This window comes from Pseudomonas soli (genome assembly GCF_021283165.2).
In the GTDB taxonomy this organism is placed as follows: Bacteria; Pseudomonadota; Gammaproteobacteria; order Pseudomonadales; family Pseudomonadaceae; genus Aquipseudomonas; species Aquipseudomonas soli.
This window is the reverse complement of record NZ_CP128543.1, coordinates 4,584,231-4,641,901: the sequence shown is the minus strand read 5'-3', so window position 1 is coordinate 4,641,901 and position 57,671 is coordinate 4,584,231. Positions and strand designations below refer to the sequence as shown.

Annotated in this window: 43 protein-coding genes, 2 tRNA genes and 3 rRNA genes (2 of these 48 cut by a window edge); 29 read left to right on the top strand and 19 right to left on the bottom strand. The window is 62.8% G+C overall.

What is annotated here, in order from left to right:
* The 4 genes from livG to LU688_RS21410 all read right to left on the bottom strand — a co-directional run.
* On the bottom strand, positions 1-466 hold the 5' portion of the coding sequence (gene livG, locus LU688_RS21425; protein WP_023631159.1) for a high-affinity branched-chain amino acid ABC transporter ATP-binding protein LivG. 302 nt of this gene lie to the left of the window's left edge; only the first 466 of its 768 coding nucleotides appear in the window; it begins with the start codon at positions 464-466; its stop codon lies beyond the left edge, outside the window.
* On the bottom strand, positions 463-1,719 hold the full coding sequence (locus tag LU688_RS21420; RefSeq protein ID WP_094012560.1) for a high-affinity branched-chain amino acid ABC transporter permease LivM: 1,257 nt from the start codon (positions 1,717-1,719) through the stop codon (positions 463-465). The genes livG and LU688_RS21420 overlap by 4 nt, the downstream gene beginning before the upstream one ends.
* A complete protein-coding gene (gene livH, locus LU688_RS21415; protein WP_028692119.1) occupies positions 1,716-2,639 on the bottom strand; it encodes a high-affinity branched-chain amino acid ABC transporter permease LivH in 924 nt (307 codons plus the stop codon). Before livH ends, LU688_RS21420 begins: the two co-directional genes overlap by 4 nt.
* A 237-nt stretch (positions 2,640-2,876) precedes the next feature.
* Positions 2,877-3,992, bottom strand: coding sequence for a branched-chain amino acid ABC transporter substrate-binding protein (locus LU688_RS21410; protein ID WP_038706647.1), 1,116 nt, complete (start codon positions 3,990-3,992; stop codon positions 2,877-2,879).
* Between the two features lie 359 nt (positions 3,993-4,351).
* Between LU688_RS21410 and LU688_RS21405 the strand changes: the two genes are divergently transcribed.
* Complete coding sequence (locus LU688_RS21405) at positions 4,352-4,657, top strand: DUF2288 domain-containing protein (RefSeq protein WP_094012559.1); 306 nt, start codon at positions 4,352-4,354, stop codon at positions 4,655-4,657.
* Between the two features lie 160 nt (positions 4,658-4,817).
* On the opposite strand, the gene LU688_RS21400 is transcribed toward LU688_RS21405, so the two are convergent.
* Positions 4,818-6,899, bottom strand: coding sequence for a hypothetical protein (locus LU688_RS21400; protein ID WP_371041630.1), 2,082 nt, complete (start codon positions 6,897-6,899; stop codon positions 4,818-4,820).
* 295 nt (positions 6,900-7,194) lie between these two features.
* Between LU688_RS21400 and LU688_RS21395 the strand changes: the two genes are divergently transcribed.
* On the top strand, positions 7,195-8,082 hold the full coding sequence (locus LU688_RS21395; RefSeq protein WP_094012558.1) for an NAD(P)-dependent oxidoreductase: 888 nt from the start codon (positions 7,195-7,197) through the stop codon (positions 8,080-8,082).
* On the opposite strand, the gene LU688_RS21390 is transcribed toward LU688_RS21395, so the two are convergent.
* Both LU688_RS21390 and rapA read right to left on the bottom strand, forming a co-directional pair.
* Positions 7,982-10,246 carry a putative bifunctional diguanylate cyclase/phosphodiesterase gene (locus LU688_RS21390; RefSeq protein ID WP_038706645.1) on the bottom strand — a complete coding sequence of 755 codons (2,265 nt, stop codon included), beginning with the start codon at positions 10,244-10,246 and terminating at the stop codon, positions 7,982-7,984. The genes LU688_RS21395 and LU688_RS21390 overlap by 101 nt on opposite strands.
* Before the next feature lie 256 nt (positions 10,247-10,502).
* The gene (rapA, locus tag LU688_RS21385; protein ID WP_094012557.1) at positions 10,503-13,349 is read right to left on the bottom strand and encodes an RNA polymerase-associated protein RapA; all 2,847 of its coding nucleotides are present in this window, start codon (positions 13,347-13,349) and stop codon (positions 10,503-10,505) included.
* Between the two features lie 124 nt (positions 13,350-13,473).
* Between rapA and LU688_RS21380 the strand changes: the two genes are divergently transcribed.
* The 7 genes from LU688_RS21380 to LU688_RS21350 all read left to right on the top strand — a co-directional run bounded on the left by LU688_RS21380 (position 13,474) and on the right by LU688_RS21350 (position 18,310).
* Entirely contained in the window at positions 13,474-14,166 is a 693-nt protein-coding gene (locus LU688_RS21380) for a M949_RS01915 family surface polysaccharide biosynthesis protein (protein ID WP_023629473.1), read from the top strand.
* A gap of 112 nt (positions 14,167-14,278) precedes the next feature.
* The gene (locus LU688_RS21375; protein WP_023629474.1) at positions 14,279-14,605 is read left to right on the top strand and encodes a hypothetical protein; all 327 of its coding nucleotides are present in this window, start codon (positions 14,279-14,281) and stop codon (positions 14,603-14,605) included.
* A 59-nt stretch (positions 14,606-14,664) separates the two neighbouring features.
* Positions 14,665-14,826: a hypothetical protein gene (locus LU688_RS21370; protein ID WP_094012556.1), complete on the top strand. Its 162-nt coding sequence runs from the start codon at positions 14,665-14,667 to the stop codon at positions 14,824-14,826.
* Between the two features lie 135 nt (positions 14,827-14,961).
* Entirely contained in the window at positions 14,962-15,078 is a 117-nt protein-coding gene (gene ccoM / locus LU688_RS21365) for a cytochrome c oxidase subunit CcoM (protein ID WP_023629476.1), read from the top strand.
* Positions 15,079-15,256: 178 nt separating this feature from the next.
* Positions 15,257-17,245: an FUSC family protein gene (locus LU688_RS21360; protein WP_094012555.1), complete on the top strand. Its 1,989-nt coding sequence runs from the start codon at positions 15,257-15,259 to the stop codon at positions 17,243-17,245.
* Positions 17,232-17,438: a DUF1656 domain-containing protein gene (locus LU688_RS21355; RefSeq protein ID WP_023632903.1), complete on the top strand. Its 207-nt coding sequence runs from the start codon at positions 17,232-17,234 to the stop codon at positions 17,436-17,438. Before LU688_RS21360 ends, LU688_RS21355 begins: the two co-directional genes overlap by 14 nt.
* An 11-nt stretch (positions 17,439-17,449) precedes the next feature.
* Complete coding sequence (locus LU688_RS21350; RefSeq protein ID WP_038706642.1) at positions 17,450-18,310, top strand: efflux RND transporter periplasmic adaptor subunit; 861 nt, start codon at positions 17,450-17,452, stop codon at positions 18,308-18,310.
* A 108-nt stretch (positions 18,311-18,418) separates the two neighbouring features.
* Here LU688_RS21350 and LU688_RS21345 read toward each other — a convergent pair whose 3' ends face one another.
* Positions 18,419-19,147, bottom strand: coding sequence for an SDR family oxidoreductase (locus LU688_RS21345; RefSeq protein ID WP_038706641.1), 729 nt, complete (start codon positions 19,145-19,147; stop codon positions 18,419-18,421).
* A gap of 101 nt (positions 19,148-19,248) precedes the next feature.
* Between LU688_RS21345 and LU688_RS21340 the strand changes: the two genes are divergently transcribed.
* Positions 19,249-20,028, top strand: coding sequence for a LysR family transcriptional regulator (locus LU688_RS21340; RefSeq protein ID WP_023633149.1), 780 nt, complete (start codon positions 19,249-19,251; stop codon positions 20,026-20,028).
* Positions 20,029-20,049: 21 nt separating this feature from the next.
* Here the strand turns inward: LU688_RS21340 and LU688_RS21335 are convergent, their stop codons facing one another.
* Entirely contained in the window at positions 20,050-20,808 is a 759-nt protein-coding gene (locus tag LU688_RS21335) for an SDR family NAD(P)-dependent oxidoreductase (protein ID WP_038706640.1), read from the bottom strand.
* A gap of 114 nt (positions 20,809-20,922) precedes the next feature.
* On the opposite strand from LU688_RS21335, the gene LU688_RS21330 reads away from it, so the two are divergent.
* Entirely contained in the window at positions 20,923-21,840 is a 918-nt protein-coding gene (locus LU688_RS21330) for a LysR family transcriptional regulator (protein ID WP_038706639.1), read from the top strand.
* Here the strand turns inward: LU688_RS21330 and LU688_RS21325 are convergent.
* Positions 21,779-22,993 (bottom strand): GAF domain-containing sensor histidine kinase, encoded by a 1,215-nt coding sequence (locus LU688_RS21325; RefSeq protein ID WP_023629579.1) that lies wholly within the window; start codon positions 22,991-22,993, stop codon positions 21,779-21,781. The genes LU688_RS21330 and LU688_RS21325 overlap by 62 nt on opposite strands.
* Before the next feature lie 183 nt (positions 22,994-23,176).
* Between LU688_RS21325 and LU688_RS21320 the strand changes: the two genes are divergently transcribed.
* Positions 23,177-23,497, top strand: coding sequence for a DUF2025 family protein (locus LU688_RS21320; protein ID WP_023629578.1), 321 nt, complete (start codon positions 23,177-23,179; stop codon positions 23,495-23,497).
* A gap of 15 nt (positions 23,498-23,512) precedes the next feature.
* Here LU688_RS21320 and LU688_RS21315 read toward each other — a convergent pair whose 3' ends face one another.
* Positions 23,513-26,095 (bottom strand): bifunctional diguanylate cyclase/phosphodiesterase, encoded by a 2,583-nt coding sequence (locus LU688_RS21315; RefSeq protein WP_094012554.1) that lies wholly within the window; start codon positions 26,093-26,095, stop codon positions 23,513-23,515.
* Between the two features lie 52 nt (positions 26,096-26,147).
* A complete protein-coding gene (locus tag LU688_RS21310) occupies positions 26,148-27,224 on the bottom strand; it encodes a diguanylate cyclase (protein ID WP_177182956.1) in 1,077 nt (358 codons plus the stop codon).
* A 125-nt stretch (positions 27,225-27,349) separates the two neighbouring features.
* Here LU688_RS21310 and LU688_RS21305 point away from each other — a divergent pair, with 125 nt between their 5' ends.
* The gene (locus LU688_RS21305; protein ID WP_094012553.1) at positions 27,350-28,444 is read left to right on the top strand and encodes an MBL fold metallo-hydrolase; all 1,095 of its coding nucleotides are present in this window, start codon (positions 27,350-27,352) and stop codon (positions 28,442-28,444) included.
* Here LU688_RS21305 and LU688_RS21300 read toward each other — a convergent pair.
* A complete protein-coding gene (locus tag LU688_RS21300) occupies positions 28,441-29,316 on the bottom strand; it encodes a formate/nitrite transporter family protein (RefSeq protein ID WP_094012552.1) in 876 nt (291 codons plus the stop codon). The two genes, LU688_RS21305 and LU688_RS21300, sit on opposite strands and share 4 nt — an antisense overlap.
* Positions 29,317-29,775: 459 nt before the next feature.
* Here LU688_RS21300 and LU688_RS21295 point away from each other — a divergent pair.
* The 14 genes from LU688_RS21295 (at position 29,776) to LU688_RS21230 (ending at position 46,688) form a co-directional block, all read left to right on the top strand.
* Positions 29,776-31,312: ribosomal RNA gene (locus LU688_RS21295) — 16S ribosomal RNA — on the top strand.
* An 86-nt stretch (positions 31,313-31,398) separates the two neighbouring features.
* A tRNA-Ile gene (locus LU688_RS21290) sits at positions 31,399-31,475 on the top strand.
* A gap of 24 nt (positions 31,476-31,499) precedes the next feature.
* Positions 31,500-31,575 (top strand) — tRNA-Ala (locus tag LU688_RS21285).
* Between the two features lie 245 nt (positions 31,576-31,820).
* Positions 31,821-34,714, top strand: a 23S ribosomal RNA gene (locus LU688_RS21280).
* Positions 34,715-34,847: 133 nt separating this feature from the next.
* Positions 34,848-34,963, top strand: a 5S ribosomal RNA gene (gene rrf, locus LU688_RS21275).
* Together the 16S, 23S and 5S rRNA genes with 2 tRNA genes alongside form the textbook arrangement of a ribosomal RNA operon.
* A gap of 357 nt (positions 34,964-35,320) precedes the next feature.
* The gene (locus tag LU688_RS21270; RefSeq protein WP_094011782.1) at positions 35,321-36,964 is read left to right on the top strand and encodes an acetolactate synthase large subunit; all 1,644 of its coding nucleotides are present in this window, start codon (positions 35,321-35,323) and stop codon (positions 36,962-36,964) included.
* A gap of 187 nt (positions 36,965-37,151) precedes the next feature.
* Positions 37,152-39,098: a flavin monoamine oxidase family protein gene (locus tag LU688_RS21265; protein WP_094011783.1), complete on the top strand. Its 1,947-nt coding sequence runs from the start codon at positions 37,152-37,154 to the stop codon at positions 39,096-39,098.
* 135 nt (positions 39,099-39,233) lie between these two features.
* Positions 39,234-40,130: a nitrilase family protein gene (locus LU688_RS21260; protein ID WP_094011784.1), complete on the top strand. Its 897-nt coding sequence runs from the start codon at positions 39,234-39,236 to the stop codon at positions 40,128-40,130.
* 93 nt (positions 40,131-40,223) lie between these two features.
* Entirely contained in the window at positions 40,224-41,291 is a 1,068-nt protein-coding gene (locus tag LU688_RS21255; RefSeq protein ID WP_371041602.1) for a hypothetical protein, read from the top strand.
* Positions 41,288-42,265 (top strand): asparaginase, encoded by a 978-nt coding sequence (locus tag LU688_RS21250; protein WP_094011786.1) that lies wholly within the window; start codon positions 41,288-41,290, stop codon positions 42,263-42,265. Before LU688_RS21255 ends, LU688_RS21250 begins: the two co-directional genes overlap by 4 nt.
* An 81-nt stretch (positions 42,266-42,346) precedes the next feature.
* The gene (locus LU688_RS21245) at positions 42,347-42,901 is read left to right on the top strand and encodes a UPF0149 family protein (RefSeq protein ID WP_094011787.1); all 555 of its coding nucleotides are present in this window, start codon (positions 42,347-42,349) and stop codon (positions 42,899-42,901) included.
* Between the two features lie 177 nt (positions 42,902-43,078).
* Positions 43,079-43,708 (top strand): glutathione S-transferase family protein, encoded by a 630-nt coding sequence (locus LU688_RS21240; protein WP_094011788.1) that lies wholly within the window; start codon positions 43,079-43,081, stop codon positions 43,706-43,708.
* Between the two features lie 18 nt (positions 43,709-43,726).
* Complete coding sequence (locus LU688_RS21235) at positions 43,727-45,742, top strand: 2Fe-2S iron-sulfur cluster-binding protein (protein WP_094011789.1); 2,016 nt, start codon at positions 43,727-43,729, stop codon at positions 45,740-45,742.
* A 46-nt stretch (positions 45,743-45,788) separates the two neighbouring features.
* Positions 45,789-46,688: a LysR family transcriptional regulator gene (locus LU688_RS21230; RefSeq protein ID WP_094011790.1), complete on the top strand. Its 900-nt coding sequence runs from the start codon at positions 45,789-45,791 to the stop codon at positions 46,686-46,688.
* A 17-nt stretch (positions 46,689-46,705) separates the two neighbouring features.
* On the opposite strand, the gene LU688_RS21225 is transcribed toward LU688_RS21230, so the two are convergent.
* The 3 genes from LU688_RS21225 to pdxR all read right to left on the bottom strand — a co-directional run bounded on the left by LU688_RS21225 (position 46,706) and on the right by pdxR (position 51,325).
* A complete protein-coding gene (locus LU688_RS21225) occupies positions 46,706-48,136 on the bottom strand; it encodes an aminotransferase-like domain-containing protein (protein ID WP_232888250.1) in 1,431 nt (476 codons plus the stop codon).
* Positions 48,137-48,154: 18 nt separating this feature from the next.
* The gene (locus LU688_RS21220; protein ID WP_094011792.1) at positions 48,155-49,585 is read right to left on the bottom strand and encodes an L-lactate permease; all 1,431 of its coding nucleotides are present in this window, start codon (positions 49,583-49,585) and stop codon (positions 48,155-48,157) included.
* Between the two features lie 258 nt (positions 49,586-49,843).
* Positions 49,844-51,325 (bottom strand): MocR-like pyridoxine biosynthesis transcription factor PdxR, encoded by a 1,482-nt coding sequence (gene pdxR / locus LU688_RS21215; protein ID WP_094011793.1) that lies wholly within the window; start codon positions 51,323-51,325, stop codon positions 49,844-49,846.
* A gap of 223 nt (positions 51,326-51,548) precedes the next feature.
* On the opposite strand from pdxR, the gene LU688_RS21210 reads away from it, so the two are divergent.
* Together LU688_RS21210 and LU688_RS21205 are read left to right on the top strand one after the other, a co-directional pair.
* Positions 51,549-52,019, top strand: coding sequence for a GNAT family N-acetyltransferase (locus LU688_RS21210; protein WP_094011794.1), 471 nt, complete (start codon positions 51,549-51,551; stop codon positions 52,017-52,019).
* Positions 52,020-52,250: 231 nt separating this feature from the next.
* Complete coding sequence (locus LU688_RS21205) at positions 52,251-52,571, top strand: helix-turn-helix domain-containing protein (protein WP_094011795.1); 321 nt, start codon at positions 52,251-52,253, stop codon at positions 52,569-52,571.
* A gap of 39 nt (positions 52,572-52,610) precedes the next feature.
* Here LU688_RS21205 and LU688_RS21200 read toward each other — a convergent pair whose 3' ends face one another.
* From LU688_RS21200 to LU688_RS21190, 3 genes are all read right to left on the bottom strand, one after another.
* On the bottom strand, positions 52,611-53,147 hold the full coding sequence (locus LU688_RS21200) for a BRO-N domain-containing protein (protein WP_094011796.1): 537 nt from the start codon (positions 53,145-53,147) through the stop codon (positions 52,611-52,613).
* A gap of 195 nt (positions 53,148-53,342) precedes the next feature.
* Entirely contained in the window at positions 53,343-54,593 is a 1,251-nt protein-coding gene (locus LU688_RS21195; protein WP_038706634.1) for a ribonucleotide-diphosphate reductase subunit beta, read from the bottom strand.
* Positions 54,594-54,834: 241 nt separating this feature from the next.
* Positions 54,835-57,671, bottom strand: partial view of a ribonucleoside-diphosphate reductase subunit alpha gene (locus LU688_RS21190; protein WP_038706633.1) — the 3' portion only. It continues 43 nt past the right edge of the window; the window shows 2,837 of its 2,880 coding nt (coding positions 44-2,880); the start codon falls outside the window, past its right edge; its stop codon occupies positions 54,835-54,837.

Here is a 57,671-nt window from a genome sequence, read left to right as displayed (position 1 = left end):
AGGCCAGGGTGCCGGCGGTACGGTTGGCGAACTCGGTCAGGTTGACCTTCTCCAGCCAGTACTGGGCGCGCTCCATGGCCTCCTTCTCGCTGCGGCGGAAGCTCGGGGTCTTGAACAGGCCGGCGAAGAAGTTGGTGTTGAGGTGGCGGTGCTGGGCGATCAGCAGGTTTTCCAGCGCGGTCATTTCCTTGAACAGGCGCACGTTCTGGAAGGTTCGCACCACGCCCTTGCGGGCGATCTGATGGCCGGCCAGGCCCTGGATCGGCTGGCCGTCGAGCAGGATGGTGCCGCCGCTGGGCTTGTAGAAGCCGGTCAGGCAGTTGAACACGGTGGTCTTGCCGGCGCCGTTCGGGCCGATCAGTGCCACCACCTGTTTTTCCTTGACGGTCAGGGCCACGCCGTTGACCGCCAACAAGCCGCCGAAGCGCATGCTCAGGCCGCTGACTTGCAGAATTTCGCGGCTCATCGAGGCAGCTCCATGTGCGGACGTTGCATGGGCAGCAGGCCCTGCGGACGCCAGATCATCATCAACACCATCAGCGCACCGAACATCAGCATCCGGTATTCGCTGAACTCACGCATCATCTCCGGCAGCAGGATCATCACGATGGCCGCGAGAATCACGCCCAACTGCGAACCCATGCCCCCCAGCACGACGATGGCGAGGATGATCGCCGACTCGATGAAGGTGAACGACTCCGGTGTCACCAGGCCCTGGCGGGCGGCGAAGAAGCTGCCGGCGAAACCGGCGAAGCAGGCACCCAGGGTGAACGCCGAGAGCTTGATCACGGTAGGGTTCAGGCCCAGCGCGCGGCAGGCGATCTCGTCTTCACGCAGCGCTTCCCAGGCACGGCCGATCGGCATGCGCAACAGGCGGTTGATCACGAACAGCGCCAGCAGGGCCAGCAGCAGGGCGACCAGGTAGAGGAAGATGACCTTGTTGATCGAGTTGTATTCCAGCCCGAAGAACTCGTGGAAGGTCTGCATCCCCTCGGCGGCGCGGCGCTCGAAGGTCAGGCCGAAGAACTCCGGCTTGGGGATGTTGCTGATGCCGTTGGGGCCGCCGGTCCAGTCGGTGAGGTTACGCAGGAACAGGCGGATGATCTCGCCGAAGCCCAGGGTCACGATCGCCAGGTAGTCACCGCGCAGGCGCAGCACCGGGAAGCCGAGCAGGAAGCCGAAGGTCGCGGCCATCAGGCCGGCGATCGGCAGGCACACCCAGAAGCTCCAGCCCAGGTAGTGCGAGAGCATCGCGTAGCTGTAGGCGCCGACGGCGTAGAAGCCGACGTAACCCAGGTCGAGCAGGCCCGCAAGGCCGACCACGATGTTCAGGCCCAGGCCCAGCAACACGTAGATCAGGATCAGCGTGGCGATGTCGACCGCGCCGCGGGAGCCGAAGAACGGCCAGATCAGGGCGGCGACGATCAGGCCCATGATCACCCAGCGCTGGGTTTTCGGCAGGGTCAGGAAGTTGCTCACTGAAGGCGGTACCAGCTTGCGCTCCGAGCGGCGGCCCATCACCGCGCTCCACTGCTTGTCGAACAAGACCCGCAGGAACATCAGCACCGAGCACGCGGCGATGATGCCGATGGTGAACGAACCCTGGCTATGCACCACCAGGCTGATGCCATCGATGCTGAGTTTCAGGCCCAGCACCGGGAAGGCCACGGCCCAGACCAGCAAGGCGCTGAAGAACGCCTGTTTCAGATTTCTGTTCATACTTTTTCAACCTCCGGGCGGCCCAGGATGCCGGTCGGCCGGAACAGCAGGACAAGAACCAAAAGACCGAATGCCACCACGTCCTTGTACTGGTCGCCGAAGATGTCGGCGCCGAACGCTTCGGCCACGCCCAGCACCAGCCCGCCGAGCATGGCGCCCGGGATGCTGCCGATGCCGCCCAGTACCGCCGCGGTGAAGGCCTTCAGACCCACCAGAAAACCGGCGTTGGGGTTGATGACTCCGTACTGCATGCTCAGCAGCACGGCCGCCACCGCCGCCAGCGCGGCGCCGATGACGAAGGTCAGGGCGATGATGTTGTTGGTGTTGATGCCCAGCAGGTTGGCCATCTTGATGTCCTCGGCGCAGGCGCGGCAGGCGCGCCCCAGGCGGGAACGGGAGATGAACAGGGTCAGGCAGGTCATGGCGACGAGGGTCACCACGAACACCAGGATCTGCATGTACGAGACCAGCACTTCCTCAGCGCCCCCCGGGCCGAACGAGAAGCTACCGGGGATCAGGTTGGGGATGGACTTGTCTTTCGAGTCCTGTGACAGCAGGACGGTGTTCTGCAGGAAGATCGACATGCCGATGGCGGAGATCAGCGGGATCAGCCGGTTGCTGTTGCGCAGCGGCCGGTAGGCGACCCGTTCGATGCTGTAGCCGTAGGCACTGGTGACGAAGATCGTGGCGACGAAGGCCACGGTCATCAGGATCGGCAACGAGTGGATGCCCATCATGGCCAGCCCGGCGAGGGCGATGAAGGCCACGTAGGAACCGATCATGTACACCTCGCCGTGGGCGAAGTTGATCATGCCGATGATGCCGTACACCATCGTGTAACCGATGGCGATCAGCGCGTAGGTACTGCCGATGGTCAATCCGTTAACCAGTTGTTGTAGGAAATGGTAGATCTCAGGCATTACAGCGCTCCTAAAAACCTGATTTGCATTTCTCTGGCGGGGGATGACCCCGGCCCCTTGTTCTCGTGGTCTTCGCCACGTGATCTTTTTGCGGGCACGGCCAGGAAACCGCGGGTGACGGTTTTAAGATTTTCAGGTGAACCGGCTCCCGGATCGCGGGAATCAGGTTCATGAACCTCGTAAAACAAAGCCCACTGCTCGCACAGTGGGCTTCTCGGTCAGCTATTAGTCACGCAGTTACTGAGGGGAGACTTCGGTCTTCGGCTTGCCGAAGTGCCATTCGTAGACCACGAACTTGAAGTCTTTCAGGTCGCCCTTGTCGTCATACGACAGGTCGCCGGTCGGGGTCTTGAAGGTGCCTTTGTGAATGGCGGCGGCCACCTTGTCGGTGTCTTCGGAGCCGGCAGCCTTGATGCCCTGGGCGATCAGTTCGACAGCCGAGTAGGCCGGGAACACGAACGGACCGCTTGGGTCCTTGCCGTCGGCCTTGATGGCGTCGACGATGGCCTTGTTCTCAGGTGCTGCGTCGAACGACTTGGGCAGGGTCACCAGCAGGCCTTCGGAGGCGCCCTGGGCGATCTGCGAGATGGAGTCGTTACCCACGCCTTCCGGGCCCATGAACTTGGCTTTCAGGCCTTTCTCTTGTGCCTGGCGCAGGATCAGGCCCAGCTCCGGGTGGTAGCCGCCGTAGTAGACGAAGTCGACGTTGTTCTGCTTGAGTTTCTGAATGATCGAGGAGAAGTCCTTGTCACCGGCGTTCAGGCCTTCGAAGACGGCGACCTTGGTGCCTTTGCCTTCCAGGGTGGTCTTGACCGCGGTGGCGATGCCTTCGCCGTACTGCTGCTTGTCGTGCAGCACCGCAACGACCTTTGGCTTGACGTGGTCGGCGATGTAGTTGCCGGCGGCCGGGCCTTGGGCGCTGTCCAGGCCGATGGTGCGGAAGATCAGCTTGTAGCCACGGGCGGTGATTTCCGGGGAGGTGGCGGCTGGGGTGATCATGATCACGCCTTCATCTTCGTAGATGTCGGACGCAGGCTGGGTGGAGCTGGAGCACAGGTGGCCGATCACGTACTTGACGCCATCGTTGACCACTTTGTTGGCGACGGCCACGGCTTGTTTAGGGTCGCACGCGTCGTCGTATTCCTTGGCTTCGAGCATCTTGCCATCGACGCCGCCCTTGGCGTTGATGTCCTTGATTGCCTGTTTGGCGCCAACGAACTGCATGTCGCCGTACTGGGTCACCGGCCCGGTCTTGGGACCGGCGATGCCGATCTTGATGGTGTCGGCGGCAAACGAATGGCTGGCGACTCCGGCCAGAACCATCGCGGCAAACAGCTTGGAAATCTTGATCATAGTGCTCCACTCATTCTGTTGTAATTCTTATAGTCCTGAGGCCAGGGCTACAGACCGGGCGGGATTTGCGGCCTGGCTACGCCAATGCCGTAAGCCCACCTTCCCCCGGAACATGTCCCGGAACTGTACCGGTACAGTGTAGAGCGCTGTCCGAGCGCTTGAAAAGCGGGCGAAAAGCGTCTGTCTCAAGGGGTGTCGCTTGATCGACATAAAGATACAGAAAAGCGCCATCACTTTGCCTGTATTCCCGGCCCGCCCCCACAAGTTCGGGCCTGATCGACCAAATTACGTATTTGAAACCGGGTTTTTCTGCAAAAATGCCGGCCTTTTTGTTGGCCGATCTTTGCGCAGGTAAACCCATGACTGATCAAGTAAGCACCCTCTATGCCAAACTGCTCGGCGAGACCGCCGTCATCGAGTGGAAAGCCCTGGAGCGTTTCTGGGCCAAGGGTGACCTGATTTGGGTCGACCCCAGCCTCGACCTGATCGCTGTTGCCGAGGCGATGGCCGAGAATCGCGGCGAGATCTTCGCCAAGTGGCGCAATGATGGCACTGTCGGGCCGGTCTCCGCCGAGCAGGCGCTCGACCTGCAAACCCGCGATCCAGAGATCTGGGCGGTGGTGGTTTCGCCGTTCATCGTGATCCAGACGAAGAAAGCGGGATAAGCGCGGGCTTTTTTAGTGCGTGAAAACGCGCAAACGCTCCGCAATGGTGCGCGTTGACGCTCACGTAAGGTGGAAGTTGGTAACAGTGGCGGGGTGATTCGGCGGGGCGGTAACAGTTTACGGGATGCGTAAATAGGGCCGCTTTGCGGCCCCAACTGAATCAGTAGTCCACACGCCCGGTATGGCTGTTCAGCGAAATCACCCGGGTCTTGCCGATGCGGTGGCGGAAGATCTCGCGCAGGTACTTCACCGCCTTCTTCACGCACTCGCGCGATAGGCGGATATCGTTGATCGAGACGAAGCGGCTCTTGTCGTTGATCAGTTCGCGGTACTTCTTCTCGTACATCGGCTTGATCGCGTACCAGTTGGTGTCGAGGATCTTCGCCGGGTTCTCGAACTCGTTGAGCAGGTCGTCGATGCTGTCCTCATCGAAGTGCTCGCTGGTGATGAAGTCGAGGATCGCATTGTCCATGGTGTCGTCGAAGCGGTACGGGTTGCGCGCGAAGCAACGCTTGATGAACGCCACGATCAGCGTGAGGAAATCGTCCGACAGGCACGGGCTCTTGGCGATCAGGGTGGTCAGCGACAGGTTGGCCGAGGCGCCGATCACCAGCGCATAGCGCTTGAGCGTGGTGTTGGGGAACAGGCTGTTGAGGTGGGTCTTGAGCCGGTTCAGGTCCATGTACGACAGCTTGTAGTCCTTGGGCAGTGAGACGATCGACACCACCGACGAACAGTTCTTGAAGAAGTGCAGGTCGTGCAGCGCCGCGGCGTCGTAGCCCGAGGCCTGGTATTGCTCCAGCGCGGCGCGGTAGCGGCGCGACTCGATCGGCAGCAGGCTGATGCCTTCGATGGCCTGGGTCTGCTTGTTGAAGTGCGGCAGGTCGATGGAGCGGAAGAACAGGTCGTCGATGTCCAGGCGCGGCTGTTCACGCTCGAACACCTTGAACTTGTCCGACCCTGCCGGCGGCACTTCCGGCACCACCGACTCGGCATAGGCGATCGCCACGGGGCCGGCCAGGCTCATGAACAGGTCGTTGGCGTCCAGGCGGATGGTCTCGCCGATATCGATGCCGGCGCGGCGGAAGTAGTTCTGGTCGTAGTCGGTGGTCACCGCCTGCGCCGTGAGGATGTTGAAGATCTGCTGGGAGATGTACTGGTTGGCGTGCTTCTCCATGGCGTTGACGTCGATGTTCTGGATCGTGCCGTCGTCGCTCTCCTCGGCGTAGCGCATGATGTCGTTGGAGATCAGCATCATCGCGTTCCACGGGCGGATGCGGCCCATGACGCTGGCCTCGCTGCTGTCTTCATTGTCGAAGTTGTACGAGAAGTCCCATTCCTCCGACAGGTATTTGCACAGCAGGCGCCCGGCGTTGATATGGAGCGCCTCGGACATTTCGCTGCGGTGATCGGAGGCATTGGGCAGCACGCAGATACCGCTGGTGAAGATCGGCTCGAACACAAACGAATGCCCGCTCTTGCCGTCGTTCTCGTCGGCCGGCTTGGTATCGAAGGTCTTGTTCATATACGAATACTGCTGGGCCAGGCCGAATTCCGAGGCCATGCCCGAGCCGGTACCGCCGCCGGCGCTGAAGATGTAGAAGTACAGGCGCGACTGGTTGGCCTTGATGCCGCAGGAGTCGATCAGGTACGAGTGGATCAGCTTCCAGTCGGCGCTGGAGAAGCGCTGGGTGTCCTTGTTGAGGATGATCTTGGCCAGGTACTGGCCGAGGATCGGCGCGTTGCCGGCGCCGCCGGCATGCACCTCGGACAGGTCCATGATCTTCATCTTGCTGTAGTCGCGCAAAAAACCGCCGCGCTCGCCCTTGCGCGAGAAGCGAATGCGCCCGGCGATGTCCTTGTCCAGGTCGCCCAGCATCACCAGCGGCTCTACCAGGAACACTGGTTTGGCGGCCTTGTTCTGCACCAGGCGCAGGTTTTGGCGGATCCAGCGTGCCGGGCTGTAGCCCGCGTCGCCCTTGAAACGGTCTTCGTTGTTGTACTCATTGAGGAAGAAGGTGCGCGCGTTGTACACCAGCTCCGCCACATCCAGGGCGATGTTCGATCCGCAGCGGCCCAGGCCGATCAGGCACACCGACGGGAACTGCTGCTCCAGGCGCAACTGGTCCTCGTCCTCGACATGCAGGTTGGCTGGAAATACCAGGTCGCGCAGGCCGTCGAGGTTGTCGAGGATGCGCTGGATGTCCTGCTCGGTGAAGTACAGGTACTGTTGAGCCGGCATGCTGCGCGCCGCGGGCAGGTCTCGAGCACCGCCGGCGGTCAGCGAGTGGGTGCTGAGGGAGGGCTCGGGAGCCGCATTGGCAGAAGTGTTCGTAGAGGTCATAGTGCGCCATTTGCCTGGAGTGGTTGGCTTCCCGGTGATGCATGTCATCTAGCCATCACGGAGAAATTTCGCGACTTTATCAGTGCGTCTTTTTCTTGTGCGATAGGGGGTTTCCTTAGTCGGACTAAGGTTTTTCCTTTCTCACCCGCATTGCATCGTCCGTTTGTCACGCTTCTTTAATCTGGAGTTGCTCATGAGTACTGCGTTGCCTTCGTTGGGGTTTGCCGGGATCGGTCTGATGGGCCTGCCGATGTGCCGTCGGCTGCTGGCCGCGGGCTATCCGCTGACCGTGTGGAACCGCAGCCCGGATAAATGCGCCGAGCTGGTTGCCGCCGGCGCCCAGCTGGCCGGCAGCCCTGCCGAGCTGTGCCAGGCGGCGGACATGGTGCTGCTGTGCCTGGCCGACACGGCGGTGGTGCGCGAGGTGGTGTTCGGTGAGCAGGGCATCGCCCGGGGCGGGCGCAGTGGCCAACTGCTGGTGGACTTCTCCAGCCTCGAGCCGACTGCCACTCGGGAGATGGCGGCGGAACTGGCGGCTTTGTGCGACATGGCCTGGCTTGATGCTCCAGTGTCCGGCGGCACGCCGGGGGCCGAGGCCGGCACCCTGGCGATCATGGTCGGGGGCGAGGCGAGCGACCTGCAGCGAGCGCGCCCGGTGCTGCAAACCCTGGGCCAACGGGTGACGCACATGGGCGCGGTGGGAGCCGGCCAGGTGACCAAGGCGTGCAACCAGATGATCGTGGCTTGCAATGCGTTAGTGATCGCCGAAGTGGTGGCGTTGGCTGAACAGTCAGGGGTCGATGCACGGCTGATCGCCGAGGCGCTGGCCGGCGGGTTTGCCGACTCGAAACCCTTGCAGATCCTCGCCCCGCAAATGGCCGAAAGCCGCTTCGAGCCGGTCAAGTGGCACGTGCGCACCTTGCTCAAGGATCTCGACACCGCAGTGAAATTCTCCCGCGAGCAGGGCTCGGCGACGCCGCTCAGTGGCCTCGCCGCGCAACTGATGCGCCTGCACGGTAGCCAGGGTTATCTGCAAAAAGATCCGGCGACCCTGGTAGCGCTGTATCGCAGCAAGGATTGAGCTCGCCCGGCTGGCGGCCTAGCCGTTCGAGGATCGGCCGCAGCTCGGCCAGCGGCACCGGGCGGCTGAGCAGGTAGCCTTGCAGGTAGTCGCAGCCGTGGCTGGCGAGGAATTCGTGCTGCTCGACAGTCTCGACGCCTTCGGTGACCACTTTCAGGTGCAGGGTATGGGCCATGATGATGATCGCCTGGACGATCTCGCGGTCTTTCTGGCTGCCGGGCACGTCCTGGATGAACGAGCGGTCGATCTTCAGCACGTCCAGCGGCAGGCGCTTGAGGTACGCCAGCGATGAATAGCCGGTGCCGAAATCATCGATCGACAGCGCCACGCCCTGGGCACGGATGTGCTTGAGCAGGCTGATGGTGTGGTGGATGTCGCCCATCAGGGCGTTTTCGGTGACCTCCAGCTCCAGCTGGCGGGGCGCGAGGCCGGCCTGGAACAAGGCCATTTCCACCTCGGTGGCGAGCTCCTCGCGGCCCAGGGTGAGGGCCGAGCAGTTCACCGTGACCTTGAGATCGCCATAGCCATGGCGGTTGAGCTGGGCCAGGTCCTCACAGGCCCGGCGCAGTACCCACAGGTCCAGTTCGGCGATCAGGCCGTTGGCTTCGGCAATACAGATGAAACGGTCGGGGCTGAGCAGGCCATGTTGTGGGTGTTGCCAGCGCACCAGGGCCTCGAGCTTGGCCACCTGGCCGCTGCGCAGGTCGAAGATCGGCTGGTAGTGCACGCACAGGCCGCGCTCTTCGAACAACGCCACGCGCAGTTCTTCTTCCAGTTGCAGCTCGAGGGTGGCGCGGGTCTTCAGGCCGTTGTTGAAGAAGTTCAGGCTGTTGCGCCCGCAGCCTTTGGACTGGTACAGCGCCAGGTCGGCGTTCTTCAGCAGTTCCTCGGTGCTCTGGCCGTCGTCGGGGAAGATGCTGATGCCGATGCTGGTGGTCATCACCATGCGCCGGCCCGCCAGGTCGATCGGCTCCTTCATGCGCTGCATGATGCGCTGGGCCAGGTGGCGCGCCTCGTCGCGGCTGTTGAGGCTGGTGACGATGCAGAACTCGTCGCCACCGAAGCGGGCCACCAGGTCCTGGCCGCGCGTGGCCGCCTTGATATGGTCGGCGATGACCTTGAGAAGCTCGTCGCCAGCGGCATGCCCGAGGCTGTCGTTGATCCGCTTGAAGTGGTCGATGTCGAGGAACATCACCGCGAGCATGCCCTCATTGGCGGCCTGCTCGGCCAGGCGCTCGGCGAATACCTGGTTGAAGCCGCGGCGGTTGACCAGGTTGGTCAGGGCATCGTAGTGGGCGGCCTGCTGCAGCGAGGCACGGGCCTGGTCGAGCTGGCTGAGCAGTACGTTGACCCGGCGCAGGTCGTGCTCCTTGCTCTGCAGCTTCTTGTCGGCCAACGCCGCGCTGATGCTGCCAGCGCTGATCAGCAGCGTGATGACGGCGATGGTCAGCGCCAGTTGCAGGCTGTTGTCGGCCGAAGGCAGGCGCAGCGCGGTCTCGCTGGGGATCACCAGGGTCATCGCCGCCATGCCAGTGAAATGGGTCAGGACGATACCTGCGGCCATCAACAGGCTGGCGCCGTACTTGAGCAGCAGGTGCAAGGTGCCGCTGCCCTTGTTGAAATAGCGCGCCATCAGCAGCGCCACCAGGCTGGTGAGCACGGCGATGCCGATAGAGGCGAGGAGCAGGCCGGTCTGGTAGTACTGCTGGGCGCTGGTCTGCAGGGCGGCCATGCCGGTGTAGTGCATGACACTGATGCCCAGGCCGATGAACAGCGCGGTCTGCAGGTAGTGGCGCAGGCGCATCTGGCTGCGGTTGAGGCTGTTCATCGCCAGCCAGGCAGCCAGCAGCGCCACCAGCAGTGACAGGCCGGTCAGCGGGGCGTCGAAGTGGATTTCCAGGGGCGCCTGGAAGGCCAGCATGCTGATGAAATGCATTGCCCAGATGCCCCCGGCCAGGCAGCAGGCACCGAGCACACGCCATTGGCGGCGGGCGAAGCGGTCTTCGCATTGGCTCTGGCGTTCGCTCATGTCCAGGGTGGCGAAACAGGCGGCGCTGGCCACGATGAAGGCAAGCAGCACCAGGAAGGGGTTGTGTCGGCAGTCGAGGATGATCTGTCCGGTCGCCGGCAGCTCGGCGAACAATTGCAGTCCCAGCCACTCCATTGCAGGCCTCTTCGTCGAGTCTTCACTCGTCCCCAAAAAGCACGGATGGAGACTGTTCCTGCTGGAGTATAGGAACGGGTACCTAAGCCTTCCTGATTAATGGCAATTTGATTTCTACCATTTGGATATGGAGGCAATAGCCAGATGGTCTAAATGAATGGTTTGCAGGCCGTAACGAGCGCGGGGCAAGCCTGCTCCCTGCAATTCCGGGCCGGAATTGTGGGAGCGGGCTTGCCCCGCGATGACCGCCATGGGATCAACCGGCGACGAGCACCCGGATTGCCTCGAGGCGCAGTGCCGCTTTTTCCAGCGCCGCCAGGCCCTCTTCGCGCTGCTTGCGCAGGGCGTCGATCTCGCTGTCGCGCACGCTCGGGTTGACGGCCTTCAACGCAGTCAGGCGCGCCAGCTCCTCGTCGGCTTCGGCGGCGAGGCGTTGGCGGGCCTGGGCCACGCGCTCGTCGTGGGTTGGCAGGACCTTGGCCTCGCCCGCGGCGATGCGTTTGGCCAGCACGTCGCGCTGGGCCTGGATGAACTTGTTGGCGCTGGCCTTGGGCACGCTTTCAAGCTGGTCGTTGAGGGTTTCGAAGGCTACCCGCGGACCCAGGTCGTTGCCGTTGGTGTCGAGCAGGCAGCGCAGCGCGGCCGGCGGCAGGTAGCGCCCCAGCTGCAGGCTGCGCGGTGCCACCACTTCGCTGACATAGAGCAGTTCGAGCAGCACGGTACCGGGCTTGAGCGCCTTGTTCTTGATCAGCGCCACGGCGGTGTTGCCCATCGAGCCGGACAACACCAGGTCCATGCCACCCTGGACCATCGGGTGCTCCCAGGTGAGGAACTGCATGTCCTCGCGCGACAGCGCCTGGCCGCGGTCGTAAGTGATGGTCACGCCTTCGTCGTCACCCAGCGGGAAGCTGGCGTCGAGCATCTTCTCGCTTGGCTTGAGGATCAGGGCGTTTTCCGAGTGGTCCTCGCTGTCGATACCGAAGGCGTCGAACAGGGTTTCCATGTAGATCGGCAGGGCGAACTGGTCGTCCTGCTCAAGGATTGCCTCGACCAGCGCCTGGCCTTCGCCTGCGCCACCGGAGTTGAGCTCCAGCAGGCGGTCGCGACCGGTGTGCAGCTCGGCCTCCAGGCGCTCGCGTTCGGCGCGGGCCTCGCCGACCAGCTGGGTCCAGCCTTTGTCGTCGCCACCGGCCAGCTGTTGCAGCAGGCGCGGGCCGAACTGATGTTGCAGGGCGTTGCCGGTCGGGCAGGTGTTGAGGAAGGCGTTGAGGCCTTCGTGGTACCACTGGAACAGGCGCTCTTGCGGGCTGTCCTGCAGGTACGGGATGTGCAGTTGGATCGTGTGCTTCTGGCCGATCCGGTCGAGGCGGCCGATGCGTTGCTCGAGCAGGTCCGGGTGGGCCGGCAGGTCGAACATCACCAGGTGATGGGCGAACTGGAAGTTGCGGCCTTCGCTGCCGATCTCGGAACACACCAGCACCTGGGCGCCGAACTCTTCGTCGGCGAAGTAGGCGGCGGCGCGGTCGCGCTCGAGGATGCTCATGCCTTCATGGAACACCGAGGCCGGGATGCCGGAGCGCACGCGCAGGGCGTCTTCCAGGTCCATGGCGGTCTCGGCGTGGGCGCAGATCACCAGGACCTTGGTGCGCTTGAGCATCTTCAGGGTGTCGATCAGCCAGTCGACCCGAGGGTCGAAACGCCACCAGCGCTCGTCGTCGCCGGCTTCGCCCTGGGCCTGGAAGGCCACTTCCGGGTACAGCTCGGCGCGCTCGCCCGAAGGCAGGTCGGCGTAGGCCTCGGGGTTGGCCAGCGGGTAGGGGTGCAGTTGGCGCTCGGGGAAGCCCTGGATCGCCGCACGGGTGTTGCGGAACAGAACGCGGCCGGTACCGTGGCGGTCGAGCAGTTCGCGGATCAGGCGCGCGCTGGCCTGGCTGTCGCCATCGCTGACTGCGGCCAGCAGTGCTTCGCCTTCGGCGCCGAGGAAGCCCTGAATGGTGGCGTGAGCGTTCGGCGACAGACGGCCTTCGTCGAGCAACTCCTGTACGGCTTCGGCCACCGGGCGATAGTGCTCGCTTTCGGCGCGGAAGGCGGCCAGGTCGTGGAAGCGGTTGGGGTCGAGCAGGCGCAGGCGGGCGAAGTGGCTGTCCTGGCCGAGCTGTTCAGGCGTGGCGGTGAGCAGCAGCACGCCGGGAATCACCTGGGCCAGCTGCTCGACCAGCGAGTATTCGGGGCTGGCCTGCTCTTCGTGCCAGACCAGGTGGTGGGCCTCATCGACCACCATCAGGTCCCAGCCGGCGGCGAACAGCGCGTCCTGGGCCTTTTCGTCCTCGACCAGCCACTCCAGCGCCACCAGCGCCAGCTGGGCATCCTCGAACGGGTTGCTGGCGTCGCTTTCGATGAAGCGCTCGGCGTCGAACAGCGCAACCTGCAGGTTGAAGCGCCGGCGCATTTCCACCAGCCACTGGTGCTGGAGGTTTTCCGGTACCAGGATCAGTACGCGACTGGCGCGACCGGACAGCAGCTGGCGGTGGATGACCAGGCCGGCCTCGATGGTCTTGCCCAGGCCCACTTCGTCTGCCAGCAGTACGCGGGGAGCGATGCGGTCGGCCACTTCACGGGCGATGTGCAACTGGTGGGCGATAGGTTGGGCGCGCACGCCACCCAGGCCCCACAGCGTGGAGAGCATCTGCTTGCTGGTGTGCTGCAGGGTGTTGTAGCGCAGGGAGAACCACGACAGCGGGTCGATCTGCCCGGCGAACAGGCGGTCGCTGGCCAGGCGGAACTGAATGAAGTTGGACAGCTGCGTCTCGGGCAGTGTGCGCGGCTGGTTCTGCGGGTCGATGCCGTGGTAGACCATCAGGCCGTCGATGTCCTCGACCTCCTGCACGGTGAGCTTCCAGCCTTCGAAATGGGTGATCAGGTCGCCTGGCGAGAAACGCACGCGGGTCAGCGGCGCATTGCGTAGCGAGTACTGGCGGGTGTCGCCCGTGGCCGGGTAGAGCACGGTCAACAGGCGGCCATCCTGCGCCAGGATGGTCCCAAGACCGAGCTCGGCCTCGCTGTCGCTGATCCAGCGTTGCCCCGGTTGATACTGCTGCGCCATACTGCCAAAACTCCCGCGATGAAAAAGCTGGCCATGTTACCGGATCGGCTGCGCCAGACCAAAGAATCTCAGTGAGTCTAGCGTGTTCATCGACGAACACCCGTCACGAGGGCCATGCGCCAACATGTTTGCCAAGCACCGCTGGTTGAACGTCACCTTGGGCCTGGGCAGCCTGGCGCTGCTGGCCGCCTGCGAACAGAAAAGCTTCGAGATCCTGCCGCCAATCCCGGTCGAACAACTGGAAGTGCTCGGTGTGCAGACGCCGATCAAGAGCGTGCATTTTCATGACCGCGAGGGCGAGGGCCTGCTGGTGCTGAGCCGGGTCGACGGCCAGGCCACCGACCCCGATACCGAGGAGGAAGTCGACAAGGTGGTGCTCAAGGCCACCCTGTATGGCCGTGCCGCCAGTGCCGATGTCTTCAAGCCGCGCTGGCAGATCGAGCAGGAGACCACCTGCGCTGGCCTGGACCTGGACGTCGACTTCTATACCGATGTCAGTGATGTCGGCGACCTGAACAAGGACGGTGTCGCCGAAGTGACAGTGGCCAGCCATGCCTTCTGCGGTGGCGGTATCGACCCCCACGACATCGCCATCGAGATGCGTGAAGGCCAGGCGATCTACACCATCACCGGTCAGTCGCTGATCAGCCCGCCCGGTGAGGACCCGTTCGGCGGCGAGCGCGAAGACAGCGCATCGTTGAAGAATGCCCCGCCAGGTGTGCGCGAACATATGGATGCGGTCTGGCAGCAGGTTTACAAGCGGCCATGGAGCGAGGCGAGCCCTCCACCCGACGACCCGGACGAAGACGCCGAGTAGGCCCGCGCTATACTCCAGCGCAATGCGGCGTTGTGACACGCCGCACACCTTCGACCGCAGGCATTCAAGGCGGCGCACCACCAGCCGACAACAAGACTACAGGAGACCTCCCATGCTGCCGCCAATCATCCCGCTCAGTGCCGCCCCCGTGACCTCGCAACACGACCCGGTCAAGCCGCCGCCGACCATTGCGCCGGTGGTGCCCACGCAGCCGACCTCCAGCGATGGCACGATCGACCTGAAGAATCATCGTGATCCCGAAGAGCAGGCCTTGCTGCTGCGTGACGAGCAACGCCGCCAGCAAAAAAGGCGCAAGCAGGCTGAAGGTGATCGTTACGAGGCGCTGCCGGGCGAGGAACTCAACGCCGACAACACCGTGCCGGTGGCGCCGATGGGCGAGCGCACGCGCCAGGGGTTGCTGGTGGATATCGAAGTCTGACTAGTCAGCGCCCTGGCAAGCCTTCATTATTGAGGCCTCTGCTGTCCGTCGAGCCCGCCATGAGCCAAGACAACCTGATCGATTTCGGCGCCGAACGCGCCAAACGCATTCACGACCTCAATGACAAGCGCCTGGACGACATGCGCCAGGCCTTCGAGCAGGCCATGCCACTGAGCCAGGCCAAGAAGAAAAAGCCCAAGGGCAAACCGAAGAAGCGCTGAAACTTGATGCAGGTCAACCCTGCACCCGCCTTCCGCGCCCGGCTCCGGGCGCCATTGACTCCGGTCAATTTTCCCCCTCCTCGCATTGGTTACCTTGCCCCCATCGGATGACGGCACATCAAGGGAGGAGCCGACATGTTCTTCGACAACGTGGTTATCGCCGGGGTGGTAACAGTCGGGTTGATGTTGGCCTTCTTCGCCGGTCTGGGCATTTTCATCTGGAAGGACTCGAAAAAGCGCAACCAGCGCTGATCCTTCCCGATACACGAGCACGCAAGGCATTTAGGGCGACTTCGGTCGCCCATTTTTTTTGCCTGCGAAAATCTGTCCATCTAGATGATTAGCTAGCTAATTAATCGTTTGCGCTTTATCCTCTCTTTCGTTGTCTATCTTTCTTCCTATTACCCCCTGCGCGCCCAAGGTCCGTTTCGTGCCCATCACCTTCCAGGCCCTGTTTGCCCCCAGCAGCCTCGCCCTCAAGTTCGCCATCAAGACCTTGCTCGGTGGCGGCCTGGCGTTGTGGCTGGCGATGCGCTGGGGCCTGGAGCAACCGGCGTGGGCGCTGATGACCGCCTTCATCGTCGCCCAGCCGTTGTCGGGGATGGTGGTGCAGAAGGGCTTGGCGCGGTTGGCCGGCACCCTGGTCGGCACCTGCATGTCGGTGGTGTTCATCGGCCTGTTTGCCCAGACCCCGTGGCTGTTCCTGCTGACCCTGGCCTTGTGGCTGGCCCTGTGCACCGCTGCCTCGACCCAACTGCGCAGCGCCTGGGCCTACGCGTTCGTGCTGGCCGGCTACACCGTGGCGATCATCGCCCTGCCGGCGATCGACCATCCGCTGCAGGTATTCGACCAGGCCGTGGCGCGCTGCACCGAGATCTGCCTGGGCATCGTCTGCGCCACCCTAACCAGCGCGCTGCTCTGGCCAATGCGCGTGGAGCAGCAACTGGCCGGCCAGGCTCGCCAGGCTTGGCACAACGGCCTGCAGGCGGCCAGCGCCATGCTTGGGGGCGAAGACGAGGCACGCAGCGGCCTGCTAGACAGCCTCGGGCGCATCGTCGCCATTGATGCCCAGCGCGAACACGCCTGGTTCGAAGGCAGCCGCGGCCGCCAGCGCGCCCGGGCGATCAGCGGCCTGAGCCAGTCACTGATGGTGCTTTTGCGCATCTCACGCTCGGTGCGCAGACAGTGGCGCCAGCTTGAAGAGGGCGAAGCCAGGCATCTGGCGCCATGGCTGGAAGAGGTGCGCGCTCACCTGGCCAGCCCCGACCAGCCCAGCTTGCTGCTGTTGCGCCAGCGTGTCTGGGACGCCGCCCACGACGAGCGGATCAGCCCCGCCGAGCATTACTGCCTGGCGCGCCTGAGCTTGCTGCTGGACTACACGATGGCTTGCACCCAGGCCCTCGACGACGTCGAGCAGGGGCGGGCGCCAAGAAAGGCGACACAGAGCCTGGCAACTCATCGCGACCTGTCCCTTGCCCTGCTGTTCGGTTCGCGCAGCGCCCTGGCCTTCCTGGCCATGAGCAGTTTCTGGCTGGCCACGGCCTGGCCATCGGCGCCAGGCGGCCTGGTGCTCACCTGTGTGGTCTGCAGCCTGTTCGCCAGCCGCGAGAACGGCGCGCAGATCGGCCTGAGTTTCCTGCGCGGTATCCTCCTGGCCATCCCGGTGGCGTTCCTGGTGGGGCAGATCCTGCTGCCGCAATGGAGCAGCTTCGCCATGCTCTGCCTGGGCATGGGCGTGCCGCTGTTCTTCGGCGCACTGGGCATGGCCCATCCGCGTACCGGGGCGACTGCCACTTCCTATTGCCTGCACTTCATCGTTTTGGTGGCGCCGCTCAATGCCATGCATTTCGATGTGGCGACCATGCTCAACAGCGCCCAGGCCATGCTGCTGGGCGTGGGCGCCGCGGTAATGGCGTTCCGCTTGCTGGTGCTGCGCCACCCGGCCTGGCTTGGCCGGCGCCTGCGCGCGGCCACGCAAGGCGACCTGGTGCGCCTGACCCGGCGCGACCTGCGCGGCGCCGACAGCTGGTTCGGTGGGCGCATGGCCGACCGCCTGATGCAACTGGCGCGGCATGCCAGTGAGCTGCCCGAAGCCGAGCGCAAGCGCTGGGACGATGGCCTGCACGGTCTGGATATCGGTGACGAACTGGTGCACCTGCGCATGTGCCTGGCCGTGGCCAAGGCGCCGCTGGGCAATGCCGAGCGCCAGTACCTGCAGCAGTTGCAGGCGGTACTCGCCAGCGGCCCGGCGCCGGGGCGGGGCCAGCGCCTGGACGCCGCCAGTGAAGAGTTCATCGAGGCCCTGCGCCGCCAGCCGCCCAGTGACCCGCTGCGCCTGGCCATCGGCGCGGTGCTGCAATTGCGCAAGAGCTGGGGCAAGTGGTGCCGCTGGCAGGAGGAAGCCCATGGAGTTGCGTGAGTGGGCAGTGGGCGGCGTGCTGCTCAGCCCGTTTTTGATCTATGTGTTGCTGGCGCTGGTGCTCACCGGGCTGTTGCGCTTCGTCGTGCAGGCCACCCCCCTGGGGCGCTGGATCTGGCACGAGGCGTTGTTCGACGCGGCACTGTTCGTCTGTGTGCTGTATGGGGTGGTGCGCCTGTCAGGCCCTTTGTAAGGAGTAAGTCCATGCGTACAGTCGTACGTACCCTGGTCACCTTGTGTGTGGTGATCCTCGCTGTTTTTGCCGGCTATCAACTGTGGCAGTACTACATGCTCACGCCCTGGACCCGGGATGCCCGGGTGCGTGCCGACGTGGTGGTGATCGCCCCAGACGTGTCTGGCTGGGTCAGCGCGTTGAAGGTGCATGACAACCAGCAGGTGAAGGCCGGCGAGCTGCTGATGAGCATCGACCGCGAACGCTTCCAGGCCGCCTTCGAGCAGGCCACCGCCGTGGTCGAGACGCGTACCCAGCAGTTGCGCCTGCGCGAGCGTGAGGCCGCCCGGCGCACTGCCCTGGGCCCTGAGGCGATCAGTGCCGAGTTGCGTGAGAACGCCCAGATCAACGCCGCTGTCGCCCGCGGCGAACTGCACGAGGCCGAGGCCCAGTTACAGGTGGCAAAGATCAACCTGGCCCGCAGCGAAGTCCGAGCCCCGCGCGGCGGGCATATCACCAATCTACGCCTGGCCGAGGGCAATTTCGTCAACACCGGGCAATCGGTGATGGCGCTGGTGGACGATGCCACTTTCTATATCCAGGCGTATTTCGAAGAAACCAAGCTGCCGCGGATTCGCGTCGGTGACCCGGTCAAGGTCTGGCTCATGGGTGCCGGCGATGCGATGCAAGGGCAGGTGGAAAGCATCAGCCGAGGGATCACCGACCGCAACTCGACGCCGGATGGGCAGTTGCTGCCCGAGGTGGAGCCAACGTTCAACTGGGTGCGGCTGGCGCAGCGCATTCCCGTGCGCATCCGCCTGGACCAGGTGCCCGAGGGCGTGACCCTGAGCGCCGGCATGACGGCGAGCGTGCAGGTGCATGAAACGCCTTGAAGGCGCAGGCCTGCGCCCACTGGATTGCGCATGACTTGAACCCGGTGCGGTCGGTTTGGGAGCCGGCTCGCCGGCGAACGGGGCGCATGGCGCCCCCGGTACTCAGCCTCAAGGCTGCTGGGCAGTCGCCGCCAGCACGATCTCGCGAATGCACACTTGCTGCGGCTGCTGGTAGGCCCAGACGATCGCCCCGGCGACATCCTCCGCCGACAGCACCACGCCGCCCATGTCATTGGCCTTCCACGCTTCGTAGTCGCGCTTGATGCCCTCGTCGGTGGTATGCCCGAGCAGCTCGGTCTCCACTGCGCCCGGCGCGATGGTCACCACCCGCACATTGTGCGGCGCCAACTCCTCGCGCAGGTTCTCCGACAACCCGTGCACGGCGAACTTGCTGCCTACGTAGGCCACATGGTTGGGGAAGGTCTTGCGTCCGGCCACCGAGCTGACATTGATCAGGGTGCCATGGCGCCGCTCGACCATCCCGCCGATCAGCGCGTGCACGCCGTTGAGCAGGCCTTTGACGTTGATGTCGAACATGCGCTCCCATTGTTCCGGGTCCTGTTCGTGCATCTGCCCCAGCAGCATCACCCCGGCATTGTTCACCAGGGCATCGGCCGGCCCGTACACGGCTTCGGCCTCGGCCACGGCGGCCACCAGCGCCGCGCGGTCGCGGATATCCACGGCGCGGCACAGGCAATCAGGCAACGCCAGCGCCTCCAGGCGATCCAGGCGGCGGGCGATCAGCAACAGCGGATGGCCCGCGGCGGAAAAGCGTTGGGCGGTGGCGGCGCCGATGCCGGAGCTGGCGCCGGTGATAATGATCAGGGGTTTGTTCATGGTTGCCTCCCAGGCATAATCACTTTCGATGGCCAGGATTCTAGATAACCCTTTCGGCCATGAAAAACGGCTTATTTCTCTGGCTGGCATCGGTTCTATCTATGGATATCCGGCATCTCAAGGCTTTTATCGCGGTATTCGAAGCGCGCAACATCACTGTAGCCGCCCAGCGCCTGTGCGTGGCGCAGCCGACCTTGTCGGTGACTATCCGCCAGCTGGAGGATGACCTGGGCGCCGAGCTGTTCCTGCGTCAGGCCCGTGGGGTCGAAGTCAGCGAGCAGGCGCGTGAGCTGTATCCCCAGGCCTGTCGCATGGTGGCCGAGGCCGATGCGCTGCGCCTGCGCTTTCGCCAGGGGCAGGAGCGGATGCCTTTGGCCCTGGGCATCGAGGCGGACATCGCGCCGGCCCAGGTCGAGGCTTGCGTGCGCCTGGCCAACCAGGCGGTGGCGGGCCTGCAATTGACCTTGCTCGAAGGCTGCGACGGGGATGCGCGGCTGGCCGATGAGGCCCAGCGCTGCGAGGACGAACTGTTCCTGCCGTTGTGGGAGGAGGCCTTTGTGCTGGTGATGGCGACCGGCAGCCAGCCGGACGGGCGCTGGATCACCTGTCCGCAGCATCCTTCGCACCAGCGCCTGATGGGGTTGTACGGCGAAGGCGAGCAGGTTGGCCAGGCCGGTTCGTTGCAACTGGCGCTGGCCATGGTCGCCGCCGGGCTGGGCGCGGCATGGTTGCCGCAGTCCCTGGCCGAGCGCTGTCCCGGGGTCTACTGGCGGCCCGGCAGCGGCCTGGCACTGCGGCGCCGGATCGGCTTGTGCATCACCCATGAGGCTTTGTCACTCCCTGCCGTCGCCGCGCTGCACCAGGCCTTGAACAGAGCTTGAGCGCATTGCGCAGCGTGCGCCTCAGAGGAACATGCCCCCCGACACCTCCAGCCGCTGCCCGCTGATCCAGCCATTGCCATCTTCCAGCAACAGGGCGATGGCCGCGCCGATATCGTCGGGCAGGCCGACCCGGCCCAGCGCGGTGTTGCCAGCGATGTAGTCATTGACCTGCTGATTGTCACGCACCACGCCCCCGCCGAAATCGGTCTCGATGGCGCCCGGCGCGAGAATGTTCACCCGGATGCCGCGCGCGCCCAGTTCCTTGGCCTGGTAGCGGGTCAGTACTTCCATGGCGCCCTTCATGGCCGCATAGGCGGCATAGCCGGGCAGGGCGAAGCGGGTCAGGCCGGTGGAGATGTTGACGATGCGCCCGCCGTCGGCCAGCAGCGGCAGCAGGCGCTGGGTAAGGAAGAACGGGCCTTTGAGCTGGATGTTCAGCAACTGGTCGAACTGCGCCTCGCTGGTCTCGCTGAATGGCACGTTCAGGCCGATGCCGGCGTTGTTCACCAGGAAGTCCAGCTGACGGCGGCCGAACTGCTGTTCGAGGGTGTCGCCCAGGCGTTCGACGAAACCTGCGAAGCTGACGCTGTCGCTGACGTCCAGTGGCAGCATGGCGGCGCGCACGCCGGCCTGCTCCAGCGTGGCCGCAACGGCGCGGGCTTCGTCGGCCTTGCTGTGGTAGGTGCCGATGATGTCGATGCCACGGGCGGCCAGGTGTTCGGCGGTGTTCTTGCCCAGGCCGCGGCTGGCGCCGGTGATCAGTGCGATCTTGCGAGTCATGTCGGATACCTCGTTATGGCTGGCTGTTGCGGACAGGTTATTGATCGTGGATAGGCTGTTAAATCCACGGATTCCGGAAATACTGTTCGTATAAATAGGACAATGAGGATGGGTATGAACAAGCTGGATCTGCTGCGTACCTTTGTCAGGGTCAGCGAACTGAGCAGTTTCACCCTGGCCGGCGAAAGCCTGGGGCTGCCGCGCTCGACTGTCTCCGAACAGGTGCGGGCGCTGGAAAACCTGCTCGGCACGCGCCTGCTCAACCGCACCACGCGCCGGGTGCGCACGACCCAGGACGGCGCCTTGCTGTACGAGCGCAGCAAGGACCTGTTGTCGGGCATGGATGAGATTGAAAGCCTGTTCAGCGCCGACGACGCCGAGCTGGCCGGGCGTCTGCGGATCGACCTGCCTACCATGATGGCGCGACGGGTCATCGTGCCGGCGCTGCCGCGGTTTCTCGAGCGTTTCCCGCGCCTGGACGTGGAGATCAGTTGCACCGACCGCCAGGTCGACCTGCTGCGCGAAGGTTTTGACTGCGTGATGCGCATCGGCATGCTCAGCGACCTGGATGTGGTAGCGCGCCCGGTTGGGCGGCTGAGCATGCGCAACTGCGCCAGCCCCGCCTATCTAGAGCGGCATGGCCTACCCCGCAGCCTGGAGGACCTGGCCGACCATAGATTGGTCCACTACGTGCGCAACCTCGGCGCGCGCAGTGCCGGATTCGAATACGAGCAGGGCGGCGAACTGCGCTTCCAGGCCATGGCCGGCGTGGTCACGGTGAACAATGCAGAGGCCTATTCCGCTGCCTGTCTTGCTGGGCTCGGTCTGATTCAGGTGCCGGCGGTAGGCGTCGACGAGCATCTGCGTGACGGTGAACTGGTGTCGCTGCTCGAGCCCTGGCAGGCGCGGGCCATGCCGGTTTCGCTGTTGTATGCGCGGCAGCGCCATGTGCCGCGCCGGGTCCAGGCGTTCATGAACTGGCTCTCGGTGCTGCTGGAGTCGCAGGTCGATCCGCCGGCAGGTGAACACTGAACAGCGTGCCCGCCTCGGCACTGGACGTCACCTCCATGTGACCGCCGTGGGCCAGGGCGATCTGCTTGGCGATGTACAGGCCCAGCCCCAGGCCTGCCTGGGGCGCGCCGGAGATCGGTCGGGTGAAGGGCTCGAACAGCAGGGGTAGGGTTTGTGGGTCTATCGGCGTGCCCTGGTTGTGCACGCTAAGGTCGAACGTATTATCGCTGAGGGTCGCACGCACGGTGACCGGGCCCTGTGGATCGCCATGAAGCAGGGCATTGGCTATCAGGTTGGACAACAGTTGCGTGATCCGTTCGCGGTCACACAACAGTCCTCCAACTTGGCCAATGTCAAGGATGATGCGCCGTCGCGGGTGCACACGCTGCAGTTCGGAGGCCACATGGCCGAGGGCTTCGGGCAGATCGTGGCAAGGCTGCAAGTTCAAAGGGATCCCCGCACCGAGGCGGCCACGGGCAAAGTCCAGCATATCGCGCACCAGTTCGGTGGCTCGCCGGCCGCAGGTACGGATATGCAGGGCGATAGCACGTTGTTTGTCGTCCACCAGCCGTTGGCTGAGCAATTCGGCACCGGCAGTGATGGCGAACAGCGGGTTGCGCAGGTCGTGTCCGAGTACCGCAATGAACTGCTCACGGACCTCGGCCATGGCGCGCTCTTTGTGCAGGGCACGCTCAGTGCGCTGGGCGCTTTCCTCGCTTTCGATCTGGATGGCCAGCAGGCGGGCGAACGATTCCATCATTGGCTGGATTGCCGTGCCTTTGAGTTGCGTTGGCTGGGCGTCCAGGGCACAGATGGTACCGAAGAAGCTGCCGTCGGTACGTAGCACCGGAACTGAAATGTAGCTTTCGAAGCGATACTGGTGCGGGGCGTGGTGGCGGCAGTACTGCTCATCCTCGCTGGCCTTGTCGATGATGATGGTCTGGCGTGTACTGCGGATTTCGTGGCACAGCGTGGAGGCGACCTCGAGTTCACCGCCTACTTCGAGGCCGAATCCCAGGGTGTCGAGCACCGCGCAGGCCGTCCAGCTGCTTTCGGTCACCCGGGCCACGGCGGCAAAGCGCAGGCCCGTGGTCTCGCAGATGACCTGGAGGATGGCCGGCACGGCGTTGATGCGACCAATGATGGCGATGTCGGCGGTGACGGCCTGGGTCATGAGGGGCGGATCCGATAACGACGAAGGGGCTCGAAAATCCAGTCTAGCGGGCCTTGGCGCGATGGGTGAAAAACCTTGGCGAACGGTCTGGCACTTGGGTTAGGCTGGCACTTGCGCGTTGCCCGCCAGAGGCGACCGCCCCCTCTGCGTGCGTCACTTCCGAATTCTTTGCGAGGTTACGCCATGGCCATCACATCCCAGGACATCTGCATCGCCGCCGACCAGCTCAAGGGCTTCGTCGGCTTTCACGGCAAACGCGGCACCCATATCGTGCGGTTTTCAGAGGACGCGTTCGGCATGGACGTGGCCGACGACAGCATCACGCCCTGCAGCGAGTTCGTCTGGCGGCCCGAGGCTGATGCACGCATGGCGCTGTGCCGAGAGCGCCTGGCGTTGCTGCTGGAACAGCATGTGGATGACAGGTTAAATATCGGCGAGCCGTTGCGCATCTACCTCAACCGTACCGATTTGCCCGAGATTGTCGCTGAGCGCAACCTGCGTTGAGCCTGGGCAGTGCATTCAGGACGCATCCTGGCGAACTTCCCGGTTAGCCAGCAGCGCCTCGAACGCGGCCCGGTCCACCGGCCTGCTCAAGTAGTAGCCCTGCACCTCATGGCACTGCTCCTTGTCCAGCGCCTTCAATTGCTGCTCGGTCTCCACGCCCTCGGCGGTCACGGTCAGCCCCATGGCCTTGCCGAGGTTGATGATCGCCTGGACCACGGCCCGGTCGTTGCCGCTCTGGCTGCTCAATCCGGCGATGAAGCGCTTGTCTATCTTGATGCTGTCGAAGGGGTAGGTGCGCAGGTAGCCCAGTGAAGAGTAGCCGGTGCCGAAGTCGTCCATGTTCAGGCGCACGCCCAGTTCCTTGAGCGCGAGCATGGTGCCCAGGGCGCCTTCGATGTCGTTGAGCATCACGTTCTCGGTGATTTCCAGCTCCAGGCGCTGGGCGGGGAATCCGGTGTCCAGCAACACCTGGCGCACATCGGCGACCACATCGCTACGGGAGAACTGCGCGGGCGACAGGTTGACCGAGACCAGCAGCTCTTCGGGCCAGTCACGGGCATTGCGGCAGGCTTCTTCGAGCACCCAGCGGCCCAGCGGGACGATCAGGTCGCTCTGTTCGGCCAAGGGAATGAAGGTGTCTGGCCCGATAAGCCCTTCCTGGGGATGCTCCCAGCGCAAAAGAGCTTCCACCGAAACAATGCGCAGATCGTCCAGGCGGTAGCGTGGCTGGTAGTGCAGCACGAACTCGTGCTGCTTGATCGCCCGGCGCAGGTCGTTTTCCAGCTGGCGGCGGTACTGGATCTGCTGGTTCATTTCCGGCGAGAAGTAGCGCCAGGTGTTCTTGCCGTCGGCCTTGGCCTGGTACAGGGCAATGTCGGCGCAACGGATCAGTTCGCCGGCATCGTAGCCCTGTGCCCGGGTCTGGGCGATGCCGATGCTGGCGCCGATGTGCAACTGGTGCTCCTCGAAACCGATGGGTTGTTGCAGCAGGTCGAGCAGGCGTGCGCAGAAGCGGTCGATCTCGCTGCGGTTGTCCAGGCCATGCAGGGCCAGGACGAACTCATCGCCACCCAGGCGGGCAACCAGGTCATCGTCGCGGGTAGTATCGCGCAGGCGGCTGGCCACTTCCTGCAACACCGCATCGCCGGCGGGGTGGCCGAGGGAGTCGTTGATCGGCTTGAAGCTGTCCAGGTCGAGCAGCAACAGCGTCAGCGGCGGCGAGTCGCTGCCGCGCAGCAGGGCTTGTTCGAGATGGCGCGAGAGTTTGTTGCGATTTGCCAGGCCCGTCAGGGCGTCGTGCATCGACAGGTGCTGGATGCGGGCATGGGCGGCAACCTCGTCGGTGATGTCGCTGGCGGTGCCGCGAAACCCGGCGAGCTTGCCTTCATAGATGATCGAGCGCGCCGACACACGGCAGTAACGGTTCTGCCCGGTGGCGTCATCGTAGTTGCAACGCAGGTTGGCCAGTTGCTGCGTGTCGCTGTCGGCCTCGTTGTCGAGCCAGGGCAGCAGGGGCGTGGTGTCGCAGGCCAGCAACTGGTTGAGCGGCTGGCCTAGCCAGTCCTCGATGCGGTAGCCGGTGACGCTGACGAAGCGCTGCGACAGGTAGGTCAGGCGGTGATGGCGGTCGGTTTCCCAGATCCAGTCGGAGGCTGCTTCGGCCACTGCGCGAAAGCGCTGCTCGCTGGCCTCCAGGGCGCGGTTGCTCTGCTGCAATCGCAGCAGGCTTTCATCTATTGCCCGGGAACTGCGCAGGGCGTGGCGGAACAGGTAGAGCACCACCAGGCCAAGCATCAGGAATACCGCCAACAGCGGCGGCAGGAAGGCATGGAGCAGTTGGCGGCCCGGCAACGGCGTGTTCCATACCAGGTGATAACCGGTTTCGCCGAGGGCGATATGCGGTTGTCCGGCCTCAGCGACGGTGCTTTTCTCCAGGCGCATGCCGGTCAAACCCGCGCCTTTGCCCAGAACTGCGAGCTTGGTTTCGGTCAGCTGGTCGACGAACACCATCACCGGCGCCTGTTTTACATCAGCCTCGGTCACTTCCTTGTCCGGGCGTACTGCCGCGGCGCTGAGCACTGCGGGCCAGCCGTTGAAGCGTACGAAGTGGGTTACCTGCTCGCGGGCCGGTGCTGCCCTGCGCGCCGCGTCGATGATTGCCGCCAGGGGGCTGTCGATATGGGCGCTAGCCGGCGAGTCGGTGGGTTTGCCCTTGAACAGGGCGTAGGTGGTGCGCTCATCCTCGACCACGAACACACCTTCGTAGCCGCTGGCGCTGTACAGCGACTCACCGACGTTCTTTTCGTCATATGCCCACTGCCAGTCGACCTTGCCTACCAGATGTGCGTAGGCGGCGTCCCAGACGGCGTAGCTGGAGAGGAACTGGCGCGAGGCCACCAGCCGTTGTTCCAGTGCCTGAGAGGCCTGGAAGGTGCTTTGCTGCAGCGCCTGGCGGTCCAGCGTGGTGGCGATGTTGAACAATGCCACCAGGGTGAACACGCAGGCGAGCCCGAACAGCGCGCAGAAACCGCCGACCAGGCGGCGCACCTGCAGGCGCGAGGTGGGTCTGGAGGATGAAAGGTCGACGTTCCTGTCCATGTACGGGCGACTCCTTCAACTGCTGTCTTGCGCCCGAGGCCTGGGCGAAGGTTCAGTCAGGATAGGCCAGCCTGAGCGTGGCGGCCTCGCCGCGAGCGAAATTGACCTGGTCGCGCCCCTGGTGCTTGGCGGCATACAGGGCCTTGTCGGCCTGTTCCAGCCAGTGCTCCGGTGAGGCGAGGCCCGGACGGAAGTCGGCCAGGCCGATGCTCAGGCTGATGCGCAAGCCCGGCAAGTGCGGGTTGCGGTAGGCGGCCACGTGTTCGCGCAGGCGCTCCATGGCCTGGCAGGCCTGGGCTTCGTGGGTGCCGGGGAGGATTACGCAGAACTCGTCGCCGCCATAGCGCCCGGCCAGGTCGTCTTCGCGCAAGCTGCGCTTGAGCTCCTGGCTGAGTTGGCGCAGCACGCAGTCGCCGACCACATGGCCGTAGGTATCGTTGATGGTCTTGAAGTGGTCGATGTCGATCAGCGCGATGACCGCCGGCAGCCTTTGCTGCTGGCAGATCTGGAACTTGAGCAGCAGCAGGTCTTTCCACGAGCCATGGTTGAGCAGGCCGGTCAGGCTGTCGGTACGGCTCAGGGCGCTGAGGCGGCGCTTGTGTTCGGTCAGCTTGATCGCCAGCTGATAGCACACCCAGCCCAGGGCCAGGGGGTAGAGGGTCAGCATCGGCAGGCAGGCGAGGACCTGCAACTGCGTGGCCTGTGTCTGCAGGCCTGTGCCGAGCAGCGCGGTGGCCAGGAGCATGCCGCACAGCTGCGCAAACAGGCCGCGTAGCAGCACGCGTTTGCCACCGGCGGCGACGTTGTTCATGGTCATCATCGACAGGATGGTGACGCTGGGTAGCGGGTTGAAGTGGATAGCCGCAGTCCAGAAACCGCCCATCAGCGAATCCAGCAGGATGTTGCGCTGCTCGGCCTGGTAGGGAGTGGCCGAGCGCAGGGCCCACAGGTAGGCCGCATGTGGCCAGACCAGGCCATTGAGCAACAGCAAGGCCCAGGCCCAGGTCGGTGGGTTCAGCGGGGCGATGGCGGCCATCACGGCGAACAGGCCGATCCCCAGGCCGATGATGCGCGGCAGGTAGATGCGCCTGACGAAAGAGAGCCCCTTGCCGCTGCGGTTGTCGATCATGGTTATCGTTCTTCTGTGGAGCGCCGTTTATCGCATAAGTAATGTGAATATTGTTGAACAATCCTTCATCGGCGAAAAATGACCTTGCAAGCCATTTCACGGTTGATCCGACCCTGTGGAGTAATATGAAGGCTTTCCTCTTTTGCGGAGTGCTGCTGCTCATGGTCCCCATGGCTATCCCCGCTGGCGAGCCGGCACCGCAGCGTGACGGACGCTTTCTCAACCAGGTCGAACTGCCCAAGGATGGCGTGCTCAAGAAGCTGCGCATCGGCGTCAAGTACCTGTTGCTGCGCAAGCCACCGCAAACACGACCGGATGCGGCGCTGACCCTCCAGCCGATGACCCGCCAGCAGGTGGCTGACGCACCGGATCACAGCCTGTGGCGCCTCGGCCATTCCACCGTGCTGCTCAAGTTGCGCGGGCGCTTCTTCATTACCGACCCGGTGTTCGCCGAGCGCGCCTCGCCGGTGCAATGGGCCGGGCCGTTACGCTTCCATGCGCCGCCGCTGGCGCTGAGCGACCTGCCGCCACTGACTGCGGTGATTCTCTCCCACGACCATTACGACCATCTGGATGAGCAGGCCATCCGCCAACTGGCACCGCGCACCGAGCATTTCCTAGCACCGTTGGGCGTGGGGGACCTGCTCATCGAGTGGGGCGTGCCACCGGCCAAGGTGCGACAACTGGACTGGTGGCAGGAAACCGAAGTCGAAGGGGTGCGCTTCGTCGCCACGCCTGCCCAGCATTTTTCCGGGCGCGGGCTGTTCGACAGCAACCGCAGACTCTGGGCGTCCTGGGTGATGATCGACGAAGGGCTGCGGCTGTTCTTCAGTGGCGATACCGGCTATTTCGACGGTTTCCGTGAAGTCGGCGAGCAGTATGGGCCGTTCGATCTGACCCTGATGGAGACTGGCGCCTATAACGTTGCCTGGCCCAATGTGCACATGCAGCCGGAACAGACCCTGCAGGCGCACCTGGACTTGCGAGGTCGCTGGCTGTTGCCGATTCATAACGGCACCTTCGACCTGTCCATCCACGGTTGGCAGGAGCCCTTCGAGCGTATCCTGGCCCTGGCCAATACCGCCCAGGTGCTACTGAGCACGCCGCAGATGGGCGAGCGGGTCAGCCTCGACTCGCCGCACCCCGGGCAGAACTGGTGGCGGCCACGGCCATTGCCGCAGCGGGGCAGGGGAGCCGAACGGGCGGTTGCGGCGCGCTAGTCCTTGGTCTGTTTGTCGTCCTTCAATAGCTTCGAGGGAGGCTTGCCGCTGTCGCTGCGTACCTGGGCGTGGCTGATCAGGGCGAAGATGAAGCTGCCGCCGATGATGTTGCCCGCCAGGGTGGGCAATGCGAAGTCGAGCCAGAACGCTTGCCAGGTTTCATCGCCGGCCCAGACCAGGTACGACACCTCCACCGAGCCCACGACAATGTGGGTGAAGTCGCCGAGGGCCATCAGGTAGGTGATCACCAGGATGATCCAGATCTTGGCGTGCTCCATGGACGGGATCATCCAGACCATGGTGGCGATCATCCACCCGGAGACGATGCCCTTGGCGAACATCTGGCTGATGTCGTTGGTCATCACCTTGCGGCCCACCTCAAGGAAGGCGATGTCGGTCTTGCTGTCGAAGATCGGCAGTTCGAGCATCACCCAGGCCACCAGCAGCGTGCCGGCCAGGTTGCCGAGCAGGACGACGCACCACAGGCGCAGCAGCCGGCCGAGATTGCTCAGGGTGGGCGCGGTCATCACCGGGAGCACGGCGGTCAGGGTGTTCTCGGTGAACAGTTGCTGGCGGGCGAGGATCACCGCCAGGAAGCCTGCGCTGTAGCCCAGGCTGGCGACTACCTGGGCGCTGTCGCCTTCGGGCAGGCGGGCATAGAACAGCCCCATGGCCATCAACGACAGGCCCATGGTCAGACCGGCCGCCAGCGCGGACCACCACAAGGCGGCGAGGGTGCGCTCCAGTTCCTGGTCGCCCTGGTAGCGGATGATCTCGTGCAAGACAGCCGCCCGCGGCGGCTGGTTGTGGCTGACTTCCTGCTCTTCGTCCGCCGATAGCCCCGGGGTCTTCTCATTCTGTGCATCGCTCATGGCAAAGCCGCTCCGCTTGCGTGTTTCTCTACAGAGCGGCAACCGTGGCGAATAGTTGCCGACGTGCCGTCGGATGGTGATCGAAAGTTTTTCAGATCAAGGTGTTGACTCTGAAATCAAACCGCGTATTATTCGCCTCCTCGCAGCGTTGAACGCCACGAGGCAAGCGGTAAGTTGTTGAGGTAGAAGGTGTTTTGCAAAAAGCGGCTTCTGAAAAACTTCAAAATAAACGCTTGACAGCAAATGAGGAAAGCGTAGAATGCGCGCCTCGGTTGAGACGAAACGCTCTTAACCAAACGCTCTTTAACAAATTGAATCAAGCAATTCGTGTGGGTGCTTGTGAGTATGGACTGATAGTCGCCAAGATTATCAGCATCACAAGTGGCCATGCGAGAAATCACATAGTCATTTGAGATTGCTGAGCCAAGTTTAGGGTTTCTTAAAAACCCAAGCAGTATTGAACTGAAGAGTTTGATCATGGCTCAGATTGAACGCTGGCGGCAGGCCTAACACATGCAAGTCGAGCGGATGACGGGAGCTTGCTCCTTGATTCAGCGGCGGACGGGTGAGTAATGCCTAGGAATCTGCCTGGTAGTGGGGGACAACGTTTCGAAAGGAACGCTAATACCGCATACGTCCTACGGGAGAAAGCAGGGGACCTTCGGGCCTTGCGCTATCAGATGAGCCTAGGTCGGATTAGCTAGTAGGTGAGGTAATGGCTCACCTAGGCGACGATCCGTAACTGGTCTGAGAGGATGATCAGTCACACTGGAACTGAGACACGGTCCAGACTCCTACGGGAGGCAGCAGTGGGGAATATTGGACAATGGGCGAAAGCCTGATCCAGCCATGCCGCGTGTGTGAAGAAGGTCTTCGGATTGTAAAGCACTTTAAGTTGGGAGGAAGGGTTGTACGCTAATACCGTGCAATTTTGACGTTACCGACAGAATAAGCACCGGCTAACTCTGTGCCAGCAGCCGCGGTAATACAGAGGGTGCAAGCGTTAATCGGAATTACTGGGCGTAAAGCGCGCGTAGGTGGTTCGTTAAGTTGGATGTGAAAGCCCCGGGCTCAACCTGGGAACTGCATCCAAAACTGGCGAGCTAGAGTATGGTAGAGGGTGGTGGAATTTCCTGTGTAGCGGTGAAATGCGTAGATATAGGAAGGAACACCAGTGGCGAAGGCGACCACCTGGACTGATACTGACACTGAGGTGCGAAAGCGTGGGGAGCAAACAGGATTAGATACCCTGGTAGTCCACGCCGTAAACGATGTCAACTAGCCGTTGGAATCCTTGAGATTTTAGTGGCGCAGCTAACGCATTAAGTTGACCGCCTGGGGAGTACGGCCGCAAGGTTAAAACTCAAATGAATTGACGGGGGCCCGCACAAGCGGTGGAGCATGTGGTTTAATTCGAAGCAACGCGAAGAACCTTACCAGGCCTTGACATGCAGAGAACTTTCCAGAGATGGATTGGTGCCTTCGGGAACTCTGACACAGGTGCTGCATGGCTGTCGTCAGCTCGTGTCGTGAGATGTTGGGTTAAGTCCCGTAACGAGCGCAACCCTTGTCCTTAGTTACCAGCACGTTATGGTGGGCACTCTAAGGAGACTGCCGGTGACAAACCGGAGGAAGGTGGGGATGACGTCAAGTCATCATGGCCCTTACGGCCTGGGCTACACACGTGCTACAATGGTCGGTACAGAGGGTTGCCAAGCCGCGAGGTGGAGCTAATCTCACAAAACCGATCGTAGTCCGGATCGCAGTCTGCAACTCGACTGCGTGAAGTCGGAATCGCTAGTAATCGCAAATCAGAATGTTGCGGTGAATACGTTCCCGGGCCTTGTACACACCGCCCGTCACACCATGGGAGTGGGTTGCACCAGAAGTAGCTAGTCTAACCTTCGGGAGGACGGTTACCACGGTGTGATTCATGACTGGGGTGAAGTCGTAACAAGGTAGCCGTAGGGGAACCTGCGGCTGGATCACCTCCTTAATCGAAGACATCAGCCTGCTGATGAGCTCCCACACGAATTGCTTGATTCATTGTGTAAAGACGATGCTGTAACGCGACCCTGTTATAGGTCTGTAGCTCAGTTGGTTAGAGCGCACCCCTGATAAGGGTGAGGTCGGCAGTTCAAATCTGCCCAGACCTACCAATTACTTGGTGCGGCTGGTCAAATGGGGCCATAGCTCAGCTGGGAGAGCGCCTGCCTTGCACGCAGGAGGTCAGCGGTTCGATCCCGCTTGGCTCCACCACTCTTTCAGGTTTCGCAGCACTGCTCAGAACTTAGAAATGAACATTCGGTGATGAATGTTGATTTCTGACTTTTGTCAGATCGTTCTTTAAAAATTCGGATATGTGATAGAAATAGACTGAACACCAGTTTCACTGCTGGTGGATCAGGCTAAGGTAAAATTTGTGAGTTCTGCTCGAAAGAGCGACGTGCGAATTTTCGGCGAATGTCGTCTTCACAGTATAACCAGATTGCTTGGGGTTATATGGTCAAGTGAAGAAGCGCATACGGTGGATGCCTTGGCAGTCAGAGGCGATGAAAGACGTGGTAGCCTGCGATAAGCTTTGGGGAGTCGGCAAACAGACTGTGATCCAGAGATCTCTGAATGGGGGAACCCAGCCAGCACAAGCTGGTTATCTTGTACTGAATACATAGGTGCAAGAGGCGAACCAGGGGAACTGAAACATCTAAGTACCCTGAGGAAAAGAAATCAACCGAGATTCCCTTAGTAGTGGCGAGCGAACGGGGACCAGCCCTTAAGCTGGTTTGAGATTAGTGGAACGCTCTGGAAAGTGCGGCCATAGTGGGTGATAGCCCCGTACACGAAAATCTCTTGCCAGTGAAATCGAGTAGGACGGAGCACGAGAAACTTTGTCTGAACATGGGGGGACCATCCTCCAAGGCTAAATACTACTGACTGACCGATAGTGAACCAGTACCGTGAGGGAAAGGCGAAAAGAACCCCGGAGAGGGGAGTGAAATAGAACCTGAAACCGTATGCGTACAAGCAGTGGGAGCCTACTTTGTTAGGTGACTGCGTACCTTTTGTATAATGGGTCAGCGACTTATATTCAGTGGCGAGCTTAACCGAATAGGGGAGGCGTAGCGAAAGCGAGTCTTAATAGGGCGCTTTAGTCGCTGGGTATAGACCCGAAACCGGGCGATCTATCCATGGGCAGGTTGAAGGTTAGGTAACACTGACTGGAGGACCGAACCGACTACCGTTGAAAAGTTAGCGGATGACCTGTGGATCGGAGTGAAAGGCTAATCAAGCTCGGAGATAGCTGGTTCTCCTCGAAAGCTATTTAGGTAGCGCCTCATGTATCACTGTAGGGGGTAGAGCACTGTTTCGGCTAGGGGGTCATCCCGACTTACCAAACCGATGCAAACTCCGAATACCTACAAGTGCCGAGCATGGGAGACACACGGCGGGTGCTAACGTCCGTCGTGAAAAGGGAAACAACCCAGACCGTCAGCTAAGGTCCCAAAGTCATGGTTAAGTGGGAAACGATGTGGGAAGGCTTAGACAGCTAGGAGGTTGGCTTAGAAGCAGCCACCCTTTAAAGAAAGCGTAATAGCTCACTAGTCGAGTCGGCCTGCGCGGAAGATGTAACGGGGCTCAAACCATGCACCGAAGCTACGGGTATCACCTTTAGGTGATGCGGTAGAGGAGCGTTCTGTAAGCCTGTGAAGGTGAGTTGAGAAGCTTGCTGGAGGTATCAGAAGTGCGAATGCTGACATGAGTAACGACAATGCGAGTGAAAAACTCGCACGCCGAAAGACCAAGGTTTCCTGCGCAACGTTAATCGACGCAGGGTTAGTCGGTCCCTAAGGCGAGGCTGAAAAGCGTAGTCGATGGAAAACAGGTTAATATTCCTGTACTTCCAGTTATTGCGATGGAGGGACGGAGAAGGCTAGGCCAGCTTGGCGTTGGTTGTCCAAGTTTAAGGTGGTAGGCTGAGATCTTAGGCAAATCCGGGATCTCAAGGCCGAGAGCTGATGACGAGTGCTCATTAGAGCGCGAAGTGGTTGATGCCATGCTTCCAAGAAAAGCTCCTAAGCTTCAGATAACTGGGAACCGTACCCCAAACCGACACAGGTGGTTAGGTAGAGAATACCAAGGCGCTTGAGAGAACTCGGGTGAAGGAACTAGGCAAAATGGCACCGTAACTTCGGGAGAAGGTGCGCCGGTGAGGGTGAAGCACTTGCTGCGTAAGCCCACGCCGGTCGAAGATACCAGGCCGCTGCGACTGTTTATTAAAAACACAGCACTCTGCAAACACGAAAGTGGACGTATAGGGTGTGACGCCTGCCCGGTGCCGGAAGGTTAATTGATGGGGTTAGCGCAAGCGAAGCTCTTGATCGAAGCCCCGGTAAACGGCGGCCGTAACTATAACGGTCCTAAGGTAGCGAAATTCCTTGTCGGGTAAGTTCCGACCTGCACGAATGGCGTAACGATGGCGGCGCTGTCTCCACCCGAGACTCAGTGAAATTGAAATCGCTGTGAAGATGCAGTGTATCCGCGGCTAGACGGAAAGACCCCGTGAACCTTTACTATAGCTTTGCACTGGACTTTGAGCTTGCTTGTGTAGGATAGGTGGGAGGCTTTGAAGTGGGGACGCCAGTTCTCATGGAGCCATCCTTGAAATACCACCCTGGCAACCTTGAGGTTCTAACTCAGGTCCGTTATCCGGATCGAGGACAGTGTATGGTGGGTAGTTTGACTGGGGCGGTCTCCTCCCAAAGAGTAACGGAGGAGTACGAAGGTGCGCTCAGACCGGTCGGAAATCGGTCGTAGAGTATAAAGGCAAAAGCGCGCTTGACTGCGAGACACACACGTCGAGCAGGTACGAAAGTAGGTCTTAGTGATCCGGTGGTTCTGTATGGAAGGGCCATCGCTCAACGGATAAAAGGTACTCCGGGGATAACAGGCTGATACCGCCCAAGAGTTCATATCGACGGCGGTGTTTGGCACCTCGATGTCGGCTCATCACATCCTGGGGCTGAAGCCGGTCCCAAGGGTATGGCTGTTCGCCATTTAAAGTGGTACGCGAGCTGGGTTTAGAACGTCGTGAGACAGTTCGGTCCCTATCTGCCGTGGACGTTTGAGATTTGAGAGGGGCTGCTCCTAGTACGAGAGGACCGGAGTGGACGAACCTCTGGTGTTCCGGTTGTCACGCCAGTGGCATTGCCGGGTAGCTATGTTCGGAAGAGATAACCGCTGAAAGCATCTAAGCGGGAAACTTGCCTCAAGATGAGATCTCACTGGAGCCTTGAGCTCCCTGAAGGGCCGTCGAAGACTACGACGTTGATAGGTTGGGTGTGTAAGCGCTGTGAGGCGTTGAGCTAACCAATACTAATTGCCCGTGAGGCTTGACCATATAACACCCAAGCAATTTGCTCACGCAGATTGCGGTGGTGAAGACGAAACGAACCGAAAGTTCGCGACGAATCACAAGATCACATATCCGAATTGGCTGGCATGTCTGCAAAGACGTACTGGCAACCGAATTTCTTGACGACCATAGAGCATTGGAACCACCTGATCCCATCCCGAACTCAGCAGTGAAACGATGCATCGCCGATGGTAGTGTGGGGTTTCCCCATGTGAGAGTAGGTCATCGTCAAGATTCATTTCGCAAAACCCCTATCTGCGCGAGCAGGTAGGGGTTTTGTCTTTGTGCCCGGAAAAGTCTGTGGGGCTGGCTTGCCGGCGATGCGCTGCGTCAGCGGCGCTCTCTACGGCTGATTGGCTTCATCGCAGACATCCCTGCGTTCACCGCAAATATCCTTTGCTCGTCGGCTACCTCACACCGCCTCGTCACAGGTGCGACAATATTGCCGTCACATTAAGTGACTTCCCCGCACCTACCCTGCGTCAAGGCTTAGGTTCGGGGCAATCCTGGCACCCGGACCGAGCGATGCCAGCGTACCGTGCTGCGCATTTCTGGACTTTCACCGTCCTATTACTTGAGGTTAGAAGCAAGATGGCCAAGGCCGCCGATGTCGTTGTGCAATGCCTGGAAAACGAAGGTGTCGAGTATGTGTTCGGCATTCCTGGTGAGGAAAACCTCGACCTGCTCGAGTCCCTGCGCAAGTCGAAGATCAAGCTGGTACTGACCCGCCACGAACAGTCCGCGGGCTTCATGGCCGCCACCTATGGCCGCCTGACCGGCAAGACCGGCGTCAGCCTGTCGACCCTCGGCCCTGGCGCGACCAACCTGGTGACCGCCAGCGCCTACGCCTACCTGGGCGGCATGCCGATGATGATGATCACCGGCCAGAAGCCGATCAAGAAGTCCAAGCAGGGCCGCTTCCAGATCATCGACGTGTGCGGCATGATGGACCCCATCACCAAGTACACCCACCAGTTCGCTTCGGCCGACAACATCCCTGCGCGCATGCGTGAAGCCTTCCGCCTGGCTGAAGAAGAGAAGCCGGGCGCCGTGCACCTGGAACTGCCGGAAGACATCGCCGCCGAGCAGACCGATGCCCTGCCGATCCCGCGCAGCCTGCACCGTCGCCCGCTGGCCGAGCACGTGGCCATCGAAGCCGCCGTCGAGAAGCTGAAGAACGCCCGTAACCCGATCCTGGTGATCGGCGCCGGCGCCAACCGCAAGATGACTGCCAAGGTCCTCAAGCAACTGATCGACAAGACCGGCATCCCGTTCATCACCACCCAGATGGGTAAAGGTGTGGTCGACGAGCGCCACCCGCGCTTCCTGGGCAACGCCGCGCTGTCCTCCGGCGATTTTGTACATCGTGCGGTTGAAGCCGCCGACCTGATCGTCAACATCGGCCACGACGTGATCGAGAAGCCACCGTTCTTCATGGTCCGTGGCGGTACCGAAGTGATCCACGTCAGCTTCCGTTCGGCCGAGGTGGATGCCGTGTACTTCCCGCAGGTGGAAGTGATCGGCGACATCGCCAACGCCGTGTGGCAGATCAGCGAAGCGCTGACCGACACCAGCCACTGGGACTTCACCCGCCTGATGGCCATCCGCGAAGCCAACGAAGCGCAGATCGCCGAAGGCGCTGACGACAACCGCTTCCCGGTCTACCCGCAGCGCATGGTTGCCGACATCCGCCGCGCCCTGCCGTCCGAAGGCATCGTCGCCCTGGACAACGGCATCTACAAGATCTGGTTCGCCCGCAACTACAAGGCGCACAAACCCAACACCGTGCTGCTGGACAACGCCCTGGCGACCATGGGCGCCGGCCTGCCATCGGCCATGGCATCGCACCTGGTCTACCCGGATCGCCCGGTGATCTCGGTCTGCGGCGACGGCGGCTTCATGATGAACAGCCAGGAGCTGGAAACGGCAGTTCGCTTAGGGATGCACATCACCGTGGTCATCCTGCGTGACGACGGCTACGGCATGATCCGCTGGAAGCAGGCCAACATGGGCTTCACCGATTTCGGCCTGGACTACGGCAACCCGGACTTCGTCAAATACGCCGAAGCCTACGGTGCCAATGGCCACCGCGTGGAGAGCGCCGAAGGCTTCCTGCCGCTGCTCGAACACTGCATCAAGACCCCGGGCGTGCACGTGATCGACTGCCCGGTCGACTACAGCGAGAACGACCGCATCCTCAACAGCGAGCTGCGTGAGCGCGCGCTGGCGGTCTAAACCGTAGCACCCTCATCGCGGGGCAATCCTGCTCCCACGTTGTGCAAGAACAACGTGGGTGCGGGATTGCCCCGTGATTGCGTCTGTTCTGGCAACGACGCACTCAGCACCGCGATACCCATCTACCACTCACCATCTCCCGGCTCTCGGCATGCTCAGGCTCCACCTACCCTGAGAACCCGAAACCATGACCATCGGTTCAACGCACAACCATCCCGCCCACCTGGCCGTCGAGCCGCATACTCCAGTGCTGCCATGGGCCGCGCGCTTCCCGAACCCGCCTGACCTGTGTTTTGACTACCGACGTCTTGTTGAACAACAAGGTGGCATTGCCCAGGCTGCTCGTCCTGCACATCGCATCTGCATTGTCGGTGCTGGCGTCACCGGCCTTAGCGTCGCACGTGAACTGCTGCGCTGTGGTTTCACCCATATCACCCTGATCGAGCAGGCCCGGCGTATCGGGGGACGTCATCTCACCGTTTCGACCCCGGCTGACAAGTCACCAGCACACACCGCCCCCTTCGAGATGGGCGCGATGCGCATGCCGTTCTTCAACCGAAGCGGCGAGCCGCCCAAAGCCGGACGTTCATTGATGGCTTACTACGCAGACCTGTTCGACCTGCGGCTTTCCAACTTCCCCAACCCTGGCACGCAGTGGGTCAATGCGACGGGTATCTACCTGCGTGAAGGCCAGCTGGAAGGGGAGTGCGATCCGAAGTTGCTGATCTGGAAGAATTCCGAAGGTCACACCCCGCCACCTACTGCAGTACTGCAGAAGATTCATGGCAAGTGGCGACGCTTTGCCGAGCGCTTTGCTGAACAGGTGGCCGCCATTTACGGCACAGAAGGTTGGCTGGCGATGTGGTCGGCAATCGTCGAGCGATATCACAGGCTGTCATTCCGGGATCTCGTATTGCTGCCGATCCAGGAGGCTTGGGACCCTGCCAATCCAGGCGATTTCGGCGGTCTTGGGATGGACCGTGAAGAGTCGGCGATCTTCTACGCAATTGGCATCGGTGATGGCAGCTGGGGCGCCTTCTACGACGTGTGCTGCCTCTATCCGCTGCGCACCGCCATTTTCGGGTTCAGCAGCCACCTGCAGCTTGTGCATGGGCGTGTAGATGAAAGGGGGCGAGTGCTTGCAGCGCCGTATCAGGATGCCGAGACCGTGCCCGACAGCAGAGGCCTGCATTTCCAGGCGCCTGCCTACCTGGGGATCGCCGCGTTGGATGAGGCCCTGCTGTTCATGGACATCGCTGGCTTGGGCGAGTCTTTGTACAGCCGATGCGTGGCGCGTAAGGATGGCTTGCTGACGGACAGCACTGTCCATGGCCTGCATAAACTGGCCGATGGCCGCATCCGAGTCGACTACCGTTGGCGGCACAGCGATGACGCCAAGGCTCAACCGATGAGTGACGTATTCGACAGCGTAGTGCTTACCACGCCGTCCTGGCTGATCGAAACAGGCATGCGTCTGGGCGGGTTCTCCCGGAGCATGCTGCCACCGGCCATTGTCGAGGCCTGGAAGCACGCCCATTGGGAGACCAGCTGCAAGGTTTATGCGCCGCTGCGTAAAAGCTTTCTCGATCAGCATCCGCATCTACCGCAGATCCTGGTCACCGACAGCTTTGTGCACGATGTCTATGCCTACCGTTACAACGATCAGCACAGCCGCGATTGCATCCTGCTCAGCTACACCTGGGAGGACGATGCCACCAAGCTGGCGGCGTATTCAGACACCGAGCTGGTGGAAAAATGCGTGGCGGAACTCGATCGGATTCTGTTGCGTTGTACCAACATTGGTGAGCCCATCTCGCCGCATATCGACATTGGAAACACCCGCATACAAAGATGGATGACAGACAGGAATGCACTCGGCTGTGCGAAATTGTACCGGGCAGGTGCCTACTACGACGCGGTTAGCCTGATGAAATACAACCGTGACCTGAGCGCCCATTCAGGGCTTTACCTCGCCGGTGAGTCCTTCTCTGTCGATGCCGGCTGGACCGAACCGTGTCTGCGCACCGCCATCGACACCGTGATCAACCTCTGCAACAACACGGGTGCTCACTTCAAGGGTGGCTTCAGCCTTGAGCACTATCCGCATTATCAGGTGCCTCGACAGACGCTCTGAAACAATTTTGTAGGAGTGCTCCTCCACGTTTTTTCGCAATCTCCCCCAGTTCCAGAGGATCCTGCTGACTGTCGTTCCATCTGCCATGCCCGTTCTACTGGCGGCCTTCCACAACAACCAGAACAGGAAGCCGCCATGCAGGAACACACTATTCCCGTCAGCCCCGTGCGCATTGCCGTCATCCAGTACGACCCGCAGGTCGGCCTCGACCATTGCGATGGCAACCTGAGCCGTGGCCTGGCCCTGGCCCGCCGCGCCGCGTGTGAAGGGGCGAACCTGATCGTACTGCCAGAGCTGGCCAACACCGGCTATACCTTCAACTCTCGCGCCGAGGCCTATGCTCACGCCGAGTCGCTGGATGGTGGGCGAAGCCTTGATGCCTGGGCGGAGTTCGCCCGTGAGCAGCAGGTGTATCTGGCTGCAGGCTTCGCCGAGCGTGACGGCCTCAAGCTCTTCGACAGCGCCGTGCTGTTCGGCCCGCACGGGCTGCTCGGGCATTACCGCAAGGCGCATCTGTGGAACCAGGAAAAGCTCTGGTTCACCCCTGGAGACCTGGGCTTCCCGGTTTTCGAAACGCCCATCGGCCGCATCGGCCTGCTGATCTGCTGGGACATCTGGTTCCCGGAGGTGCCACGGCTCATGTCGGCGCAGGGCGCCGACATCATCTGCAGCCTGAACAACTGGGTCTGGACACCGCCGCCGCTGTTCGACGAAGCCGGACGCTGCATGGCCTCGTACCTGACGATGACCGCGGCCCACGTCAACAATGTCTATATCGCCGCCGCCAATCGCATTGGTCGCGAGCGGGGCGGGCGCTTCCTGGGTTGTTCGCTGATTGCCGGCACCAACGGCTGGCCCATAGGCGAGGTGGCCAGTGCCGAGGAGGAGTGCATCCTATATGCCGACGTCGACCTCAGTACCGCCCGCTCGGCGCCGATATGGAACAGCCTGAACGACCTGCCGCGTGACAGGCGTACCGACCTCTACGACACCACCTTGGGGTATCGGCTGCATGCGCCGATGCCATGTTGAGGAGGCGTCATGGAACAGCGTCTTGCTTTACCGCGACAACGGTCGTCGTTGCTGATACTCCTGGGCTTCGCGCTACTGTGCGTTGCCAGCCTGATGTTGGGTGGAGGGCCTGATTATGCGCAGCTCGTCGCAACCCTCGACCAGCCGCTGAGTAGGCTGCGCTGGATAGTCGGCGATATCAGCGAGGTCGCCTTCTACAAGCACGAGTTGCCGGCACTGGGGTTGCTGCTGGGGGCAAGCCTCGCGCACTGGGCCCAGCAGCGGGGCCATCGCTGGCAAGGTTTTGCCATCTGCTACGGCACAGGGCTGTGGCCCTGGCTGATCATCAGCTCGCTGCTCGGCTTGCTGCTCAGCCATGCGTTGTGGGGCTGGACGCTGGACGGTGGTGCCTGGCAGCCGACTTTCGTAGCTTTCGTTTCGCTGCCGGCGGCCATGGTCCTGCTGTTCGGTGGTGGTTGGCGCGTCGTGATCAATGGCGCGCTGCTCGGTGCCGTGCTGGTGACGCCGGCCAGCCTGCTGCTGGTCAACTACCTGTGCTACCCGCTGCAGTTGCCGGTGGTGATCGGCAATGTCAGTGGCATGGCCCTGGCCAGTGTGCTGGCGTTCCTGTTGTGCAAGCGGTTTCCGGCGCTGGTTCGCGATGGGCAGCGCCCAGAGGTCGCAGCGACGGCGAGCCAGCCGGACTATGGCCTGGTCTGGACCCTGCGTCGGGTACTGGCCGATTTCAGCGAGGCGCCGTTCTTTGGCAATGAACTGGCCAGCCTGGGTTTGCTGCTTGGCGTATTGCTGGCTTATGTATTGGCCCCGTCGGCACCAGCCTACGGTTCGCAACTGGTGTTGCAGATGGTGGCCGGGCAGGGGTTGGCATCGCTGGTCGGTGTGCTGTTTTGGCGACGGCAATGGAAAGAGCGGGGCTGGTATCCGACCTATATTCCCATCGTTTCGATCGTGCCCGCCGCCGTGCTGACTCTGGGTGGCAGCTGGCAGGTGGTCGTCGCCAGCGCAGTGCTCGGCGCGCTGATCGCGCCACCGCTTGCCGTGGCCATCAGCCGGCGACTGCCAGGCTACATGCACGGCTATATCGGCAACGTCCTGTCCATGGCCATCAGTACCCTGGGTATCGTGCCCCTGGTTGGCCTGCTTGCGGGAGGTAACCCATGACAGCACCACGCGTTTCTATCGGCAGCCTGGGCGGTACGGTCAGCATGCAATCCGCGGCGCCGGGGCAGGGTGTGACACCCCGGCTCGACTGTGCCGCTCTGCTGAGCACGCTGCCGCAGTTGCAGACACTGGCGCAAATCAGCACCGCCACGTTGTGCCTGGTGCCGAGCGCCTCCCTGGCATTCACCGACATGCTGGATGCGCTGGCCTGGGCAAACGCACAAGTGCAAGCGGGAGCCCAGGCCGTGGTACTTACCCAGGGCACCGATACGCTGGAGGAGACCGCGTATTTCCTCGATCTGCTCTGGCCCCATGACACCCCGCTGATCATGACCGGCGCCATGCGCTCGGCCTGCCAGCCGGGCGCAGATGGTCCGGCGAACCTGCTGGCGGCAGTGCAGGTTGCGATAGCCGATGGCAGCCGGGGGCGTGGCGTACTGGTGGTGATCAACGACCAAATCCACTTGGCTGCTCGGGTGCGCAAGACTGCCAGCCTGGCAATGGCGGCCTTCGAATCGCCCGGCGCAGGGGCGATAGGGGAAGTGGAGGAGGGCTGTCCCATCTATCGTCAGGCTGCCGCGCCACGCTGGGTGTTGCCCCTGCCGACGCAGGTCGATCATCAGGTCGTGCTACTGGAGGCGTGCCTTGATGCCGATACGCGTCTGCTGCGAGCCTTTGGTGCCATGGGCTATTCAGGGCTGGTGGTTGCCGGCTTTGGCGCAGGCCATGTCTCCGAAGCCTGGGCCGAGGCTTTGAAGGACGTCGCAGACAGCATGCCAGTGATTATCGCCACCCGCACCGGCAGTGGTTCGACAGCCCGGGGAACCTACGGATTCGTCGGCGGCGAGATCGACCTGCAGGCCCGCGGCCTGCACATGGCTGGCTGGCTTTGCCCGCGCAAATGTCGGCTCTTGTTGTGGCTGCTGGCCGGTAGCGGGCGGCAGGCCGAGCTGGCGCAGTGGCTGCAGCAATAGCCCGATGCCCGCTCTCATGAAGGGAGCGGGCAGGCGTTGCCTATGCTACGGTGCACGCACATTTACCCAGGACACCCACCCATGCTCCCCGCGCTCAGCGAAAAAGAACTCGACCGCCTCGAAGACCTGCTGATCACCTACGGCAACGATTATTCGGTACTCAACCTCGCCGAGCTCAACGGTTTCTTCACTGCTCTGGCCAGCTCCCCCAGCAAGGTCAACCCTGAGCAGTGGCTGCCTTCTGTCGCCGGTGGCAAGGTGCCCAAGTTCAAGAAGCCTGCCCATGAAGAAGCGTATACCGCGCTGATGCTGCGTTATGCCAGCCAGGTGGCCGAAGAGTTGGCCACCGACCTCGAGGACTTCGAGCCGATGTTCGAAGAGGGCGAGAGTGAAGAGGGCCCGGCGATCATTCTCGAGGAGTGGTGCTTCGGCTACATGCGCGGCACACAAGTGGCCGAGTGGAGCGACCTGCCGCCAGAGCAGGATCGTCTGCTCAAGGCCATTTCGCTGCATGGGCTGGAAGACAACTTCGAGCTGCTCGACTCGATGAGCTTCGATGAGCGCCAGGCCTGTGTACCGCTGGTGGTCGAGGCGGCGCGGGGGTTGTACCAGTACCAGAAACAGCACCGGCATTGAGATCGTAACCGCGGGCGCGTGGGAGCGGCGATGCGGCGACCCGACGTGTCCCGCAATTGTGATTATTCCACTTGCCGAAATACTGGATTGCACCCAGCACTGATTCTGCTGCCGGTCGATCCAGTGCAGCATGTCCTCCAGCAGCGCCACTCCCGGCGCTGACCTGGAGCCCCGCACATGCCAAGCCCGATCAAGCTCTACAACTTCCCCAAGTCCGGCCACGCCCACCGTATCGAGCTGATGCTGTCACTGCTCGAACTGCCTACCGAGCTGGTATTCGTCGACCTGGCCAAGGGTGAACACAAGCAGCCCGAGTTCCTCGCCATCAACCCCTTCGGCCAGGTGCCGGTGATCGATGACAACGGCATCGTCATCGCCGACTCCAACGCCATCCTCGTCTATCTGGCCAAGGCGTATGGCGGCGAGCGCTGGTTGCCCGAGGATCCGGTCGGCGCCGCCCGCGTGCAGCGCTGGTTGTCGGTGGCGGCAGGCCCGTTGGCCTTCGGCCCGGCCGCCGCACGCCTGGTGACTGTATTCGGCGCCTCGTTCAACACCGACGAAGTGATTGGCCGCGCCCACACCCTGCTCAAGGTGATCGACGCCGAACTGGCCGAGGGCCCGTTCCTGGTTGGTGACCAGGCGACCATCGCCGATATCGCCAACTACTCGTACATCGCCCACGCCCCCGAGGGCAACGTGTCGCTGGAGCCGTACGCCAATGTGCGCGCCTGGCTGGCCCGGATCGAGGCGCTGCCGGGCTTCGTGCCGATGCCACGCACCGTCATCGGTTTACAGACCACGCTCTGAACCCAGAGGAATGCCGCCATGCGATCGCCCTGGCATGCAGGTGAAAAACGGCTGCAGGAGCAAGTCGGTGTTGCAGAGCGCATGGAGGTGTTCGGCCAGAAGGTCATCCGCGACTTCATGCCCGACCAGCACCGGGCTTTCTATCACCAGTTGCCGTTCCTGGTGGCCGCTGCCGTGGATGCCGCTGGCACCCCTTGGGCGACGCTGCTCGAAGGCCCGGAAGGCTTCGTCAGCTCGCCCGATCCCCGGCAACTGCTGATCGGCACCGCGCCTGCCGCTGATGACCCGGCCACGCCGGGCCTGGTGGATGGCGGTGCCATTGGCTTGCTGGGGATCGAGCTGCATACCCGGCGACGCAACCGGCTCAATGGCCTGATCCGTCGGGCAGGCAACGGTCAGCTGGAGGTGGTGGTCGAGCAGTCGTTCGGCAACTGCCCCCAGTACATCCAGCTGCGCGAATACACCCGCGTCGATGAACCGCCGCAGGCGCGTCGGGATTCATCGACACTCGATGCCGCGTCCCGCGCGATGATCGAAAACGCCGACACGTTCTTTGTCGCCAGCTACGTCGAGCAGGAAAACGGCCAGCGTGCCGTGGACGTGTCCCACCGCGGTGGCCGCCCCGGTTTCGTCAGGGTCGAAGGCAATCGCCTGACCATTCCGGACTATGCCGGCAACCTGCATTTCAACACCCTCGGCAACTTGCTGGTCAACCCGGTTGCAGGTCTGTTGTTCGTCGACTTCACCACCGGCGATGTGCTGCAGGTTTCAGGGCGAACCGAGGTGGTTCTCGACAGCCCGCTGATCAGCGCTTTCGAGGGGGCCGAGCGGATCTGGACCCTGGACATCGAGCAGGTGGTGGTCCGCCCGGCTGCGGTGTCGTTGCGCTGGGCCTTCCAGGAGTACGCGCCCACCAGCCTGATGACCGGTACCTGGAGTGAAGCCCAAGAGCGCCTGCAACAGCGTGAGCGCCAGCGCCAATGGCTGACCTGGCGCGTGCTGCGTGTCGAGCAGGAAAGCCGCGATATTCGTTCGTTCTACCTGCAACCCGAGGAGGGTACGCCGGTGGCCTTCGCGCCCGGCCAGCATATTCCCGTGCGCCTTCAAGTTGATGGAGAGGCCCCGCTGATCCGCACCTACAGCCTGTCCAGCGCGCCGTCCGATGGCCACCTGCGCATCAGCGTCAAGGCGCAGGGGCCTGCCTCACACTACCTGCACCAGCAACTGAAGGTGGGCGACCCTTTGCAGGTGCGCCTACCCATGGGCAGCTTCACCCTCGATCACACCAGCGACCGCCCCCTTGTGCTGGTCGGTGCGGGCGTCGGCATCACCCCGTTGATCGCCATGCTGCGCGAACAATTGGCCTTGGGGCTGGGGCGGCGCATCTACCTGTTCCACGGTAGCCGTACGCTGGCCGACCTGCCCTTCCAGCACGAGCTTGCTGAACTCCAGCAACACGCCGGTGGCCTGCTGAGCATTCACCGCGCCCTGAGCCTGCCCGAATCCCAAGCCGTGCAGGGCCGCGACTATGCGTTCGCCAGCCGCCTGGGCATCGAACAGATCAAGGCCACGCTGCCATTGGACGACTACGACTTCTACCTGTGTGGCCCGGCCAGCTTCACCCAGGACCTTTACGAGGGGCTGCGCACGGTGCATGTACCCGACGCCCGCATCCATGCCGAAGCCTTCGGCCCTTCGACCCTGCGCCGCCATACCGACGACAACCAGCCCACTCTGCAACAACCGCCGCCCGCCAGCGAGCCGGTGCCGGTGTACTTCGCCAGCTCAGCCAAGGAAGCGCGTTGGGCGCCTGGTGGCGGTACTTTGCTGGAACTGGCGGAGAGCCGCGGCCTGTCGCCGGACTTCAGTTGCCGCGGTGGCTCTTGTGGCACCTGCAAGACCAAGCTGGTCAGCGGCCAGGTCCACTACCCGAACCCACCCGCCGAGCTGCCCGAAGCCGGCAGCGTGCTGATCTGCTGCGCGGTTCCGGCCCAGGCCGAGGACGGTGTGCAAGCCGTGGTGCTGGAGCTCTAGCGTGCGCACAGGGATAATCGCCCCACGACAACGCGTGGGGCGCGGCATGGACCAGATCCACCTGATGAAAGTGTTCGTGGCCGTCGGCGAGCTGGAAAGCTTCGCCGCCGCCGCCCGCCGCCTGGCCATCTCGCCAGCGGCGGTAACCCGCGCCGTCAGCGCCCTGGAGGAGCAGCTCGGGGTCAAGCTGCTGCTGCGCACCACTCGCAGCGTGCGCCTGACCGAGGCCGGCGGGCGCTATCTGGAAGACACCCGGCATATCCTCGCCAGCATTATCGAAGCCAACGAAGCCGCCGCCGGCATCAATGCCTCGCCCAAGGGCGACCTGGCGGTGACCGCGCCGATCCTGTTCGGCAAGAAGTTCGTCATGCCCTGCATCGTGCGCTACCTGCAGCAGTACCCCGAGGTGGACGTCTCGGCGTTCTTCCTCGACCGCGTGGTGAACCTGGTGGAGGAGGGCATGGACGTGGCCGTGCGCATCGGCCAGTTGCCCGACTCGGGCCTGAAGGCGCTGCGGGTGGGCAAGATGCGCCGGCTGCTGTGCGCCTCGCCCGAGTACCTGGAGCGCCATGGCACGCCGCGGCATCCCTCGGAGTTGCAGAAGCACGAGGTCATTGCCGCCGGGACGCTGTCACCTCGCACCGACTGGCGTTTCGGCGCCATCGACGACCCGACGCTGATCCGCATGAAGCCGCGCCTGACCGTGACCAGCAACGACGCCGCCATCGCTGCGGCCAGTGCCGGGCTGGGGATTGCCCGGCTGCTCTCGTACCAGGTGGCGGATGAGGTCGCGGCCGGGCGCTTGCAGGTGATCCTGGCCGAGTACGAGGAGGCGCCCTGGCCGATCCATATCCTGCATCGCGAGAGCAAGTACGGCTCGACCAAGGTGCGTACCTTCATCGACATGCTGGCCGAGCATCTGCGCAGCCATGCGCACCTGAGCTGAGCGAGTGGCCTGTCGGCTCAGCTCAGGCAAGGCACCTGCGCCTGTCGCGCACACGCCGCCAGTACCCTCAAGCCGCCCATCACCTCCGGCGTAATCACCCGCCCAAGGCACACCCGCAACCCCGTGCCACATTCCCCATCGGCAAAGAACATCCCGCTGTCGCCCACTTTGCATCCCTGCTCGGCGGTAAGGCCTCGCAGCGCCGCCATATCCGTCCCTTCCGGCAATTCGAGCCAGTGGATGAATCCTCCATCAGGCGCCACATACCGCGTCCCCGGTGGAAAATCCGAGCGCACCAGCATCTCCATCACCTCGGCCTGCGCCGTCAGCCGCCCGCGCAGCTTCGCGCAATGCGCCTCCATGTACCCGCGCCCGATGAACTCGTCCAGCACCCGCTGGGCCAGGCTCGACACCGCCAGGTTGCGCGAGAACAGCTGGGCCAGGATCGCGTCCCGATAACGCCCGACCACGCACCATCCCACCCGGTAGCCCGGTGCCACGGTCTTGGAGAACGACGAGCAGTAGATCGTCTGCCCGGTCGTGTCGTAGTGCTTGATCGCCTTCGGGCGCTGCGGCTCGTCCACCAGGTCGAAGAAGATGTCGTCCTCGATGATTGGCACATCCGCCGCCTGGGCCAGGCGCGAAAGCTCGGCCCGCGCGGCGTCGGGCATGATGAAGCCGCGAGGGTTCTGCAGCGTCGGGTTGAGGAAGATCACATCGACCTTCTTGCGTTTCAGCGCCCATGCCAGGTGCTCCAGGTCCATGCCGCTGCCTGCGTGGGTACGCATGGGCAGGGCGCGCATCCCCAGGCGTTCGATGGTCTGCAGGATGCCGTAGTAGGTGGGGGTCTCGATGGCCACCGTGGCGCCCGGCTGGGCCACCGCTTCCAGTGCAAGCTCCAGGGCCACGGTGTCGCCCGAGGTCACCAGGATTTCATCCGGGCCGCAGGCCACGCCGCGCTGCAGCATCAGCCCGGCGATACGTCGGCGCAGCGAGGCCAGGCCAGGTGGGGCGATCAAGCCGGCCAGCGGCTGATCGGCCTTGCTGGCCAGGGCCATCAGGCATTTGTTCAGCAGCACCTGGGGCGTGAGTTCGTCGTGCAGCACCGCCGAGCTCAACGACAGCCCTCCGTTGCCGGCCGCCTGGGCGAGCATGGCGACCACCGCGTGGTTGACGTTGACGCTGACACTGGCGAGGTCAAAGCCCTGCACCTGGGCCGCGCCCTTGGCGACGAAGTACCCCACCCGGGGAGTGGCCTGCACATAGGCATTGGCTTCCAGCTCAGCGAGTGCCCGTTGCACCGTGGCCAGGCTGCTGTCGAACAGCCGCGCCAGTTCGCGCACCGAGGGCAGCTGCGTGCCGGTGGGCCATTCGCCGCTGTCGATCTGGCGCAGCAGCCAGGTGTTGACGGTGTGCCAGCGTTTGTCGGGCTTGGGGTTCCGGTCCATGGGGCCTTTTTTCTCGAGTCAGGCGGAGGCACCCGAAAGGTAGAGCAAAACCACGCCGGTTGCAGCCACGATGACGATGTTCAGCAGCACCAGGGCAAAGCCGAAGCGGATCAGCCCGTGCTCTTCCTCGCGGTTGGCCCCGGCCAGACCGATGATCAGCGACAGGATCGACAGCGAGCCCAGCGCGCCATGCCCGGCGGCGCTGTTGACCATCGCCGCCAGCCACGGGCCGTGGACCGTGGAAAGCGCCGCGATGGAGGGCATCACCAGGGTGTTGCCGCCGACATTGGAGCCGGTGACATAGCCAGCCAACCCCGCCAGCAGCGACACCGTCGAGGCCAGCGACACCCCGGACAGCGCCTGCAACGCCCGCTGTGCCTCGACCAGGAAGCCGGCCTTTACCATCACCTGGGACAGCAGCAGGAACAGGAAGATCGTCGCCACCGGGAACCGCGCCCGAGTGGCCAGCGCCTGCCACGGGAAGCCCGCGCCCTGGCGGCCAACCATCATCAGCACCACCAGCAGCAAGGCCAGCCCCGGCGACGCCAGCGGCTTCCACGACACATTGGCGCCGTGCACCACCCACATCCCGTCCCAGCCCGACAACAGGAACAACGCCCGCGACGCGATAATCACCGCCAACAGCGCCAGGTAAGGCCATGCCGCCTGCGGCCAGCGCACCAGTGCCCCGCGCCGCGCCCAGGAGATACCCAGGCCGACCGCGGCCACTGCAAGCCCGGCCAGCACACCCGAGGCCTCCGGCCCGATCCAGCGGTTGACCGCATACAGCACTGTGCTGAACAGCAGCGAGATCGATCCCAGCCCGAGCCATGCCCGTACACTGCGAACACCCGCCAGGCCCAACGCCACGGCGGCCAGGCAGAGGAACACAGGAGCGCTCACCAACGCCGAATGGCTGCCCAGCTCCTGCGCCGGTACATGCGCCAGCAACGCGCCGATCACCGTCGCCAGCCCAAGCGTGCCCCAAGGCATCACCACCATGCCGGCCAGCGCCATCTTCATGCCGACCTGGCGCGAGAACAGCCCCATCAACAACGGCACGGTAGCGATCAGCGATACGCCGAACCCGGTCATCGCCTCCAGCAGCGGCGCCAGGCCCAGCACGATGAAGATCACCTGCATCGGCGGCGTCCAGCCCAGCTCGCGCACCCAGGCGCCGATTGCCTGCGGCGCGCCGGCCCGCTCGACCAGGATGACGAAGGCCAGGCCCGGGACGATCACACAGGCGGTACTGAGGAACAGGATCAGCGTGTCTTGCAGGATCGCGCCGGACACCGCCGTCGACAGCGGCTGCGCGGCGCCCAGGCCCCACAGCAGCAAGACACCGGCCACGCCGGCCAGCGCGGCCTGTACGGGCGGGCGGCGCAGCAGCAGGATCAGGGCGATCACCAGGCCTATGGGGGACATTTGCAGCAGCAGGGCAGCCATGATGCGGGTTCCTTTAGCCATCCGGGGGAGTGCGGAAGGGATGGTGGAACGAAGGACTAGGCAGCGACAGATACAGGGGGTGGGGGTTTTTCAATACAACCCCAGGGCTTGTGGCGATGGAGCCACCTGTTTGCACCTCCTCTAACGCCAATGCCTGGATTTCTGGGCACTGAGTGCGATATTGGCCGTTAATGCCTGCAATCCGAGGCATTAGGTGGATCGAGCATTCTGGTTACATGCCACATGCACGCAGCGTGGTTATCTGGCCAGACCTGCCAGCACCTTCTCCAGTTTCAGCACCGCCTCCCTCATCTCAGCGGGCGTCAGTGCCGCAAACCCCATCAGCAAGCCGGCATCGTTCCTCGGCACCGCGTACAAGCTGCCCAGCCCCAACAGATCGATTCCCGCTCCGCGTGCCGCCCTGACCACTGCGTCTTCCGCCAAGTTTTGAATGAAGTGGCAGGGCATCTGCAGCCCACCTACCGGCACTTGCGGGCGCAGGAACGCCCCCAGGTGCCGCTGCACCAGATCTGCCAGCACGTCGCGCCGCTCGGCATAGAGGCTGCGCATGACCCGTACATGGGCGTTGAAGTGTCCGTCCTCCATGAACCTGGCCAGGGTCAGCTGGGCGATGGATGCGTTGTGGCCATCCTGCAGCGTTCGCGCAGCGGTCATTGGCGCGACGAGCTGGGGCGGCAGCAGCAGGTAGCCGATGCGCAGCCCGGCGCCCAGCGACTTGGTGAAGGTGCCGATGTACAGCGTGCGCGCATGCGAATCCAAGCCCTGCACACAGGCGGTGGGGCGGCCGGCATAGTGGAACTCGCTGTCGTAGTCGTCCTCGATGATCCACGCCCGTTGCTGGCGGGCCCATTCGATGGCCAGCAGGCGCCGGTCCAGCGACAGGGTGGCGCCGGTCGGGTATTGGTGCGAGGGCGTGAGGAACAGCGCCCGGGCATCCGGCGCTAGCTGGGCCATGCCGTCCACCTGCAGGCCGTGCGCGTCCACCGGCACCGGCACGCCTTGCAGCCCGGCGGCGCTGATGGCCTTGCGGGTGCCTTGGTACAGCGGGTCCTCGACCAGCACCCGGTCGCCTGCGTCCATGAGTACCTGAGCGCACAGGCCCAGGGCCTGCTGCGAGCTGGTGAGGATCAGGATGCGGTCGGCGGATGCCTGCGCGCCGCGTTCGAGGTTGAGGTAGTCGGCGATTGCACTGCGCAAGGCGAACATGCCCTGTGGCTCGCTGTGTTCCAGGGCGCGAGTGCCGTATTCCTTGTACACCTGCCGCTCCAGCTTCTCCCAGACGGCCAGGGGGAAACGCCGGGTTTCTGCCACGCCCGGGGCGAAGGGGCGGGGTGATTGGAAGTTGTGAACGCCACCGCTGTGCAATAGCGCTTCACCTCGGCGGCTCAACTGCACCGTGGCCTCGCTTTGTGCCGGCCGCTGGCGCTTGCGCGACGGCAGGCAGCGGGCCCGTTGCGACACGAAGCTGCCGCTGCCCACGCGCCGCTCGATAAAGCCCTCGGCGTGCAACTGGCTGTAGGCCGACTCCACGGTATCCCGCGAGACGCCCAGGGAACTTGCCAGCGACCGCGACGCCGGCAGCGGCTTGCCGACCGGCAGGGCACCCTCGAGGATCAACTGGCGGATGGCCCGCTGGATGCGCACATGCCGCACCAGTGCCCCATGGGCGGGATCCGTTAGCCAGGCTTTTACCGATTCCAGCTGGGCGTGTTTGAACATTGGCCTGGTCCTTGGCGCGTGGATATGAAAGGTGCCTGCCTATCCTGGGCCGGATCGCGTCCCTGAAAATGGTCTGGTAACTACCGAATAATTGGCAGGTAAAAACCAGCCATTTATCCGCTATAAAACCCAGGTCCGCAAGCAATCACCAAGGAAGGCAAGCGCTGCGGACAGGCCGGCCCCCTCACTCATTCAGCTGTGTTGTCCAAAAGGGGTTTGAAGAATGACCACCACCCAACTGCCCGTTTTCGTACGCGAAGTGAAGCAAACCGACCTGCAGCCATGGTCCGACTACTGGGCGCAATACCAGGCCTTCTACCAAGTGGAGCTGGGCCCGGCCATCACCGAGCGTACCTGGGCGCGCTTCTTCGACCCGGCCGAGCCCATGCACTGCGCCGTGGCCACGGACGGCGGGCAAATCTTCGGCTTCGTTCACTACGTATTCCACCGCTCGACCTGGGGCCGCAATGATTTCTGTTACCTGGAAGACCTGTTCGTGTCGCCAAGGGCGCGGGGGAGGATGATCGGTAAGCGGCTGATCGAGTTCGTCCAGGACCAGGCCCGGCAGCACCGGTGCGACCGGTTGTACTGGCATACCCAGGAGACCAACAAGACTGCGCAGCGGTTGTATGATTGGATTGCCGAGAAGCCGGGGGTGATCGAGTACCGGATGTCGTTGGATGTTGCTCACTAAGTCCATAGTGAGCAGATGAGGGCGTGGGAGTGGAAGGGGGGCACCGGCTTCGGGGTGTAGGTCCCTGTGGCGCACAGCCGCTCCCATGCCCAGGCATCAGAAATTCCCATTCGAAATCTGCCCGAGTCTTACGGTGCTGTCAGACCATTCAGAAAGATGAATCCCTTCCTGGCAGAGGAATACTTAATCCAATATTTTGTGCCTTAACTGCCATCTATTCAGATAACACACATGAATTTGGATTTAAGTCTTACCAAACCCAGTGAACTCATGAGGGCGCTGTGCGAGCGCTTGCGCACCGAGCGGCTCGCTCAACAGATGTCGCAAGCGGAAGTGGCTGCTCGGGCTGGCGTCGGCACCAATACTGTGTCCAACCTTGAAACGGGACGTAATGTCGGTTTTGAGAACCTGATCCGAGTGGCGATGGTTCTAGGCCGAAGAAAAGAGCTTGAGGCGCTGTTTTTGCCGAGGGTGGAGTGCATAGCCGACATTGCTCGCTACGAGCTCGGTGCCAAGCGCCAGCGCATCCGGAAGAAGTCAGGGCAGGGTTGAACAGGGCTGCATGGCAGCCCTTTCAGTGCATCGCAGGGTTCAATCGCCAACCCCATGTAACCTCAATGCCCGCTGCGCACATTCCTTCCAGCTCAGCTTGCGCCGCTCGGGCACCACCACGGGCAACTCCGCCGCCATCACCAACGGCATATCCCGCATCCGTACCCAAGGCTCACTCTGCCAATACAACAGGCTCGCCGTATGCCCACCCGGCCAGCACATCCTGCCCAGGCGCGGCAGGTCTTCCAGCGCCGAGTCCTGCCCATCGCGCAGCACCGCCACCACCTCATGGGTCAGCCAGTGGCGCAGGTGGCGGTTTTCCGGAATGTGATGATGGGCGAGGAGGGTATAGGCCCCGGACTCGCTGACCATGGTGGTTTCGCCGTACTGGCCGTAGCGCAGCAGCTGCACGGTGCGATGCTGGTCCGGGTCGAGCTTGCGGATGCAGTGTTCGTCGAAGAAGCGCCCGGTCATCCGACCGAGTTCGTGGGCGCAGAACCAGGCTTGGGATTCGAGCCAGAGAGTGTGGAGGGGGCGGTTGTGGCGGGTGAAGAGGGTGGAGGAGTAGTGAGTCATGATGGGCTATCCAAGTCAGGGAGAGCCGTTTCTAACGGGAACGGAATTCCGCCATGTGAGCGTTCTTAGCGCTCAAACAAACTACCGTGGTTTTCTCTGGTTAAGTAGAGATACCTATGTAGGAGGTTTCTTGATTTTGAGGCTCGAGAAATAAAAAAGGCTGCCCAAGGGCAGCCTTTCTGGAAAGCTGGACGATCAATCCCAGCTCAGAGCACCACCTGTCTGGTACTCGATAACCCGAGTCTCAAAGAAGTTCTTCTCTTTCTTCAAGTCCATGATCTCGCTCATCCAAGGGAAGGGGTTGGTAGTCCCCGGATACTCTTCCTTCAGACCAATCTGGGTCAGTCGACGGTTGGCAATGAACTTGAGGTAATCCTCCATCATCGCCGCGTTCATGCCCAGCACGCCGCGTGGCATGGTGTCACGGGCGTATTCGATCTCCAGCTGGGTACCCTGCAGAATCATCTGGGTAGCCTCTTCCTTCATCGCGGCATCCCACAGGTGCGGGTTCTCGATCTTGATCTGGTTGATCACGTCGATGCCGAAGTTCAGGTGCATGGACTCGTCGCGCAGGATGTACTGGAACTGCTCGGCGACGCCGGTCATCTTGTTGCGGCGGCCCATCGACAGGATCTGGGTGAAGCCGCAGTAGAAGAAGATGCCTTCCAGTACGCAGTAGTAGGCGATCAGGTTGCGCAGCAGCTCTTTGTCGGTTTCGACGGTGCCGGTGTTGAACTCCGGGTCCGAGATGGCGCGGGTGTACTTCAGGCCCCAGGCGGCTTTCTTCGCGACCGATGGGATCTCGTGGTACATGTTGAAGATCTCGCCTTCATCCATGCCCAGCGACTCGATGCAGTACTGGTAGGCGTGGGTGTGGATCGCCTCTTCGAAGGCCTGGCGCAGGATGTACTGGCGGCACTCGGGGTTGGTGATCAGGCGGTACACGGCCAGGGCCAGGTTGTTGGCAACCAGGGAGTCGGCGGTGGAGAAGAAGCCGAGGTTGCGCATCACGATGCGGCGCTCGTCTTCGGTCAGGCCGTCCATGCTCTTCCACAGGGCGATGTCGGCGGTCATGTTGACCTCTTGCGGCATCCAGTGGTTGGCGCAGCCGTCGAGGTACTTCTGCCAGGCCCAGTCGTACTTGAACGGGACCAGCTGGTTGAGGTCGGCGCGGCAGTTGATCATGCGCTTTTCGTCAACGGCGACGCGGGCCGAGGAGCCTTCCAGCTCGGCCAGGCCTTCGGCGATGTCCAGGGCGTCCAGGGCAGCCTTGGCGCGTTTGACCGCGTCGGAGTCGGCGGCGGTGGCGGCGCGGGCTTCCAGGGCGGCGGCACCGCCGGCGCTGTCGAGCTTGTCCAGGGTGGTGGTGGCAGCGGCCTGTGCGGCGGTGTTGCCTTTGGCGGCGACTTCGCCGTCTTCTTTGTCGAATTCGTCCCAGCTCAGCATGGTGAGATCTCCTGCTTGAGGGCCATCAATGAGTATGGCCGGTGGATCTTGGTTGCGGTGCGGTGCACGCAAATCTGGAGTGCCCGGGGAGGGCTGACCGGGGCGTTGGGCCCCGGCTTGTTATGTCTGGCTGTGGGGAGGTGCTGGCAGTGCCGGCCTCATCGCTGGCAAGCCAGCTCCCACAGGGTTCTGCGCCGTGGCGCAGAAAAGAGGCTACCCGGGGGTAGCCTCTGCGAAGGCCTTATTGGCAGGCTTCGCAATCCGGCTCGTCGATGGCGCAGGCCTTCGGTACCGGGGCTGGGCCCGCGGCCTGGACCGGGGCGCTGTCGCCGCCGCTCGACACGGCGTTGAGCTTGCCAGTGTTGATGGTCGACTTCTCGGTGCTGGTCGCGGCCAGGGCACGGAGGTAGTAGGTGGTCTTCAGACCACGGTACCAGGCCATGCGGTAGGTCACGTCCAGCTTCTTGCCCGAAGCGCCGGCGATGTACAGGTTCAGCGACTGGGCCTGGTCGATCCACTTCTGGCGACGGGAGGCGGCATCGACGATCCACTTGGTCTCGACTTCGAACGCGGTGGCGTACAGGTCTTTCAGCTCTTGCGGGATACGCTCGATCTGCTGCACGGAACCATCGTAGTACTTCAGGTCGTTGATCATCACCGAGTCCCACAGGCCGCGGGCCTTCAGGTCGCGGACCAGGTACGGGTTGATCACGGTGAATTCGCCCGACAGGTTCGATTTCACGTACAGGTTCTGGTAGGTCGGCTCGATGGACTGCGACACGCCAGTGATGTTGGCGATGGTCGCGGTCGGCGCGATGGCCATGATGTTCGAGTTACGAATACCTTTTTGTACACGCTCGCGCACCGGGGCCCAGTCCAGGCTCTCGGTCAGGTCGACGTCGATGTACTTCTGGCCACGGGCCTCGATCAGGATCTGTTGCGAATCCAGCGGCAGGATGCCCTTGGACCACAGCGAACCCTGGAAGGTCTCGTAGGCGCCGCGCTCGTCGGCCAGGTCGCAGGAAGCCTGGATCGCGTAGTAGCTGACCGCTTCCATCGACTTGTCGGCGAACTCGACGGCAGCATCGGAGCCGTACGGGATGTGCTGCAGGTACAGCGCGTCCTGGAAGCCCATGATGCCCAGGCCGACCGGGCGGTGCTTGAAGTTCGAGTTACGCGCTTGCGGCACCGAGTAGTAGTTGATGTCGATCACGTTGTCGAGCATGCGCACGGCGGTGTTCACGGTGCGTTGCAGCTTGGCGGTGTCCAGCTTGCCATCGACGATGTGGTTCGGCAGGTTGATCGAGCCCAGGTTGCAGACCGCGATCTCGTCCTTGTTGGTGTTCAGGGTGATCTCGGTGCACAGGTTCGAGCTGTGGACCACGCCCACGTGCTGCTGCGGGCTGCGCAGGTTGCACGGGTCCTTGAAGGTCAGCCACGGGTGGCCGGTCTCGAACAGCATCGACAGCATCTTGCGCCACAGGTCTTTGGCCTGGATGGTCTTGAACACCTTGATCTTGTTGTACTCGGTCAGGGCTTCGTAGTACTCGTAGCGCTCTTCGAAGGCCTTGCCGGTCAGGTCGTGCAGATCAGGCACTTCCGATGGCGAGAACAGGGTCCACTTGCCGTCATCGAAGACGCGCTTCATGAACAGGTCAGGGATCCAGTTGGCGGTGTTCATGTCGTGGGTACGACGACGGTCATCACCGGTGTTCTTGCGCAGCTCGATGAATTCTTCGATGTCGAGGTGCCAGGTTTCCAGGTAGGCGCATACGGCGCCCTTGCGCTTGCCACCCTGGTTCACGGCGACGGCGGTGTCGTTGACCACTTTCAGGAACGGCACGACGCCTTGCGACTTGCCGTTGGTGCCCTTGATGTACGAGCCCAGGGCGCGCACCGGAGTCCAGTCGTTACCCAGGCCACCGGCGAATTTCGACAGCATGGCGTTGTCGTGGATCGCGTGGTAGATGCCCGACAGGTCGTCCGGCACGGTGGTCAGGTAGCAGCTCGACAGCTGCGGACGCAGGGTGCCGGCGTTGAACAGGGTCGGGGTCGAGGCCATGTAGTCGAAGGACGACAACAGGTTGTAGAACTCGATCGCACGGGCTTCTTTGTCTTTCTCTTCCAGCGCCAGGCCCATGGCCACACGCATGAAGAACACCTGCGGCAGCTCGAAGCGCACGCCATCCTTGTGGATGAAGTAGCGGTCGTACAGGGTCTGCAGGCCCAGGTAGGTGAACTGCTGGTCGCGCTCGTGGTTGATCGCCTTGCCCATGCGCTCCAGGTCGTAACCTTTCAGCGCCGGGTCGAGCAGTTCGAACTCGACGCCTTTCTCGACGTAGGCCGGCAGGGCCTTGGCGTACAGGTCGGCCATCTCGTGGTGGGTGGCGCTGTCGGCGACGTTCAGGAAGCCCAGGCCTTCGGCACGCAGGGTGTCCATCAGCAGGCGGGCGGTGACGAACGAGTAGTTCGGCTCGCGCTCGACCAGGGTACGGGCGGTCATCACCAGGGCGGTGTTGACGTCCTTCAGGGCGACGCCGTCGTACAGGTTCTTCAGGGTTTCGCGCTGGATCAGCTCGCCATCGACTTCGGCCAGGCCTTCACAGGCTTCGCTGATGATGGTGTTCAGGCGCGCCATGTCCAGCGGCGCCAGGCTGCCGTCGGCCAGGGTGATGCGGATGCTTGGGTGCGGCTCGACCACGCTGTCGGCGTTGGAGCGGGTAGCACGCTCCTTGGCACGCTGGTCGCGGTAGATGACGTAGTCACGGGCGACTTTCTGCTCGCCGGCGCGCATCAGGGCCAGTTCGACCTGGTCCTGGATTTCTTCGATGTGGATGGTGCCACCCGATGGCATGCGACGCTTGAACGTGGCGGTGACCTGCTCGGTCAGGCGCGCGACGGTGTCGTGGATGCGCGACGAGGCGGCAGCGGTGCCGCCTTCAACTGCGAGGAACGCCTTGGTGATGGCAACGGTGATCTTGTCGTCGGTGTAGGGGACGACAGTGCCGTTACGCTTGATCACGCGCAGTTGGCCAGGGGCGGTGGCGGCCAGATCCTGGTTCGAATCGGCGGCCTGAG

What these genes read in the sequence shown, in the direction of transcription:
- LU688_RS21395 (WP_094012558.1), top strand. Translation starts at nt 7,195, where the DNA reads ATGAGTACTGCGTTGCCTTCGTTGGGGTTTGCCGGGATCGGTCTGATG.
- livH (WP_028692119.1), bottom strand. Translation starts at nt 2,639, where the DNA reads ATGCCTGAGATCTACCATTTCCTACAACAACTGGTTAACGGATTGACC.
- LU688_RS21325 (WP_023629579.1), bottom strand. Translation starts at nt 22,993, where the DNA reads ATGACCCAGGCCGTCACCGCCGACATCGCCATCATTGGTCGCATCAAC.
- LU688_RS21260 (WP_094011784.1), top strand. Translation starts at nt 39,234, where the DNA reads ATGCAGGAACACACTATTCCCGTCAGCCCCGTGCGCATTGCCGTCATC.
- LU688_RS21330 (WP_038706639.1), top strand. Translation starts at nt 20,923, where the DNA reads ATGAACAAGCTGGATCTGCTGCGTACCTTTGTCAGGGTCAGCGAACTG.
- LU688_RS21255 (WP_371041602.1), top strand. Translation starts at nt 40,224, where the DNA reads ATGTTGGGTGGAGGGCCTGATTATGCGCAGCTCGTCGCAACCCTCGAC.
- LU688_RS21305 (WP_094012553.1), top strand. Translation starts at nt 27,350, where the DNA reads ATGAAGGCTTTCCTCTTTTGCGGAGTGCTGCTGCTCATGGTCCCCATG.
- LU688_RS21345 (WP_038706641.1), bottom strand. Translation starts at nt 19,147, where the DNA reads ATGAACAAACCCCTGATCATTATCACCGGCGCCAGCTCCGGCATCGGC.
- LU688_RS21310 (WP_177182956.1), bottom strand. Translation starts at nt 27,224, where the DNA reads ATGATCGACAACCGCAGCGGCAAGGGGCTCTCTTTCGTCAGGCGCATC.
- LU688_RS21220 (WP_094011792.1), bottom strand. Translation starts at nt 49,585, where the DNA reads ATGGCTGCCCTGCTGCTGCAAATGTCCCCCATAGGCCTGGTGATCGCC.
- LU688_RS21195 (WP_038706634.1), bottom strand. Translation starts at nt 54,593, where the DNA reads ATGCTGAGCTGGGACGAATTCGACAAAGAAGACGGCGAAGTCGCCGCC.
- LU688_RS21355 (WP_023632903.1), top strand. Translation starts at nt 17,232, where the DNA reads ATGGAGTTGCGTGAGTGGGCAGTGGGCGGCGTGCTGCTCAGCCCGTTT.
- LU688_RS21400 (WP_371041630.1), bottom strand. Translation starts at nt 6,899, where the DNA reads ATGCCGGCTCAACAGTACCTGTACTTCACCGAGCAGGACATCCAGCGC.
- LU688_RS21315 (WP_094012554.1), bottom strand. Translation starts at nt 26,095, where the DNA reads ATGGACAGGAACGTCGACCTTTCATCCTCCAGACCCACCTCGCGCCTG.
- LU688_RS21380 (WP_023629473.1), top strand. Translation starts at nt 13,474, where the DNA reads ATGTTTGCCAAGCACCGCTGGTTGAACGTCACCTTGGGCCTGGGCAGC.
- LU688_RS21240 (WP_094011788.1), top strand. Translation starts at nt 43,079, where the DNA reads ATGCCAAGCCCGATCAAGCTCTACAACTTCCCCAAGTCCGGCCACGCC.
- LU688_RS21320 (WP_023629578.1), top strand. Translation starts at nt 23,177, where the DNA reads ATGGCCATCACATCCCAGGACATCTGCATCGCCGCCGACCAGCTCAAG.
- LU688_RS21235 (WP_094011789.1), top strand. Translation starts at nt 43,727, where the DNA reads ATGCGATCGCCCTGGCATGCAGGTGAAAAACGGCTGCAGGAGCAAGTC.
- LU688_RS21410 (WP_038706647.1), bottom strand. Translation starts at nt 3,992, where the DNA reads ATGATCAAGATTTCCAAGCTGTTTGCCGCGATGGTTCTGGCCGGAGTC.
- LU688_RS21335 (WP_038706640.1), bottom strand. Translation starts at nt 20,808, where the DNA reads ATGACTCGCAAGATCGCACTGATCACCGGCGCCAGCCGCGGCCTGGGC.
- LU688_RS21210 (WP_094011794.1), top strand. Translation starts at nt 51,549, where the DNA reads ATGACCACCACCCAACTGCCCGTTTTCGTACGCGAAGTGAAGCAAACC.
- LU688_RS21405 (WP_094012559.1), top strand. Translation starts at nt 4,352, where the DNA reads ATGACTGATCAAGTAAGCACCCTCTATGCCAAACTGCTCGGCGAGACC.
- pdxR (WP_094011793.1), bottom strand. Translation starts at nt 51,325, where the DNA reads ATGTTCAAACACGCCCAGCTGGAATCGGTAAAAGCCTGGCTAACGGAT.
- LU688_RS21200 (WP_094011796.1), bottom strand. Translation starts at nt 53,147, where the DNA reads ATGACTCACTACTCCTCCACCCTCTTCACCCGCCACAACCGCCCCCTC.
- LU688_RS21270 (WP_094011782.1), top strand. Translation starts at nt 35,321, where the DNA reads ATGGCCAAGGCCGCCGATGTCGTTGTGCAATGCCTGGAAAACGAAGGT.
- rapA (WP_094012557.1), bottom strand. Translation starts at nt 13,349, where the DNA reads ATGGCGCAGCAGTATCAACCGGGGCAACGCTGGATCAGCGACAGCGAG.
- LU688_RS21265 (WP_094011783.1), top strand. Translation starts at nt 37,152, where the DNA reads ATGACCATCGGTTCAACGCACAACCATCCCGCCCACCTGGCCGTCGAG.
- LU688_RS21230 (WP_094011790.1), top strand. Translation starts at nt 45,789, where the DNA reads ATGGACCAGATCCACCTGATGAAAGTGTTCGTGGCCGTCGGCGAGCTG.
- LU688_RS21340 (WP_023633149.1), top strand. Translation starts at nt 19,249, where the DNA reads ATGGATATCCGGCATCTCAAGGCTTTTATCGCGGTATTCGAAGCGCGC.
- LU688_RS21250 (WP_094011786.1), top strand. Translation starts at nt 41,288, where the DNA reads ATGACAGCACCACGCGTTTCTATCGGCAGCCTGGGCGGTACGGTCAGC.
- LU688_RS21205 (WP_094011795.1), top strand. Translation starts at nt 52,251, where the DNA reads ATGAATTTGGATTTAAGTCTTACCAAACCCAGTGAACTCATGAGGGCG.
- LU688_RS21245 (WP_094011787.1), top strand. Translation starts at nt 42,347, where the DNA reads ATGCTCCCCGCGCTCAGCGAAAAAGAACTCGACCGCCTCGAAGACCTG.
- LU688_RS21350 (WP_038706642.1), top strand. Translation starts at nt 17,450, where the DNA reads ATGCGTACAGTCGTACGTACCCTGGTCACCTTGTGTGTGGTGATCCTC.
- ccoM (WP_023629476.1), top strand. Translation starts at nt 14,962, where the DNA reads ATGTTCTTCGACAACGTGGTTATCGCCGGGGTGGTAACAGTCGGGTTG.
- LU688_RS21420 (WP_094012560.1), bottom strand. Translation starts at nt 1,719, where the DNA reads ATGAACAGAAATCTGAAACAGGCGTTCTTCAGCGCCTTGCTGGTCTGG.
- LU688_RS21300 (WP_094012552.1), bottom strand. Translation starts at nt 29,316, where the DNA reads ATGAGCGATGCACAGAATGAGAAGACCCCGGGGCTATCGGCGGACGAA.
- LU688_RS21375 (WP_023629474.1), top strand. Translation starts at nt 14,279, where the DNA reads ATGCTGCCGCCAATCATCCCGCTCAGTGCCGCCCCCGTGACCTCGCAA.
- LU688_RS21225 (WP_232888250.1), bottom strand. Translation starts at nt 48,136, where the DNA reads ATGGACCGGAACCCCAAGCCCGACAAACGCTGGCACACCGTCAACACC.
- LU688_RS21370 (WP_094012556.1), top strand. Translation starts at nt 14,665, where the DNA reads ATGAGCCAAGACAACCTGATCGATTTCGGCGCCGAACGCGCCAAACGC.
- LU688_RS21390 (WP_038706645.1), bottom strand. Translation starts at nt 10,246, where the DNA reads ATGGAGTGGCTGGGACTGCAATTGTTCGCCGAGCTGCCGGCGACCGGA.